The organism is Streptomyces sp. NPDC017676 (assembly GCF_044329325.1).
GTDB lineage: Bacteria > Actinomycetota > Actinomycetes > Streptomycetales > Streptomycetaceae > Streptomyces.
Window position 1 is genome coordinate 227,312 of the sequence record NZ_JBIRJA010000009.1, and the last position, 56,034, is coordinate 283,345.

At 70.3% G+C, this 56,034-nt stretch carries 50 protein-coding genes, 3 pseudogenes and 1 riboswitch (2 of these 54 only partly in view); of the genes and pseudogenes, 25 read left to right on the forward strand and 28 right to left on the reverse strand.

Features of this window, described 5'->3' with window-relative positions; all coding sequences use genetic code 11:
* Positions 1–138, forward strand: the end of a protein-coding gene (locus ACH4LD_RS21415) for a glycosyltransferase family 87 protein (RefSeq protein WP_398054864.1). 1,416 nt of this gene lie to the left of the window's left edge; the window shows 138 of its 1,554 coding nt (coding positions 1,417–1,554); its start codon lies beyond the left edge, outside the window; the stop codon is at positions 136–138.
* A gap of 144 nt (positions 139–282) precedes the next feature.
* Here the strand turns inward: ACH4LD_RS21415 and ACH4LD_RS21420 are convergent, their stop codons facing one another.
* The 3 genes from ACH4LD_RS21420 to ACH4LD_RS21430 all read right to left on the reverse strand — a co-directional run bounded on the left by ACH4LD_RS21420 (position 283) and on the right by ACH4LD_RS21430 (position 2,953).
* The gene (locus ACH4LD_RS21420) at positions 283–1,314 is read right to left on the reverse strand and encodes an alanine racemase (RefSeq protein ID WP_030640115.1); all 1,032 of its coding nucleotides are present in this window, start codon (positions 1,312–1,314) and stop codon (positions 283–285) included.
* 85 nt (positions 1,315–1,399) lie between these two features.
* Positions 1,400–2,518, reverse strand: coding sequence for a peptidoglycan bridge formation glycyltransferase FemA/FemB family protein (locus tag ACH4LD_RS21425; RefSeq protein WP_103813596.1), 1,119 nt, complete (start codon positions 2,516–2,518; stop codon positions 1,400–1,402).
* Positions 2,519–2,638: 120 nt separating this feature from the next.
* Positions 2,639–2,953: a hypothetical protein gene (locus ACH4LD_RS21430; RefSeq protein ID WP_103813597.1), complete on the reverse strand. Its 315-nt coding sequence runs from the start codon at positions 2,951–2,953 to the stop codon at positions 2,639–2,641.
* Positions 2,954–3,226: 273 nt separating this feature from the next.
* Here ACH4LD_RS21430 and rpsF point away from each other — a divergent pair, with 273 nt between their 5' ends.
* The 4 genes from rpsF to rplI all read left to right on the forward strand — a co-directional run bounded on the left by rpsF (position 3,227) and on the right by rplI (position 4,958).
* A complete protein-coding gene (gene rpsF / locus ACH4LD_RS21435; protein WP_014673750.1) occupies positions 3,227–3,517 on the forward strand; it encodes a 30S ribosomal protein S6 in 291 nt (96 codons plus the stop codon).
* Between the two features lie 80 nt (positions 3,518–3,597).
* Positions 3,598–4,176 carry a single-stranded DNA-binding protein gene (locus tag ACH4LD_RS21440; RefSeq protein ID WP_189296663.1) on the forward strand — a complete coding sequence of 193 codons (579 nt, stop codon included), beginning with the start codon at positions 3,598–3,600 and terminating at the stop codon, positions 4,174–4,176.
* An 80-nt stretch (positions 4,177–4,256) separates the two neighbouring features.
* Positions 4,257–4,493 carry a 30S ribosomal protein S18 gene (gene rpsR, locus ACH4LD_RS21445; protein WP_003949403.1) on the forward strand — a complete coding sequence of 79 codons (237 nt, stop codon included), beginning with the start codon at positions 4,257–4,259 and terminating at the stop codon, positions 4,491–4,493.
* 18 nt (positions 4,494–4,511) lie between these two features.
* On the forward strand, positions 4,512–4,958 hold the full coding sequence (gene rplI / locus ACH4LD_RS21450) for a 50S ribosomal protein L9 (RefSeq protein ID WP_132784894.1): 447 nt from the start codon (positions 4,512–4,514) through the stop codon (positions 4,956–4,958).
* 182 nt (positions 4,959–5,140) lie between these two features.
* Here rplI and ACH4LD_RS21455 read toward each other — a convergent pair whose 3' ends face one another.
* Positions 5,141–6,478 carry an MATE family efflux transporter gene (locus ACH4LD_RS21455; RefSeq protein ID WP_398054865.1) on the reverse strand — a complete coding sequence of 446 codons (1,338 nt, stop codon included), beginning with the start codon at positions 6,476–6,478 and terminating at the stop codon, positions 5,141–5,143.
* Between the two features lie 481 nt (positions 6,479–6,959).
* Between ACH4LD_RS21455 and dnaB the strand changes: the two genes are divergently transcribed.
* Both dnaB and ACH4LD_RS21465 read left to right on the forward strand, forming a co-directional pair.
* Complete coding sequence (dnaB, locus tag ACH4LD_RS21460) at positions 6,960–8,438, forward strand: replicative DNA helicase (RefSeq protein ID WP_103813598.1); 1,479 nt, start codon at positions 6,960–6,962, stop codon at positions 8,436–8,438.
* Between the two features lie 104 nt (positions 8,439–8,542).
* Positions 8,543–9,928, forward strand: a complete 1,386-nt coding sequence (locus tag ACH4LD_RS21465) for a serine hydrolase domain-containing protein (protein ID WP_398054866.1) — start codon at positions 8,543–8,545, stop codon at positions 9,926–9,928.
* A 69-nt stretch (positions 9,929–9,997) separates the two neighbouring features.
* On the opposite strand, the gene ACH4LD_RS21470 is transcribed toward ACH4LD_RS21465, so the two are convergent.
* Both ACH4LD_RS21470 and ACH4LD_RS21475 read right to left on the reverse strand, forming a co-directional pair.
* Positions 9,998–10,450: a GNAT family N-acetyltransferase gene (locus tag ACH4LD_RS21470; RefSeq protein WP_103813600.1), complete on the reverse strand. Its 453-nt coding sequence runs from the start codon at positions 10,448–10,450 to the stop codon at positions 9,998–10,000.
* Between the two features lie 9 nt (positions 10,451–10,459).
* On the reverse strand, positions 10,460–10,918 hold the full coding sequence (locus ACH4LD_RS21475; protein ID WP_014673743.1) for a MarR family winged helix-turn-helix transcriptional regulator: 459 nt from the start codon (positions 10,916–10,918) through the stop codon (positions 10,460–10,462).
* A 144-nt stretch (positions 10,919–11,062) separates the two neighbouring features.
* On the opposite strand from ACH4LD_RS21475, the gene ACH4LD_RS21480 reads away from it, so the two are divergent.
* A complete protein-coding gene (locus ACH4LD_RS21480) occupies positions 11,063–12,271 on the forward strand; it encodes an MFS transporter (protein WP_398054867.1) in 1,209 nt (402 codons plus the stop codon).
* Between the two features lie 99 nt (positions 12,272–12,370).
* Positions 12,371–12,790: a heme-binding protein gene (locus tag ACH4LD_RS21485; protein WP_132784899.1), complete on the forward strand. Its 420-nt coding sequence runs from the start codon at positions 12,371–12,373 to the stop codon at positions 12,788–12,790.
* Between the two features lie 78 nt (positions 12,791–12,868).
* Here ACH4LD_RS21485 and ACH4LD_RS21490 read toward each other — a convergent pair whose 3' ends face one another.
* Positions 12,869–13,735 carry a GNAT family N-acetyltransferase gene (locus ACH4LD_RS21490; RefSeq protein ID WP_398054868.1) on the reverse strand — a complete coding sequence of 289 codons (867 nt, stop codon included), beginning with the start codon at positions 13,733–13,735 and terminating at the stop codon, positions 12,869–12,871.
* Between the two features lie 149 nt (positions 13,736–13,884).
* Between ACH4LD_RS21490 and ACH4LD_RS21495 the strand changes: the two genes are divergently transcribed.
* On the forward strand, positions 13,885–14,517 hold the full coding sequence (locus ACH4LD_RS21495; protein ID WP_398054869.1) for an HAD family hydrolase: 633 nt from the start codon (positions 13,885–13,887) through the stop codon (positions 14,515–14,517).
* Between the two features lie 237 nt (positions 14,518–14,754).
* On the opposite strand, the pseudogene ACH4LD_RS21500 reads toward ACH4LD_RS21495, so the two are convergent.
* From ACH4LD_RS21500 to ACH4LD_RS21525, 6 genes and pseudogenes are all read right to left on the reverse strand, one after another.
* Positions 14,755–15,767, reverse strand: a pseudogene (locus ACH4LD_RS21500) (IS701 family transposase).
* A gap of 84 nt (positions 15,768–15,851) precedes the next feature.
* Complete coding sequence (locus ACH4LD_RS21505) at positions 15,852–16,334, reverse strand: NUDIX domain-containing protein (RefSeq protein WP_103813605.1); 483 nt, start codon at positions 16,332–16,334, stop codon at positions 15,852–15,854.
* An 86-nt stretch (positions 16,335–16,420) separates the two neighbouring features.
* Positions 16,421–17,326, reverse strand: a complete 906-nt coding sequence (locus tag ACH4LD_RS21510) for a LysR family transcriptional regulator (RefSeq protein ID WP_398054870.1) — start codon at positions 17,324–17,326, stop codon at positions 16,421–16,423.
* 214 nt (positions 17,327–17,540) lie between these two features.
* Positions 17,541–18,689 carry a cystathionine gamma-lyase gene (locus ACH4LD_RS21515; protein WP_398054871.1) on the reverse strand — a complete coding sequence of 383 codons (1,149 nt, stop codon included), beginning with the start codon at positions 18,687–18,689 and terminating at the stop codon, positions 17,541–17,543.
* Positions 18,686–19,177, reverse strand: coding sequence for a low molecular weight protein-tyrosine-phosphatase (locus ACH4LD_RS21520; protein ID WP_132784905.1), 492 nt, complete (start codon positions 19,175–19,177; stop codon positions 18,686–18,688). The genes ACH4LD_RS21515 and ACH4LD_RS21520 overlap by 4 nt, the downstream gene beginning before the upstream one ends.
* Before the next feature lie 4 nt (positions 19,178–19,181).
* Positions 19,182–19,559 carry a phage holin family protein gene (locus ACH4LD_RS21525; RefSeq protein ID WP_132784906.1) on the reverse strand — a complete coding sequence of 126 codons (378 nt, stop codon included), beginning with the start codon at positions 19,557–19,559 and terminating at the stop codon, positions 19,182–19,184.
* 103 nt (positions 19,560–19,662) lie between these two features.
* Here ACH4LD_RS21525 and ACH4LD_RS21530 point away from each other — a divergent pair, with 103 nt between their 5' ends.
* The 4 genes from ACH4LD_RS21530 to ACH4LD_RS21545 all read left to right on the forward strand — a co-directional run bounded on the left by ACH4LD_RS21530 (position 19,663) and on the right by ACH4LD_RS21545 (position 22,013).
* Entirely contained in the window at positions 19,663–19,980 is a 318-nt protein-coding gene (locus tag ACH4LD_RS21530) for a cupin domain-containing protein (RefSeq protein ID WP_398054980.1), read from the forward strand.
* A gap of 133 nt (positions 19,981–20,113) precedes the next feature.
* On the forward strand, positions 20,114–20,326 hold the full coding sequence (locus tag ACH4LD_RS21535) for a DUF5326 family protein (protein ID WP_030640080.1): 213 nt from the start codon (positions 20,114–20,116) through the stop codon (positions 20,324–20,326).
* 436 nt (positions 20,327–20,762) lie between these two features.
* On the forward strand, positions 20,763–21,476 hold the full coding sequence (locus ACH4LD_RS21540) for an IclR family transcriptional regulator (RefSeq protein ID WP_398054981.1): 714 nt from the start codon (positions 20,763–20,765) through the stop codon (positions 21,474–21,476).
* 99 nt (positions 21,477–21,575) lie between these two features.
* Positions 21,576–22,013, forward strand: coding sequence for an SsgA family sporulation/cell division regulator (locus tag ACH4LD_RS21545; RefSeq protein ID WP_103813611.1), 438 nt, complete (start codon positions 21,576–21,578; stop codon positions 22,011–22,013).
* A gap of 235 nt (positions 22,014–22,248) precedes the next feature.
* Here the strand turns inward: ACH4LD_RS21545 and ACH4LD_RS21550 are convergent, their stop codons facing one another.
* Positions 22,249–23,718: a YibE/F family protein gene (locus tag ACH4LD_RS21550; RefSeq protein WP_398054982.1), complete on the reverse strand. Its 1,470-nt coding sequence runs from the start codon at positions 23,716–23,718 to the stop codon at positions 22,249–22,251.
* A gap of 81 nt (positions 23,719–23,799) precedes the next feature.
* Positions 23,800–23,977: riboswitch (TPP riboswitch) on the forward strand.
* On the opposite strand from ACH4LD_RS21550, the gene thiC reads away from it, so the two are divergent.
* Positions 23,970–25,772: a phosphomethylpyrimidine synthase ThiC gene (thiC, locus tag ACH4LD_RS21555; protein WP_398054872.1), complete on the forward strand. Its 1,803-nt coding sequence runs from the start codon at positions 23,970–23,972 to the stop codon at positions 25,770–25,772. It overlaps the preceding riboswitch by 8 nt.
* Before the next feature lie 90 nt (positions 25,773–25,862).
* On the forward strand, positions 25,863–27,245 hold the full coding sequence (locus ACH4LD_RS21560; RefSeq protein ID WP_398054873.1) for a VWA domain-containing protein: 1,383 nt from the start codon (positions 25,863–25,865) through the stop codon (positions 27,243–27,245).
* A 117-nt stretch (positions 27,246–27,362) separates the two neighbouring features.
* Here the strand turns inward: ACH4LD_RS21560 and ACH4LD_RS21565 are convergent, their stop codons facing one another.
* From ACH4LD_RS21565 to ACH4LD_RS21575, 3 genes are all read right to left on the reverse strand, one after another.
* On the reverse strand, positions 27,363–28,226 hold the full coding sequence (locus ACH4LD_RS21565) for a hypothetical protein (protein WP_398054874.1): 864 nt from the start codon (positions 28,224–28,226) through the stop codon (positions 27,363–27,365).
* Positions 28,227–28,407: 181 nt separating this feature from the next.
* Entirely contained in the window at positions 28,408–29,487 is a 1,080-nt protein-coding gene (locus tag ACH4LD_RS21570; protein WP_398054875.1) for a metallophosphoesterase, read from the reverse strand.
* A 297-nt stretch (positions 29,488–29,784) separates the two neighbouring features.
* Complete coding sequence (locus ACH4LD_RS21575) at positions 29,785–30,897, reverse strand: LacI family DNA-binding transcriptional regulator (RefSeq protein WP_103813617.1); 1,113 nt, start codon at positions 30,895–30,897, stop codon at positions 29,785–29,787.
* Positions 30,898–31,350: 453 nt separating this feature from the next.
* On the opposite strand from ACH4LD_RS21575, the gene hisC reads away from it, so the two are divergent.
* The gene (gene hisC, locus ACH4LD_RS21580; RefSeq protein ID WP_132784913.1) at positions 31,351–32,430 is read left to right on the forward strand and encodes a histidinol-phosphate transaminase; all 1,080 of its coding nucleotides are present in this window, start codon (positions 31,351–31,353) and stop codon (positions 32,428–32,430) included.
* 13 nt (positions 32,431–32,443) lie between these two features.
* On the opposite strand, the pseudogene ACH4LD_RS21585 reads toward hisC, so the two are convergent.
* Positions 32,444–32,825, reverse strand: a pseudogene (locus ACH4LD_RS21585) (cyclophilin-like fold protein).
* Positions 32,826–33,037: 212 nt separating this feature from the next.
* Between ACH4LD_RS21585 and ACH4LD_RS21590 the strand changes: the two are divergent.
* The 3 genes from ACH4LD_RS21590 (at position 33,038) to cydD (ending at position 39,404) form a co-directional block, all read left to right on the forward strand.
* Positions 33,038–34,546: a cytochrome ubiquinol oxidase subunit I gene (locus ACH4LD_RS21590; protein WP_398054876.1), complete on the forward strand. Its 1,509-nt coding sequence runs from the start codon at positions 33,038–33,040 to the stop codon at positions 34,544–34,546.
* 15 nt (positions 34,547–34,561) lie between these two features.
* Entirely contained in the window at positions 34,562–35,581 is a 1,020-nt protein-coding gene (gene cydB, locus ACH4LD_RS21595; RefSeq protein WP_398054877.1) for a cytochrome d ubiquinol oxidase subunit II, read from the forward strand.
* Between the two features lie 61 nt (positions 35,582–35,642).
* The gene (cydD, locus tag ACH4LD_RS21600) at positions 35,643–39,404 is read left to right on the forward strand and encodes a thiol reductant ABC exporter subunit CydD (RefSeq protein WP_398054878.1); all 3,762 of its coding nucleotides are present in this window, start codon (positions 35,643–35,645) and stop codon (positions 39,402–39,404) included.
* Positions 39,405–39,664: 260 nt separating this feature from the next.
* Here the strand turns inward: cydD and ACH4LD_RS21605 are convergent, their stop codons facing one another.
* From ACH4LD_RS21605 to ACH4LD_RS21625, 5 genes and pseudogenes are all read right to left on the reverse strand, one after another.
* Positions 39,665–40,537 (reverse strand): Cof-type HAD-IIB family hydrolase, encoded by an 873-nt coding sequence (locus tag ACH4LD_RS21605; RefSeq protein ID WP_398054879.1) that lies wholly within the window; start codon positions 40,535–40,537, stop codon positions 39,665–39,667.
* 101 nt (positions 40,538–40,638) lie between these two features.
* Positions 40,639–41,541 carry an LLM class flavin-dependent oxidoreductase gene (locus tag ACH4LD_RS21610; RefSeq protein ID WP_398054880.1) on the reverse strand — a complete coding sequence of 301 codons (903 nt, stop codon included), beginning with the start codon at positions 41,539–41,541 and terminating at the stop codon, positions 40,639–40,641.
* A 198-nt stretch (positions 41,542–41,739) separates the two neighbouring features.
* The gene (locus tag ACH4LD_RS21615; protein WP_103813623.1) at positions 41,740–42,288 is read right to left on the reverse strand and encodes an RNA 2'-phosphotransferase; all 549 of its coding nucleotides are present in this window, start codon (positions 42,286–42,288) and stop codon (positions 41,740–41,742) included.
* 136 nt (positions 42,289–42,424) lie between these two features.
* A complete protein-coding gene (locus tag ACH4LD_RS21620) occupies positions 42,425–44,179 on the reverse strand; it encodes an SDR family oxidoreductase (RefSeq protein ID WP_398054881.1) in 1,755 nt (584 codons plus the stop codon).
* Positions 44,176–44,547 (reverse strand): annotated as a pseudogene (locus ACH4LD_RS21625) (Xaa-Pro aminopeptidase); the annotation flags it as partial. The pseudogene ACH4LD_RS21625 and the gene ACH4LD_RS21620, both read right to left, overlap by 4 nt.
* A gap of 253 nt (positions 44,548–44,800) precedes the next feature.
* Here ACH4LD_RS21625 and ACH4LD_RS21630 point away from each other — a divergent pair.
* From ACH4LD_RS21630 to ACH4LD_RS21650, 5 genes are all read left to right on the forward strand, one after another.
* Positions 44,801–45,760, forward strand: coding sequence for an ABC transporter ATP-binding protein (locus ACH4LD_RS21630; RefSeq protein ID WP_398054983.1), 960 nt, complete (start codon positions 44,801–44,803; stop codon positions 45,758–45,760).
* Positions 45,750–46,667 carry an ABC transporter permease subunit gene (locus ACH4LD_RS21635; RefSeq protein WP_132784921.1) on the forward strand — a complete coding sequence of 306 codons (918 nt, stop codon included), beginning with the start codon at positions 45,750–45,752 and terminating at the stop codon, positions 46,665–46,667. Before ACH4LD_RS21630 ends, ACH4LD_RS21635 begins: the two co-directional genes overlap by 11 nt.
* A gap of 52 nt (positions 46,668–46,719) precedes the next feature.
* Positions 46,720–47,631, forward strand: a complete 912-nt coding sequence (locus tag ACH4LD_RS21640) for an ABC transporter ATP-binding protein (RefSeq protein ID WP_398054882.1) — start codon at positions 46,720–46,722, stop codon at positions 47,629–47,631.
* 10 nt (positions 47,632–47,641) lie between these two features.
* The gene (locus ACH4LD_RS21645; protein WP_103813629.1) at positions 47,642–48,361 is read left to right on the forward strand and encodes an ABC transporter permease; all 720 of its coding nucleotides are present in this window, start codon (positions 47,642–47,644) and stop codon (positions 48,359–48,361) included.
* A 78-nt stretch (positions 48,362–48,439) separates the two neighbouring features.
* A complete protein-coding gene (locus ACH4LD_RS21650; protein ID WP_398054883.1) occupies positions 48,440–48,682 on the forward strand; it encodes a hypothetical protein in 243 nt (80 codons plus the stop codon).
* 494 nt (positions 48,683–49,176) lie between these two features.
* On the opposite strand, the gene ACH4LD_RS21655 is transcribed toward ACH4LD_RS21650, so the two are convergent.
* The 5 genes from ACH4LD_RS21655 to ACH4LD_RS21675 form a co-directional block, all read right to left on the reverse strand.
* Positions 49,177–49,977, reverse strand: a complete 801-nt coding sequence (locus tag ACH4LD_RS21655) for an HAD family hydrolase (protein ID WP_398054884.1) — start codon at positions 49,975–49,977, stop codon at positions 49,177–49,179.
* Positions 49,974–51,251: a serine--tRNA ligase gene (serS, locus tag ACH4LD_RS21660; RefSeq protein ID WP_398054885.1), complete on the reverse strand. Its 1,278-nt coding sequence runs from the start codon at positions 51,249–51,251 to the stop codon at positions 49,974–49,976. Before serS ends, ACH4LD_RS21655 begins: the two co-directional genes overlap by 4 nt.
* 587 nt (positions 51,252–51,838) lie before the next feature.
* A complete protein-coding gene (gene pheA, locus ACH4LD_RS21665; RefSeq protein WP_398054886.1) occupies positions 51,839–52,771 on the reverse strand; it encodes a prephenate dehydratase in 933 nt (310 codons plus the stop codon).
* A gap of 107 nt (positions 52,772–52,878) precedes the next feature.
* The gene (gene efeB, locus ACH4LD_RS21670; RefSeq protein ID WP_398054887.1) at positions 52,879–54,159 is read right to left on the reverse strand and encodes an iron uptake transporter deferrochelatase/peroxidase subunit; all 1,281 of its coding nucleotides are present in this window, start codon (positions 54,157–54,159) and stop codon (positions 52,879–52,881) included.
* Positions 54,160–54,167: 8 nt separating this feature from the next.
* On the reverse strand, positions 54,168–56,034 hold the 3' portion of the coding sequence (locus tag ACH4LD_RS21675) for a copper resistance CopC/CopD family protein (RefSeq protein ID WP_398054888.1). 110 nt of this gene lie beyond the right edge of the window; the window shows 1,867 of its 1,977 coding nt (coding positions 111–1,977); the start codon falls outside the window, past its right edge — the gene reads right to left on this strand; the stop codon is at positions 54,168–54,170.

The following is a 56,034-nucleotide window of genomic DNA, read 5'->3' on the forward strand; positions in this document are numbered from 1 at the left end:
GGCGTGCTCGACGGCGCGGAGGACGTGTTCGTGCTCGGCGCGGGAGCCCATCCGCCGCGCCACGCCGCCGACTTCGAGGGGCCTCAGGTGGACTGGGGCCGGCCGGAGACGCTGTCCCACGACGAACGTTCGCTCTGAGCGAACACGCGCCAGGCCTCATCGGCCCGCTCCGCGCCGCATCGGCACACGGCACCGCGAGCCTGCCGTCCCGCGGGAGGCGGTGCGCACAGAAGGCCGTATCCGGGAGCACCGGATACGGCCTTCTCGGCGTTCTGGACGGGCTCAGCGGTCCACGAGACGGTCGAACTGGGTCGTGGTGTGCCGCAGATGGGCCACCAGTTCGTCACCGACCTTCGGCTCGGGGGCGTCCGAGGGCACGAACAGGATCGACACCTGCATGTGCGGCGGCTCGGCGAACCAGCGCTGCTTGCCGCCCCAGACGAACGGGGAGAGGTTCCGGTTCACCGTGGCGAGCCCGGCCCGGGCGACGCCCTTGGCGCGCGGCATGACGCCGTGCAGGGCCTTCGGGGCCTCCAGACCCACCCCGTGCGACGTTCCGCCCGCCACGACCACCAGGAAGCCGTCCGAGGCCGCCTTCTGCTGCCGGTACCCGAACCGGTCGCCCTTCGCCACGCGCGTGACGTCCAGGACGGCACCGCGGTACTCCGTGGCGTCGTGGTCCCCCAGCCACAGCCGCGTGCCGATGCGGGCGCGGAACCGGGTCTGCGGGAACTGCTGCTGGAGCCGGGCCAGGTCGTCGGCCTTGAGGTGGCTGACGAACATCGTGTGCAGCGGCAGCCGTGCCGCGCGCAGCCGGTCCATCCAGCCGATGACCTCCTCGACGGCGTCCGAGCCGTCGGTGCGGTCCAGCGGCAGATGGATGGCGAAGCCCTCCAGCCGGACGTTCTCTATGGCCTGGTGCAGCTGGGGCAGGTCGTGCTCGCTGATGCCGTGCCGCTTCATCGAGGACATCACCTCGATGACGACACGGGCGCCCACGAGGCCGTACACGCCGTCGATCGAAGAGACCGAGCGGACGACCCGGTCGGGCAGCGGCACGGGCTCCTCGCCACGCCGGTACGGCGTGAGCACCAGCAGGTCACCGCTGAAGAAGTCCTTGATGCGTGCGGCTTCGTAGGTCGTGCCGACGGCGAGCAGGTCGGCACCGAGCCGCGTGGCCTCCTCCGACAGCCGTTCGTGCCCGAAGCCGTAGCCGTTGCCCTTGCAGACCGGGACGAGTCCCGGGAACTGCTCCTGCACGTGCTTGTGGTGCGCCCGCCAGCGCGCGGTGTCGACGTAGAGCGTGAGCGCCATGGCCGGACCCGGAACCTTTCTCGTGGCTGCGGTGGATCAGAGGTGTGAGAGCTGCGAAGGCAATGGAATCAAACGCCCGCGCGGCTCAGCGGCGCGACATGTAGATGTCGAGCGCCTTGTGGAGCAGCTTGTTCAGCGGGAAGTCCCACTCGCCGAGGTACTCGGCGGCCTGGCCGCCGGTGCCGACCTTGAACTGGATGAGACCGAAGAGGTGGTCGGTCTCGTCCAGCGAGTCGGAGATGCCGCGCAGGTCGTAGACGGTGGCGCCGAGCGCGTAGGCGTCGCGCAGCATCCGCCACTGCATGGCGTTGGACGGCCGGACCTCGCGGCCGATGTTGTCGGAGGCGCCGTAGGAGTACCAGACGTGCCCGCCGACGATCAGCATCGTCGCTGCCGAGAGGTTCACCCCGTTGTGGCGGGCGAAGTACAGCCGCATGCGGTTGGGGTCCTCGGTGTTGAGGGCCGTCCACATGCGCTGGAAGTACGACAGCGGGCGGGGCCGGAAGTGGTCGCGGACAGCCGTGATCTCGTACAGCCGCTGCCACTCGGGCAGGTCCTGGTAGCCGCCCTGGACGACCTCGACACCGGCCTTCTCGGCCTTCTTGATGTTGCGGCGCCACAGCTGGTTGAAGTTCTTGTGGACCTCTTCCAGGGAGCGGTTGGCCAGCGGCACCTGGTAGACGTAGCGGGGCTGCACATCGCCGAAGCCGGCGCCGCCGTCCTCACCCTGCTGCCAGCCCATGCGACGCAGCTTGTCGGCCACCTCGAAGGCGCGCGGCTCGATGAAGTCGGCTTCCAGGTCGCGCAGACGCTTGACGTCCGGGTCCTGGATGCCCTTCTTGATCGTGTCGGCGTTCCAGCGGCGGATGATCACCGGCGGGCCCATCTTCACGGAGAAGGCACCCTGCTGCTTCAGGTGCGCCAGCATCGGCTGGATCCAGTCGTCCAGGTTCGGCGCGTACCAGTTGATGACCGGGCCCTCGGGCAGATAGGCGAGGTAGCGCTTGATCTTGGGCAGCTGGCGGTAGAGGACCAGGCCCACGCCGACCAGCTGGCCGCTCCTGTCGAACCAGCCGAGGTTCTCCGAACGCCACTCCGCCTTCACATCTGCCCAGGCCGGGACCTGCATGTGGCTCGCCGCCGGCAGGCTCTGGATGAAGGCCAGATGCTGCTCGCGACTGATGGTCCTCAGGGTCAGGCTCATTCGGGGCGCTCCTCGGGCTGGTGTGTCCCCATGGGTACAGGGGCTCCGGCTCTCGCGCCGAAGCCTACTGCGCCTTGCGAGCGCCCCGACTGGGCGTACGGGGCTTTGAGCCCGGTGGGGTCAGCTGATGACCCCGCCGAACAGGCCGCCGTGGGCCATGCCGATCAGGAAACCGACTCCGGCGGCGCCGAGACCCAGGATCAGACCGAACCGCTGCCGCGTGGTCACCGAGATCCACTGTCCGTACACGCCCGTGGCCAGTGCCACCAGGCCCGTCCACGAGGTCAGCAGGTGAAGGCTGTGGAAGAAGGACGTGATGAAGGACAGCAGGCCCAGGACGAACGTCACCGCCATCAGGGTGTCCTGAAGCGGATGGGGCTTGCCGTCCGTGGCGAAGAGGGAACCGGCGGTGTTGGGTCGCAATGCCTGTGCCATGGGCACCTCCTGCGGAAGGCGGCGCATCGTAGCGCCGTACACACCCGATGTGTACAGATTGTCGGGGTCGACGGCCGGATTTCAACCGGAAGCGTGTGTGCGGGTAGTCTGTATCGTCTGCACTGGTGTCTGCCCAGACCTGTACAGGTCACACTGCCGGCTTCCCTGAAGGAACCCCGATTGTCAGTGGCGGCCGATACCGTTGCGTACGCATCACAACCCTCCTGCCACGGAACGACCGTGGCCGCTGAGTCCAAAGGAGGTGGGTTCCACATGCGTCACTACGAGGTGATGGTCATCCTCGACCCCGATCTCGAGGAGCGCGCTGTCTCCCCGCTGATCGAGAACTTCCTGTCCGTCGTCCGTGACGGCGGCGGCAAGGTTGAGAAGGTCGACACCTGGGGCCGTCGTCGTCTCGCCTACGAGATCAAGAAGAAGCCCGAGGGCATCTACTCGGTCATCGACCTGCAGGCCGAGCCTGCGGTCGTCAAGGAGCTCGACCGCCAGATGAACCTGAACGAGTCGGTCCTCCGGACCAAGGTCCTCCGCCCCGAGACCCACTGAGCTCTCCCGCTCAGCTGATCTCGGGATCCGAGTAGCAGCAACAAGCAGCCAGAGCAGCAAACCCGCCGAGAGGTTCCCCCATGGCAGGCGAGACCGTCATCACGGTCATCGGCAATCTTGTCGACGACCCCGAGCTGCGCTTCACCCCGTCCGGTGCGGCGGTCGCGAAGTTCCGCGTCGCGTCCACTCCCCGCACCTTCGACCGCCAGACGAACGAGTGGAAGGACGGCGAAAGCCTCTTCCTGACCTGCTCGGTCTGGCGCCAGGCGGCGGAGAACGTCGCCGAGTCGCTCCAGCGAGGCATGCGCGTCATCGTGCAGGGCCGGCTGAAGCAGCGGTCCTACGAGGACCGTGAGGGCGTCAAGCGCACGGTCTACGAGCTGGACGTCGAGGAAGTCGGCCCCAGCCTGCGCAACGCCACGGCGAAGGTCACCAAGACCGCCGGTGGCGCTCGCGGTGGCCAGGGCGGTTACGGCGGCGGTGGCGGCCAGGGTGGCGGCGGCTGGGGCGGAGGCTCCGGTGGCGGCCAGCAGGGCGGCGGCGCTCCGGCCGACGACCCGTGGGCGACCGGCGCTCCCGCCGGTGGCAACCAGGGTGGCGGCGGCTGGGGCGGAGGCTCCGGCGGCGGTGGCGGCTACTCGGACGAGCCCCCCTTCTAGGCCTTCGGGCCAGGCCTTCGGGCCGGTCCGGGTCGAGGGCGGGTCGTATCCCAACTTCTTGATCACACAGGAGAAACACCATGGCGAAGCCGCCTGTGCGCAAGCCGAAGAAGAAGGTCTGCGCTTTCTGCAAGGACAAGGTCACGTACGTGGACTACAAGGACACGAACATGCTGCGGAAGTTCATTTCCGACCGCGGCAAGATCCGTGCCCGCCGCGTGACCGGCAACTGCACGCAGCACCAGCGTGACGTCGCCACGGCCGTCAAGAACAGCCGTGAGATGGCGCTGCTGCCCTACACGTCCACCGCGCGCTAAGGGAAGGGTGACCGACTCATGAAGATCATCCTCACCCACGAGGTCTCCGGCCTCGGTGCCGCGGGCGACGTCGTCGACGTCAAGGACGGTTACGCTCGCAACTACCTGATCCCGCGGAAGTTCGCTATCCGCTGGACCAAGGGTGGCGAGAAGGACGTCGAGCAGATCCGCCGTGCTCGCAAGATCCACGAGATCCAGACCATCGAGCAGGCCAACCAGGTCAAGGCTCAGCTTGAGGGCGTGAAGGTCCGTCTGGCCGTCCGCTCCGGCGACTCCGGCCGTCTCTTCGGTTCCGTCACCCCGGCCGACATCGCGTCCGCGATCAAGGCTTCCGGTGGCCCCGAGGTCGACAAGCGCCGCATCGAGCTGTCCGCTCCGATCAAGACCCTGGGCGCCCACGAGACGTCCGTGCGTCTGCACCCCGAGGTTGCCGCCAAGGTCAACGTCGAGGTCGTCGCGGCCTGAATCGCCGCGTGATCGCCGTGCTCGCTTGAGCCGGTGAAAGGGGCCGCACCCTTCAGGGGTGCGGTCCCTTTCCCATGAACGTGGCCTTCATGAACGTGGCCCCCATGGACGTGGACCTCAAGGCCGGGCTTTCCTGACCGGACTGTCGTCACCGGGACGGCAGCGTGTTTCACGTGAAACGGTCAGCGGGTCGCGCCGGTCACGATCCAGCGGCCCGAGCGGGTCCGTAGCCACAGGGTCAGCATCCGGACCGCCATCATCAACGTCATCGCGGCCCACAGGGCGGTGAGTCCGCCGCCGAACGTGGGAACGAGCAGGGCCGCCGGAGCGAACACCAACAGGGTGACGACCATGGCCCAGGCCAGATATGGGCCGTCCCCCGCGCCCATGAGGACCCCGTCGAGGACGAAGACGACCCCGCAGATGGGCTGCGACAGCGCCACGAGCAGCAGGGCCGGCAAAGCGGCGTCCTTCACCAGGGAGTCGCCGGTGAACAGCGGCAGGAAGAGCGGTCGTGCGGCCACCACGAGCAGGCCGAGCACAACTCCGGTCGCGACGCCCCATTGGACCATGCGGCGGCAGGCTTCCCGGGCTCCCTGAGCGTCGTCCGCTCCGAGGTAGCGGCCGATGATGGCCTGTCCCGCGATCGCTATCGCGTCGAGCGCGAAGGACAACAGGCTCCACAGGGACAGGACGATCTGGTGCGCGGCGATGTCGGCGTCACCGAGACGGGCCGCGACCGCCGTGGCGATCATGAGGATCGCCCGCAGGGACAGCGTGCGCACCAGCAGAGGGACGCCGGCCTGAGCCGAGGCCCGGATACCGGCGGCGTCCGGCCGGAGAGAAGCGCCGTGCCGGCGGGCCCCGCGGACGACGACGGTCAGATAGACGGCCGCCATGCCGCACTGGGCGATGACCGTGCCCCAGGCCGAACCGGCTATACCGAGCCCGGCGCCGTAGACGAGCCCCGCGTTGAGGACGGCGTTGGCGATGAATCCCGCGACGGCGACGTAAAGCGGGGTCCGGGTGTCCTGCAGGCCGCGCAGCACTCCGGTCGCGGCCAGGACGATGAGCATGGCCGGGATGCCCAGCGCGGAGATGCGCAGATAGGTGATGGCGTACGGGGCCGCGGTCGGGGACGCGCCGAAGAGGTCCACGATGCCGGGCGCGAGGGGCAGCACGACCGCGATGACGGCGAGACCGAGCAGCAGTGCCAGCCAGATGCCGTCCATGCCCTGACGGATGGCCGCCGGGAGATCACCGGCGCCGACGCGGCGGGCCACGCCGGCCGTGGTGGCGTAGGCGAGGAAGACGAAGACACTCACGGCGGTGGTGAGGAGCGCCGAGGCGACGGCGAGACCGGCGAGCTGAGCGGTCCCGAGATGGCCGACGATCGCACTGTCCGCCATGACGAAGAGAGGCTCGGCGACGAGGGCGCCGAAGGCCGGGACGGCCAGCGCGACGATCTCTCGGTCGTGCCGACGCAGGGCGGCCTTGGGGATCTCTGGAGCCTGTGTCATGAGCATCAATGTAATCGTCCACAGGTAAGTGATGCAACCGCCATGTGATCCTTACTTTGAATTGCGGGTCGTGTCCTTTCGGGTGCCGTTCGAAGCGATCTTGGCCCGACTGGGGAAGTTTTTTCTCTGCACAGCCGGTGGATCGTGAATGCGCAGGTCAAAGGCTTGGTCTCGAAGAGATCGAGGGCTTGTTCACAGGGCTTTCCACCGGGTCGTGCACAGGTTTCGGCGAGTTCTCCACAGCATCCGGGCCGTCGTCCACATGGCCTGTGGATAACCAGATTGGCTGACGGTGCCGACGGGCCTACGGTGGTCCGGCGCCCGCTCCCTCACCGGGCTCCGGAGGCGTCCTTCTTCGGGCCGGGGAACCGTCACAAACCCGACGCGCCTGAACCGGAGTTGGGCGTCTTATTTGTCAGTGTCGTGCCGTACAAAAGAGGACACGGCGAGGTCCGCCGTGCGGACGGGAGGAGGTGGCTCGGTGAGCATTTCCGAGCCCTTGGACGATCCGTGGGCCGACAGTGGGCCCAGTGATCGTCTGCCGGCCTCCCGTCGGCGCGGTGATGTCGGCCGGGGTCGTGACGAGCAGCACGACCGGGGCAGGGAGAACGGCACCTGGGACGGCGGGGGTTCGTCCTTCGAGCGGGTGCCGCCACAGGATCTGGACGCCGAGCAGTCCGTGCTGGGCGGCATGCTGCTGTCCAAGGACGCCATCGCCGATGTCGTCGAGATCCTCAAGGGCCACGACTTCTACAAGCCCGCGCACGAGACGATCTACCAGGCCATCCTCGACGTCTACGCCAAGGGCGAGCCGGCCGACCCGATCACCATCGCCGCCGAACTCACCAAGCGTGGCGAGATCAACAAGGTCGGCGGCGCCGCGTATCTGCACAGCCTCGTCCAGACCGTGCCGACGGCGGCCAACGCCGAGTACTACGCCGAGATCGTCCATGAGCGGGCCGTTCTGCGCCGCCTGGTCGAGGCAGGCACGCGCATCACGCAGATGGGATACGCGGCCGACGGAGACGTGGACGAGATCGTCAACCGTGCCCAGGCCGAGATCTACGCCGTCACCGAGCAGCGCACCAGCGAGGACTACCTCCCGCTCGGCGACATCATGGAAGGCGCTCTCGACGAGATCGAGGCGATCGGCTCGCGCAGCGGCGAGATGACGGGTGTGCCCACCGGGTTCACGGACTTCGACTCGCTGACGAACGGACTGCACCCGGGCCAGATGATCGTCATCGCGGCCCGTCCCGCCATGGGTAAGTCGACCCTCGCCCTGGACTTCGCGCGGGCCGCCTCCATCAAGCACAACCTCCCGAGCGTCATCTTCTCGCTCGAAATGGGCCGCAACGAGATCGCCATGCGTCTGCTGTCCGCCGAGGCCAGGGTCGCCCTGCACCACATGCGGTCCGGCACGATGACCGATGAGGACTGGACGCGACTCGCCCGCCGTATGCCGGACGTGTCGGCCGCGCCGCTGTACATCGACGACTCCCCGAACCTGTCGATGATGGAGATCCGCGCCAAGTGCCGGCGCCTGAAGCAGCGCAACGACCTGAAGCTGGTCGTCATCGACTACCTCCAGCTGATGCAGTCCGGTGGCTCCAAGCGCGCCGAGAGCCGTCAGCAGGAGGTCTCGGACATGTCCCGTAACCTCAAGCTGCTCGCGAAGGAGCTGGAGATCCCGGTCATCGCGCTCTCGCAGCTCAACCGTGGTCCCGAGCAGCGCACCGACAAGAAGCCGATGGTCTCCGACCTGCGTGAGTCCGGCTCGATCGAGCAGGACGCCGACATGGTCATCCTGCTGCACCGTGAGGACGCCTACGAGAAGGAGTCCCCACGCGCGGGCGAGGCGGACCTGATCGTCGCCAAGCACCGAAACGGTCCGACGGCCACCATCACGGTCGCCTTCCAGGGCCACTACTCGCGTTTCGTGGACATGGCCCAGACCTGACCCACCGGGCACGTCCGCGGCTAGGGGCGGGGGTGTCGTGGGCCCGGCCGGGGCGCACGACAAATGCATTCGACGCCCGCCTCCGCACCAGGTGGACTGGGCCCATGACGAGAACTCAGGAAGCGCTCCTCCCCGCCACCCGCAGGGCCTTGCTCCACCGGATCGCCGTCGCGCAGTCCGAAGGACGGACTCCGTCATTGGTCGCCGCCGTGGTAAGGGACGGGCAGGCCGTCTGGCACGGGGCACGGACCTCGGTGGACGGGCACGGACCGGACGAGACCGTGCAGTACCGGATCGGATCCATCACCAAGACCTTCACCGCCGTGCTGGTGATGCGGCTGCGGGACGAGGGTGTCCTCGATCTCGGTGACCCGCTGGAGAAACATCTGCCGGGCACCGGCGCGGGGGAGGCGACGATCGCGGAACTGCTCGCGCACACCGCGGGGTTGGCGGCCGAATCGCCCGCGCCCTGGTGGGAACGGACGCCCGGCTCCCTGCGGCCCGAACTGAGCGATGTACTCGGGAAACAGCCCCACCTGCATCCCGTCGGCCGACGGCACCACTACTCCAACCCCGGCTACACGCTGCTCGGGGCTCTGGTGGAAGAGTTGCGCGGCGCCCCCTGGGAGGAGGCGCTGCGCGCGGAGATCCTGGAGCCGCTGGGTCTGCACCGGACGAGCACGCAGCCGGAACCCCCGCATGCGGGCGGATGGGCGGTGCACCCGTGGGCCGACGCGATGCTTCCCGAGCCGACGGAGGACCTGGGCCGGATGGCACCGGCCGGCCAGCTCTGGTCGACCACCGGGGACCTGGCACGGTTCGCCGCGTTTCTGGCCCGGGGAGACGAGCGGGTTCTGAGCGCGGAGTCCGTCCGGGAGATGCGCACTCCGGCGGCTCCCGCCGAGGCCGCGGATGTGGTGGACGGGGTCACGTACGGGCTGGGCATGCAGGTCCAGTGCCGTGACGGCCGGCTACTCGTCGGGCACTCCGGTTCCCTGCCGGGTTTTCTGGCGAACCTCACGATCAGCGTGGAGGACGACGTGGCCGCGGTGGTGCTCGCCAACTGCACCAGCGGTCCGCTGCTGGGTGCCGTGGGAGCGGACCTCGTCCGGATCGTCGCGGAGGCGGAGCCGCGCATCCCCGAGCCCTGGCGGCCGTTGAGGGAGGTCGACCCGGCCGTGCTGGAGCTCGTGGGGCAGTGGTACTGGGGCACCCATGCCTTCGGCCTGCGTGCGACCGCCGACGGCCTGCTCGCGCTGGCGCCACTGGCGGGCGGCGGACGGAGGGCCCGCTTCCGTGCGAACGGCGACGGCACCTGGACGGGGCTGGAGGGCTACTACGCCGGTGAGCTGCTGCGGCCCGAACGGCACCCGGACGGGTCGGTGAGCCACCTGGATCTCGGCTCATTCGTGTTCACCCGTCAGCCGTACGACCCCGAGGCCCCGGTGCCCGGTGGCGTGGCCCCGGAGGGGTGGCGGGGCATCGGCTAGCCCGCATACGCACAAGGGGTGTGTTTCACGTGAAACACACCCCTTGTTCCGTTCTTCTACGGGCCGCCGTCAGAGGCGCAGCTTGAAGCCCTCGTGTGAGGCGGTGAAGCCCAGCCTTTCGTAGAAACGGTGCGCATCGGTCCGCGTCTTGTCGGACGTGAGCTGGACCATCTGGCAGTCGAGCCGTCGGGAGGTGTCGATCGCCCACTCGATCAGCCGGCTGCCCAGCCCGCTGCCCCGCTCGTCGGCGTGGATGCGCACGGCCTCGATGAGCGCCCGAGTGGCCCCCTTGTGTGAGAGCCCGGGGATGATCGTCAGCTGGAGAGTCCCGATCACACGGCCTTCGCGTACGGCGACGACGACATGCTGATTGGGGTCGGCGGTGAGGAGTTCCAGCGCTTTCCGGTACGGCGTGAGATCGCCAGGCGACTCGCGCTGGGCCCCGAGCGGGTCGTCGGCGAGCATCGCCACGATCGCCGGGAGATCGTCGGCGGTCGCGGCACGTATCTCAAGATCGTCCATGGGCGCACCCTACGCGGGCACGTTCAGGGACTCCACCACTCGCACCAGCGGCGCCAGCTCGGGGCTCTGGGCGGCGCTGTCCAGGGCCTCGCGCAGGGCGGCGTCATTGGTGGGCCGCGCCTCCTCCAGTAGCCGCAGACCCGCCGGGGTGACGTTGGTGTAGATGCCGCGCCGGTCGGTGGGGCACAGGTAGCGCTCCAGCAGTCCGCGGTCCTCCAGCCGGGTCACCAGGCGGGTGGTGGCGCTCTGGCTGAGCACGACCGCGTCGGCGACCTGCTTCATCTGCAGATGCCCGCCCTCGCCTTCGTGCTGTCTGCTGAGGACGTCCAGCAGTGAGTACTCACGGACGCTCAGGTCGTGCTTGGCCTGCAGAGCGCGCTCGATGTGCGCCTCGATCCGTCCGTGCAGCGCAGAAAGGGCGCACCAGCCTTGTGCGAGGGCGGTGAGCGCGGGGTCCGTGGCTGTCATTGGCGTTTTCCTCCGTCCCGGAGTGGCTCCATCAAGAGTAGAGCACTGTCGCAATAGACGTCGCTTGCATTTAACCAGCGTCTGCAACTATTGTGAACGAACGCAAAGCGCTCCTGCAATCGTCTGGGAAGGTGTACCCCTCTCATGCCTCTCGCGCTTCTGGCCCTCGCGATCGGGGCCTTCGGAATCGGAACGACCGAGTTCGTGATCATGGGCTTGCTGCCCGAGGTCGCGGGCGACTTCGGGGTCTCCATCCCCACGGCGGGCCTGCTCGTGACCGGCTACGCGCTCGGCGTGGTCATCGGCGCTCCGCTGATGACCGTGCTCGGCACCAAGATCCCGCGCAAGCGGATGCTCATGCTGCTCATGGTCCTGTTCATCGCCGGGAACCTGCTCTCGGCCGTCGCCCCGGTCTTCGCGGTCATGCTGATCGGACGCGTGGTCGCCTCGCTCGCCCACGGTGCCTTCTTCGGCATCGGCTCGGTCGTCGCCGCCGACCTGGTGGCGCCCGACAAGAAGGCCGGCGCCATCGCCATGATGTTTACCGGTCTGACCATCGCCAACGTCGTCGGTGTCCCGCTGGGCACGTTCATCGGGCAGAGTGCCGGCTGGCGCGTCACCTTCGGGATCGTCGCGGCCCTCGGTGTCGTCGGCCTCGCCGGTATCGCCAAGCTCGTTCCCGAGCTGCCGCGGCCCGAGGGCGTCCACCTGCGCCATGAGCTGGCCGCCTTCAAGAACGCCCAGGTCCTGCTGGCCATGGCGATGACCGTCCTCGGTTTCGGTGGTGTCTTCGCGGCCATCACCTACATCGCCCCGATGATGACCCACATCACCGGCTTCGCCGACGGCTCGGTCACCTGGCTGCTGGTCCTGTTCGGCCTCGGCATGGTGGGCGGAAACCTCATCGGCGGCAAGTTCGCCGACCGCGCCCTGATGCCGATGCTGTACGTCTCCCTGGGCGCCCTGGCCGTCGTTCTGGCACTCTTCACCCTCACCGCCCACAACAAGATCGCGGCCGCGGTGACCATCGCCCTGATCGGCGCCCTCGGCTTCGCGACCGTGCCGCCGCTGCAGAAGCGCGTCCTCGACCAGGCGCACGGCGCTCCGACGCTCGCCTCGGCCGTGAACATCGGCGCCTTCAACCTGGGCAACGCCCTGTCCGCCTGGCTCGGCGGCCTCGTGATCGCGGCCGGCTTCGGCTACACGTCCCCCAACTGGGTCGGCGCTGCCCTCGCCGCTGCCGCCCTGGTCCTCGCCTTCCTCTCGGCGGCCCTGGAGCGCCGTGACGGCGCCCGCGGGACCGTGACCGCTTCCGGCGCACCGGCGGAGCAGCGGACGCCCGTCCACCACTGAGCGGCCCGCACTCCGGGCGCCTCACCCCCACAGACCTCCGTACCGGGCTCCACCGGTACGGCAAGCACCCACCACAGCCCCTCCCGAGGAGACACCTCCATGACCACCACCGCTGTCGCCCCGCTCACCATCGAGGACGCCGAGCTGCTGGTCGCCACCGCCCGCCGCGCGGCCGACGACGCCGGAGTCGCCGTCAGCGTCACGGTCCTGGACGCCGGCGGCCACCTGCTCGCCTTCCGCCGGGACGACCGCGCTGTGCTGATCTCCGGCGAGACCAGCACCCGCAAGGCCTACACGGCTCTTCAGCTGAACGCGCCCACCGCCGACCTCGTCGACGCCGTCCAGCCCGGCGGCCTCTTCCACACCCTCCCCACGGCGCTCGACCGGCCCCTGCTCTTCATCGCGGGCGGCATCCCGGTCCACCGCGACGGCCGGCTGGTCGGCGCGATCGGTGTCGGCGGCGGTGCTCCCGACCAGGACCATGGTTTCGCCACCGCGGCCGTGCAGGCGCTCGCCTGAGCCACAGCAACAGCCCGGACCTCATGACACCGGCCCCGCCGCTTCGAGCGGCGGGGCCGGTGCGCGTCGTACGAGGACTCAGCCCGCGGCGACCGTGAGCGGTGCGAACCGCCGCGTCCAGTCCCCCGGCAGTTCCGTGATGCCACAGGCCATCACCGAGTTGAAGGCCACGGAGGCCAGGCCCCGCTCCTTCGCCCAGGTCAGCAGCTCTTCATGGCGCACATCGATGTCGGTCCGCAGCGGACGGTCCGTGCGGGCCGCCAGCGAGGCGATCAGCGCCTTGGCGGTCTCCGTGTCCCGGGCGATCAGCGGACCGACGACATGGGTGTCCATGTTGGGCCACGCGGCGGTGTAGCCGATGAGGCGGCCGTCCTCCTCGGCCACCCGGAGCTGATCGGCGAAGGCGGGCAGGCGCGTGATGAGAGAGGTACGGTCGGTGCCGAACACCTCCTCGTCGAGGCGCAGGATCGCCGGGACATCCTCTGCGGTGGCGGCGCGGGTGACGACCTCGGAATCCCGGTCCTCGGGGATGAAGTGGCCCATCAGCATCTCCGCCCGGCCCGTCACCTTGAAGCCCAGCTCCTCGTACAGAGGACGGCCGTACGGCGTGGCGTGCAGAGTCAGGGGAGTCGTCCCCACGCTGGACAGGACATGCCGCATCAGACGGCGCCCGACGCCCCGGCGTGCGTGACGTTCGGCCACCAGCACCATGCCGACGGCGGCGAGATCCGGCCGCCCCCACGCGCCGTACTCCGTGACCACGCACGCGGCGACGAGGCCGCCCTCGGGGTCGTCGATGCCGAAGCCCTTCCCGGCTGTGAGAAGGAAGCCCCACTTGTGTTCCTCGCGTGGCCACCCCCGGTCTTCGGACAGGTCGGCGCAGGCAGTGAGATCGCGAAGCGTCAGGCGGCGAATGGGCAGAGCGGTGAGGGAAGGAGTTGGCACGCAGGTCAGGCTGTCCGACCGGCACCCCTGCCGTCCACCCGTTTCGATGGTGACGTACGTGCTTTTGGCCATCTCGTGGCCCCGTGCACAGCCCATGGACAGCTCTGCGTGTTTCACGTGAAACATCGGCAGCCCACTAGCCTCGGGCCATGGCGAGACTTCATCTCTTCGATCTCGACGGCACCTTGCTGCACGGAACCACCGCTCCAGTGGAAATTTCACGCCAGTTGGGCCTGGAAGCAGAGACGGTGGCACTGGACCGTGCGATCGCAGAGGGCCGGATCGGTCCGCCCCGGTACGCGGCCGAGGTGTACGACCTGTGGGCGGACCTGACCGAGGAGCATGTGCGGGCCGCGTTCGAGGCGGCTCCCTGGCTGGCCCGGATCCGCGAGGTCTGGGCAGCGATCAGAAGCGCGGGCGAGTACTGCGCGGTGGTGTCTCTCTCGCCCTCCTTCTTCGTGGAACGCCTCCTCGACTGGGGTGCCCACGCGGCGCACGGGTCGCGCTTCCCGGCCGTGCCGTTCACCGAGCCCGTCGACCCCTCCGGGGCGCTCAGCGCAGCGGCCAAGGTGACCATTGCGAACCGGCTCTGCGCGGAGTTCGGGGTGGCACGAGCCGACTGTGTGGCGTACGGCGACTCGTCGTCGGACAAGGAGTTGTTCGCTGCCGTACCGGTTTCCGTGGCGGTCAACGCCGATGCGCACCTGGCCGGACTGGCGACCCACTCGTACATGGGACAGGATCTGTGGGACGCCTATGAATTGGTCGGACCGGCCCGGTAATGGACCGGTGTCGCAGCTCAGCCTCGTTGTCCGGGGCAAGGGCACACCATGGACGCCCCGACCACCCCGCCGCCATCTGCATCTGGTCGGCCAGGTGATCCGAAAGAAACGGCCTAGTAGTGCTTCGTTAGGTTCTGGGTCTGGTTCTGCTGGTGGTGAGGGGTCGGCCGCAGGTGGTGCAGGTGCCGGTCCAGCACCTCAGCAGGTCCTGGAGGGTGTCCAGGACCTGGTAGAGGGTCAGGCCGGCGTCTGGGCTTTTGGGTCGAGCCGTCGCAGGGTGAGGAAGGCCTGGGCGGCGGTGACGAGGGTGACGTGGTGGTGCCAGCCGCGCCAGGTGCGGCCTTCGAAGTGGTCCAGGCCCAGGCCGCGTTTGAGTTCGCGGTAGTCGTGCTCGATCCGCCAGCGCATCTTCGCCCACCGCACCAGGTCGGCGACCGGGGTGGTGGCGGGCAGGTTGCTCATCCAGTAGCCGGTCGGCCCGTCGGCTTCTTCGGGCTGTTCGACCAGCAGCGTCCTCACGGGCAGCACGCCGTCCCAGCGGCTGCGTCCGCCTGCCTGTTCCTGGGCGGTGCGGCAGGCTTCCTTGCCCGAGGGCCGTACCTGGATCGCGGCGAAGTAGGAGGTCATCGTGCCTTTGCTGCCCTGCCGCCAGGTGACCTGTTCGAACACAGCCCCCTCCAGCAGGCCCGGCAGCGGACGGGGCGCCTCGCGGTATCGGGCCAGGGTCGGCGGCCCCTGGCCGCCGTAGGCCGGCTGATACGGCTTGGCGCCGGCAGGCCGTGCGACCTCCTTCGGGTCGACGGCCATGACATAGGACCAGCCGCGCTCTTCCAGCGCGAGCCGGAAGGAGACGCTGCGTCCGTAGCCGGCATCGGCCACGATCACGGGCACCTTCAGGCCCTGCGAGGCCAGCCGGTCCAGCAGCCCCAGAGCCAGTACTGCCGGGCCACCCCGACCGAGGCGGTGCCGCACTTGGGAAACGACACATCATCGACGACCCACACCTCGGGGCCGACCGCCTCGCACAACCGCTCGGCGATCCGCCGCCGCACCGGCAGCCAATCCCACGGCCACTGGTTCACGAACTGCTGCAGGGCCTGCATGTTCCCGTCCGGCAGCCGCTCGGCCATCGGCTGGATCGACTTCCGCCTGCCGTCCAGCATCAGCCCCCGCAGATAACAAGCGCCCCACCGCCGCTGATCCCGCCGTGGCAGCGACGCGAACACATCGGCAACGAACTCCGAACTCACCCCGGAGCCGTTCCACCTCCCCCAGCCTCATACCGGAGACGATGCCCACCACCAGCCAAGATCACCCGACGTAACGAAGCACTACTAGCCGAGGTCAGGGGCGTGCATGGCCCGTACCCCTTCGATGTTCCCGTCCAGGTAGTGGCGCAGGGACAGCGGGACGAGGTGGACGGACGCGATACCGACGCGGGTGAACGGGATGCGGACGATCTCGTACTCACCGGTCGGCTCGTCCACTTCGGGGCCGTGGCGCAGGGAGGGGTCCATGGACTCCAGCCGGCAGACGAAGAAGTGCTGCACCTTCACCCCGGTAGCGCCGCCGTCCTCACCGATGTGCTCCACCGTGTCCACGAAACACGGCACCACGTCGGTGATCTTGGCGCCGAGTTCCTCCTCCACCTCGCGGTGGAGGGCGTCCACGACGGTCGAGTCCCCGGGTTCGACTCCGCCACCGGGGGTGACCCAGTAGGGATCGACACCAGGCTTGGTGCGCTTGATCAGGATCAGGTCGTCACCGTCCAGAAGAACGGCACGGGCGGTGCGCTTGACCACGGGTCGGACGGTCATGGGAGAAATGTGGCCCGGCTGGTTCCACGTGAAACATCGCAAAGTGCCACGACATGACCGCAGTGCGTGCACCCCTTCGGGCGGCGTCAGCCCCAAGCCGTGGCGGCGCGCTGGAGCCCCTCATAGGCCCGGGCGATATGGGGCATGGCGAGCGTGCCGGTCCGCACCACCAGGAAGTACGTACGCAGCGGCGGGACCACCGGATCGTGCAGGGTGACGAGCGCGCCGTCCTCCAACGCCGGGGCACACAGGTAGCGGGGCAGCACCGCCAGTCCGGCCCCGGCGACGACGCAGGAGAGTACGGCCCGCAGATCCGGGACGATGACCGCGCCTGTGGCGGCCGGGCGGGAGTCGAAGACGGAGGCCCAGTAGCGCGAGGCGAACGGCAGCGACTCGTGGACCTCGACGAGGGGCAGGTCCTCCAGGGCCGGGGCGCCCTTCAGTCGCAGGGCGTCCGAGCCGATCCGCTCCGCCCAGCGGGGGGCGGCGACCAGCACATGCTCCTCGTCGCAGAGCGGAGTGGCGGTGAGCAGCGCCCCGCGCGGCCACGCCGTGCTGATGGCCAGATCATGAAGGCCGCAGGCCAGCCCCTCCAGCACCTCCTCGGTCGTCCCGAAGGAGGCCCGTAGCGTGAAGCTCCGGCCGTCGTCGCCGGTCGGTTCGCTGAGCGCCGGCAGAGCGCGCTCGGCGGTGAACTCCGGGGGCCCGGCCAGGTGCAGCGTCCGTGACGAGGAGTCGTCGTCCAGGCCGCTCTCCGCTATCTCCACCAAGGCGTCGAGATGCGGTGCGGCCCTGTGCGCGAGTTCGTCGCCGACGGTCGTCGGGGTCACTCCGCGCGCCTGGCGGAGGAACAGCGGTCTGCCGAGCTGCCGCTCCAGCGTGCGAATCTGCGAGGTGACGGCAGGCTGGGAGAGGCCCAGCAGAGCGGCGGCGCGGGTGAAGGAGCCGGCTCTGTGCACGGTGACGAAGGTCCGCAGCAAGGCCAGATCCATGGCACGCCCTCTCCTGTCGCTGCCTCCTCCGGCCCCCAGGCAGGCACCAACTATAAATAAGTCGATAGGTCTCTGTCGTTAGCGTGATTGGACACTGACCCAGAGTCAACTAGCCTGGTTCGCACGGTCTTTCCCAGGAAAGCCGCAGGCGGTCCGAGCCACGAGGGGGGAGGCTCGGACCGCCCTGATGACAGCGGCGGGAGAGACGCGGACGCTACTCGGCGGACTCGTCCAGGGCGCGCAGCACGTCTGCCACCAGGTCCTCGGGGTCCTCCGCGCCGACGGACATGCGGATGAAGCCCTCCGAGACGGCGTCCCCGCCCCAGCGGCGGCGGCGTTCGGCCGTGGACCGCACCCCACCGAAACTCGTCGCGTCCTCCACCAGCCGCAGGGCAGCCAGAAAACGCTCGGCACGCGTGCGCGTGGGCAGGGTGAAGGAGACGACGGAGCCGTAGCGGCGCATCTGCTGCGCGGCGATCTTGTGCGAGGGGTCGTCGGGCAGACCCGGGTAGCGCAGGCCGGAGACCTCGGGCCGCTGCCGCAGCGCCTCCGCGACGGCGAGGGCGGTGGCGTTCTGCCGATCGACGCGCAGCTGGAGCGTGGCGATGGACCGGTGCGCTAGCCACGCCTCCATGGGGCCGGAGATCGCGCCGACGATCTTGCGCCAGCGGCGCACGGCGGCCATCGCCTCGGTGTCGCGGCCGGTGACGTAACCCAGCAGGACATCACCATGGCCGGTGAGCTGCTTGGTACCGCTGGCCACGGAGAAGTCGGCGCCCAGTTCCAGCGGGCGCTGGCCGAGCGGGGTGGCGAGGGTGTTGTCGACGGCCACCAGGGCGCCACGCGCGTGGGCCGCCTCGGCCAGGCGCCGGATGTCGCAGACATCGAGTCCGGGGTTGGACGGCGACTCGATCCACAGCAGCCGTGCCCCGTCGAGCACCTCCAGCTGGGCGTCCCCGCCGGTCGGCGCGGTGCGTACCTCGACGCCGTACGCCTCCAGCTGGGCGCCGACCAACGGCAGTACCTGGTAGCCGTCGGACGGCAGCACGACCGCGTCCCCGGCGCGCAGCTGCGAGAACAGCACGGCGGAGATCGCCGCCATGCCGGAGGCGAAGACCAGCGTCTGGGCGTCCTCCCGTCCGGGCGCCTCCAGCTCGCTGACGGCCCGCTCCAGCAGCGTCCAGGTCGGGTTGTCGTCACGGCCGTACGCATACGGTCCCGAGACCTCGCCGGGCAGGTGGAAGTGGGCCGCGAACACCGGTCCGGGCAGGGTCGGCTCGTTCTTGGCAGGCTTCGGCAGTCCCGCCCGTACCGCCCGCGTGCCGTCGCCGACGCGGCCCTCGTTCTTCGTGGCGTCGCTCATGCGGCCCGTCCTTCCAGTTCGTCCCGTACGGCGGCGAGCAGACCGGTGCTCGCCCCCTCCACCATCTCAAGGCACTCCTCGAAGCCGTCCCGGCCCCCGTAGTACGGGTCCGGCACGTCGAGGTCGTCACCGGCGGCGGGGTCGTAGGAGCGCAGCAGGCGTATCTTGCGCGCGTCCTCCTCGGTGGGCGCGAGGCGGCGCAGGGCCTTGAGATGCCCGGTGTCCAGGGCTATCACCAGGTCGAGGCGGGCGAACCACGACGGCAGGAACTGGCGAGCGACGTGCTCGCTGTCGTAGCCGTGTTCCTCCAGGACCGAGACGGTACGCGGGTCGGCGGGCTCACCCTCGTGCCAGCCGCCGGTGCCGGCGCTGTCGACCGCCACCAGGTCCTCCAGCCCGGCCTCCGCCACGCGCGCGCGGAAGACGGACTCGGCCATCGGGGAGCGGCAGATGTTGCCGGTGCACACGAAACAGACGCGGTAGGTCATGCGCTCAGTCCTCGTCGGGCAGGACGACGTGCAGCGCCCAGGAGACCACGGAGACGATCAGACCGCCGAGGACGGCCGTCCAGAAGCCCTCCACATGGAAACTCAGGTCGAGCTTGCCACACACCCAGGAGGTCAGCAGCAGCATCAGCGCGTTCACGACCAGGGTGATCAGGCCCAGGGTCAGGATGAACAGCGGGAAGGTGAGCACCTGCACGATCGGCTTGACCAACCAGTTCACCAGGCCGAAGATCAACGCGACGACGATCAGCGTGCCGGCCTTCTTGGCGGTGTTGTCACCCGTCAGGGTGATCTTGTCGAGCAGCCATACCGCGACCGCCAGAGCGCCCGCGTTGGCGATCGTCTTGACTACGAAATTCTTCATGTGTCTGATCGTGGCAGACCGGGCGGACCCTGGCCGGACGGACGGCGAGCGGTGCGACGGCGGGCAGCGGACAGCGAGCAGTGAGGCGAGGGCGGCAGCGGCGATGAAGGCATTCCGGCTGGACGATCTGGAGGCGGAACGCGCCGCCAACGAAGGCGCCTACCTGCAGTTCCTGCGCGAGCGGAACATGTCGGTCGGCCTGTACGCCCTCGACGCGGGCGAGCACGACCCGCAGAAGCCGCACGGGCAGGACGAGGTGTACTTCGTGGTCAGCGGCCGGGCGTCGATCACCGTCGGTCTGGAGACGACCCAGGTGGCGCGGGGCAGCGTCGTGTACGTGCCCGCCGGGGTCGCCCACAAGTTCCACCACATCAGCGAGGACCTCAGGGTGCTCGTCGTGTTCTCTCCGCCCGAGGCGTGACCCCGAAGCCCGGGTTCCCTAGGGGACGGGTCAGGGGAGGACAAGGGATGCGAGGCCCCCGCGAGGGCTCTCCGCGGCCCTAGCATCGAGTGCGGAACATCGACAACGCACGAGAACGCAAAGGACGAGGGCGATGCGAGAGATCTTCGCGGGGCTGCCGTGGTGGGTGAAGTGGGTCGCGGTGCCGGTCATCGCCCTGGTCGTGTTCGGCGGCCTGATAGCGACGGTGGTCGGGTTCGTGATCGGCCTGCTCTTCAAGGCGCTGGTCTTCGTCGCCCTGGTCGGCGGACTGATCTACATCGTCCGCAAGTTCATGGGGAACTCCTCGTCGCGCAGCGACTGGTGAGGTGCCCGGGAGCCGGTCACCCGTGACGGAGGGCCGGTTCCCTCGGGGGAGGGAAGTTTCCCCCGGGAGCCGCCGGCGAGCGGTGGCGGGCGGTTAAAGTCCGGAACTCCCCACGGGGTCCGGCCCCGTGGGCGGCGCAGACCCCCCTCCGTGCTCTTCCTCGCACGGGCTGCCCCTCGCGCTCCGGGAGTGACTCTTGGCCACGGTTGACACCGCACCGGCAGAACCCCACGCACCCCCCGCCCCACCGCGCTCCTGCGCGGCCCCCGTCCAGCGACCGCTGCCCCTGGCCGTGCCGGGCCAGCCCCAGGCAGGGGACATCCCCGGGCCCCCGCGTGCCGGGGACCGCTCCGGTGCACCGCCCTCCGCCGGCCGACCGGGACCAGTGGCCGCCCCCACGCCCACCGCCACGCTCATCGGGTCCGTACAGCGCGCCATGCGTCTGCTGGAGACCGTCGCCACGCACGCGTACGGCGCCCCCGCCAAACAACTCGCCCGTGAGACCGGCCTCGCGCTGCCCACGGCGTACCACCTGCTGCGCACCCTGGTCCACGAGGGCTATCTGCGCCGCGAGAAGGGGCTGTTCTTCCTCGGTGACGCGGCGGAGCGACTGGGCCGCAGTGGAGCGCAGCAGAAACGTCGCAGCACGGTGGCGGACACGCTCGCGCACTGGCGCGATTCCATCGGAGTGCCGGTGTACTACGCGATGTACCGGGACGGTGAGATCGAGGTCATGTGCGTCTCCGCCTCCCGTCAGGCGCCCGCGGTGGAGGAGTGGGCGGACTTCCGTGAGACCGGCCATGCGCACGCGATCGGGCAGTGCCTGCTCTCCCAGCTGGACGAGGAGGCGCGACGCGACCACCTCGCCCGGTATCCGGTGCGGCCCATCACGCCATACACGGTGCGGGACAACGACGCTCTGCTGCGGCGGCTGGTCCGGATGCGGCGCATGGAACCGGTGGTGGAGCGCCAGGAGTACGCGGTCGGCACCGTCTGCGCGGCGGTCCCGATCACGGTCGGCACCACCGCGGCCACCATGGCCATCTCGCTGCCCGTCCACCAGGCCGACCGGCTCATGCCCGCCGCACAGCGGCTGCAGGCCGAGATCGGTCGACATCTCGGATCGCTCACTCTCTCTATCAGTATCTGAAAACTCACTCCTTGTGATCTCTCGTGTACTTTCAGCAAGATTTGACCACGGTCAGAGGGATCAATCCCGGCCAGTCGATGTCATATGACGGGATAGGCAATGCGCGAGTCCGTACAGGCAGAAGTCATGATGAGCTTTCTCGTGTCGGAGGAGCTCTCCTTCCGCATCCCGGTGGAGTTGCGCTACGAGACCTGTGATCCGTATGCCGTACGCCTCACCTTCCATCTCCCCGGTGATGCTCCGGTCACCTGGGCCTTCGGGCGGGAACTGCTGATCGACGGGGTCGGCCGCCCGTGCGGGGAGGGCGACGTGCACATCGCCCCCGTCGATTCCGAGGTGCTGGGTGAGGTGCTGATCCGGCTCCAGGTCGGCGGCGACCAGGCCCTGTTCCGCTCGTCGGCGCCACCGCTCGTGGCCTTCCTCGACCGTACGGACAAACTCGTTCCGCTCGGTCAGGAGGGTGCACTCGCCGATTTCGACGCTCATCTCGACGAGGCCCTGGACCGCATCCTGGCCGAGGAACAGAGCGCCGGCTGAAGCGTTGCGGCAAGGGTGACGGGCGATCCGCCGTGCCCGCGCGGGACTGTGCAGGAACGCTTCTGCGGCGGGCACGTTCCAGCGGGGCCACCCCGCCGCGGTGCTCACCCCTCCGGTGCCTCCTCCCGGCGCCGGAAGGGCCTCCCCCCGGATTTCGACGACGGCCACGGCCGGCGCCGGGTGAGCGCTCCGCCCTCCTCGCTGCTGACCGCTCCCGGCGTCAGCCCTCCCTACGTCATCGCTTCCGGCGTCGGCCCCGGCCACCGCGTGCCGGTGCGGGCTGCGCCCCGGCGAGCGCCGTGGCCCCGGGCCCGGTCCGGTCGGCCGACACGACGAGCGCGGCCAGCGCGGTGGTGACCGGGACCGAGGCGACCAGACCGATCGAGCCCACCAGCGTGCGCACGATCTCCTCGGCCACCAGCTCGCTGTTGGCCACGGTGCCGACGCTGCTCTGCGCGATCGAGAACAGCAGCAGCAGCGGCAGTGCGGCACCGGCGTAGGCGAGCACGAGGGTGTTGACCACGGACGCGATGTGGTCGCGGCCGATCCGGATGCCCGCCCGGTACAGCCCCCGCCAGCCCATCGACGGGTTGGCCTCGTGCAGCTCCCAGACGGCCGAGGTCTGCGTCACCGTCACGTCGTCCAGGACGCCGAGCGAACCGATGATGACGCCTGCCAGCAGCAGACCGCTCATGTCGATCGACGGATACAGGCCGTGGATCAGGCCGGTGTTGTCGTCCGTGTTGCCGGTCAGCGCCGCCCAGCCGATGAACAGTGAGCCGAGCACGCCGATCAGGCAGAGCGAGATGAGCGTGCCGAGCACGGCCACCGACGTACGCGCCGACAGACCGTGGCACATGTACAGGGCGATCAGCATGATGGCGCTCGACCCCACCACGGCGACCAGCAGCGGGTTCGCCCCCTCCAGGATCGCCGGCAGGATGAACAGCGTCAGCACGAGGAAACTCACGGCCAGTGCGACCAGCGCCATGACCCCGCGCAGCCGGCCCACCACCACGACGGCCACCGCGAAGATCCCCGCGAGCAGTGCCATGGGGAACTTGCGGTTCACATCGGTCACCGAGTACTGCAGGTCCTTGGGGGCCGAGGGCTCGTAGGCGACCACGACCTTCTCGCCCTGGTGCAGTTGCCGCGACTGGTCCGGCTGCACGATCTCGGTGAAGGTACGGCCCTCGTCCTTGCCGGTGTCGACCCGGATGGTGGCCTTCTTGCAGGTTCCGTTGGGCCCCGCCTCCGCCGACGTGCCCTCGGCGGTGGAGGCGTCGCCGGCCGGAGTGCCGCCGGCCGCGTTCACCGACGTGCAGCTGACCTCGACGACCCGGGTGACCGTGGCCTGCTGGGTCTGCCGGTCGAAGCCGACGCCGGTGCGCTTGTGGGAGGGGGCATGCCCGGGCCAGAGCACCACGAGGCCGACCAGGACCGCCGCGGTGAAGGGGACCAGGATCGCCGCGATGACCTTGCGCAGGTGCTGGGAGACGGGGGCAGCCGGGCCGTGGTTGTGGCTGTGACCGTGCGAGTGGCTGTGGCCGTGCGATGGGGTGTCGCCGTACGAGTGGCTGTCGCCGTGCGCGTGGCTGCCGCCGTGCGGGTGACCGTGGCCGCGTGGACCGTGGCCGTGTCCGTCGCTTTCTTCCGGGCCGTCTTGGCGGGGCGGCTCGGGCGGCTGGTAGGGGTACTGCTCCATCCTGGTCACCGCCCGATCATTGCAAGAACGGGCGGGGGCCCACTGTTCACCGCGCCACACATGACGCTAGCGTGGAGGCACCTTTGCACACGCGGGAGCTCGGAGCACCGGGCTGAGAGGGCGCTGACCTCCGTATACGCGATGTTTCACGTGGAACAAGGGGTGTTCCACAAGAGACGTCGACAGACGGAAACCGCTGCGTCGACCGCCGAACCTGTTACCGGGTAATGCCGGCGTAGGGAGTAGGTCTCATGGCCAACAAGGACGCACGCACGCCTGCCTCCGTCCAGGACGAGAAGTCCCCGGAGGCCGGGAAGTCCATCGGCTGGCACAAGGCGTATGTCGAGGGCTCGCGCCCCGATCTGCGCGTGCCGGTCCGTCAGGTGCATCTCACCAACGGGCAGTCGGTCACGCTGTACGACACGTCAGGCCCGTACACCGATCCACTCGTCGACACAGACGTCCGCCGTGGCCTGCCGCCGCTGCGGGAGAACTGGATCATCGCCCGTGGCGACACCGAGGAGTACGCGGGCCGTCCGGTCCGTCCCGAGGACGACGGGATCAAGCACACCTCGCCGCGCGGCGGGCTGCGGAACCTGGACGCGGTCTTCCCCGGACGCCCGCGCCAGCCGCGGCGGGGCCGTAGCGGCCAGGCGGTGACACAGCTCGCGTACGCCCGCCGCGGCGAGATCACGCCGGAGATGGAGTTCGTGGCCCTCCGGGAGAACGTTTCTCCCGAGGTGGTCCGCGAGGAGATCGCGGCGGGCCGGGCCGTGCTGCCGGCCAACGTCAACCACCCGGAGATCGAGCCGATGATCATCGGCAAGCGGTTCCTGGTGAAGGTGAACGCCAACATCGGCAACTCCGCGGTGACGTCCTCCATCGAGGAGGAGGTCGAGAAGATGACCTGGGCGACCCGGTGGGGTGCCGACACGGTCATGGACCTGTCCACCGGCCGCAACATCCACACCACCCGCGAGTGGGTCCTGCGCAACTCCCCCGTCCCCATCGGCACCGTGCCGCTCTACCAGGCCCTGGAGAAGGTCGACGGCAGGGCCGAGGAACTGACCTGGGAGATCTACAAGGACACCGTCATCGAACAGGCCGAGCAGGGCGTGGACTACATGACGGTCCACGCCGGCGTCCGGCTGCCGTACGTCCCGCTCACCGCCAACCGCAAGACCGGCATCGTCTCGCGCGGCGGCTCGATCATGGCCGCGTGGTGTCTGGCGCACCACAAGGAATCGTTCCTGTACGAGAACTTCGAGGAGCTGTGCGAGATCCTCGCCGCCTACGACGTCACCTACTCGCTGGGTGACGGCCTGCGGCCGGGGTCCATCGCGGACGCCAACGACGAGGCGCAGTTCGCGGAGCTGAGGACGCTCGGGGAACTCAACCGGATCGCCAAGCGTTTCCACGTACAGACCATGATCGAGGGCCCGGGCCACGTCCCGATGCACAAGATCAAGGAGAACATCGACCTTCAGCAGGAGATCTGCGATGAAGCCCCGTTCTATACGCTCGGCCCGCTGACCACGGACGTCGCGCCCGCGTACGACCACATCACCTCCGGCATCGGTGCCGCGATGATCGCCTGGTGGGGCACGGCGATGCTCTGCTACGTCACGCCCAAGGAGCACCTCGGCCTGCCCAACCGGGACGACGTCAAGACCGGCGTCATCACCTACAAGATCGCCGCACACGCGGCGGACCTCGCCAAGGGGCATCCCGGGGCTCAGGAGTGGGACGACGCACTGTCCGACGCCCGCTTCGAGTTCCGGTGGGAGGACCAGTTCAACCTCGCGCTGGACCCGGACACGGCACGGGAGTTCCACGACGAGACCCTGCCGGCCGAGCCCGCCAAGACGGCGCACTTCTGCTCCATGTGCGGCCCGAAGTTCTGCAGCATGAAGATCAGCCAGAGCATCACACAGCGGTTCGGTGGTGCGGCGGCTGAGGGGGCGTCACCTGAGGAGATCGCCGAGGGGATGCTCCAGAAGTCGAAGGAGTTCGCCGCCGGCGGCAACCGGGTGTACCTGCCGTTGACCGACTGACAGAGCGGGGAGCGGTGGTTCGGCGGCCGGATCATCGCTCCCTGCGACGTGGAGGTGGTGTCTCAACCATGCCGGCTCCAGACTTGCCGCATGACAGCGAGATCGATGAGCAAGGGCGCCAACCTTCCGATCGGTTCTCGGGCAGTGCGCGCTGAGCTTGCTTGGTCCGAGACACCCGGAGCGCCGGACGTCGATGCCTCGGCGCTGCTGCTCACCGGTGCCGGACGGGTTCGCAGCGACGGTGACTTCGTCTTCTACAACCAGCCGCAGCATGCGTCAGGCTCCGTAAGGCACGTGGGGAAGCAGCGGGGTTCTGGTGTCACGACGGACACGGTCGAGGTGGACCTGCGTGCGGTGGAACCGGAAGTCGAAAGGGTTGTGCTGTGTGCGTCCACCGATGACGGGACGTTCGGGCAGATATCGGGAATGACGCTGAGACTGCTCGATGCAGGCACGCAGGAGGAACTGGCCCGATTCGACATGGAGGCCACGACGGAGACGGCGTTCATCGGCGGCGAGCTCTATCTGCGGGGCGGCCGGTGGAAGTTCCGTGCGGTCGGGCAGGGATACGCTTCCGGGCTTGCCGGGCTCGCCACCGACTTCGGGATCACCGTTGATGACGACCCCCCGGCCACGGTCGTACCCCGTCTGCCGCCGGCGCCTGCGCCGGAACCGCCTGCCCCGTCCGCGCCGACAGTCGCCTCGCGCCTCAGCAAGGGCGAGGAACAGCTCCCCGTGGACATGCGCAAGAGGCTGTCCCTGCGCAAGGAGCAGGTGGCGGTCAGCCTGGAGAAGCACGGTGCCGCCGGTGTCACGGCGCGAGTCGTCCTGGTACTCGATGCTTCCGGTTCCATGTCCTTCCTGTACTCGAAGGGCGTCGTGGCCGACGTGGTGGAACGCATGGCCGCGGTCGCGGCGCAGTTGGACGACGACGGTGAGATGCAGGCCTGGACGTTCGCCTCGCACGCCGCCCGACTGCCCGATCTACACCTGGGGGACCTCCCCGAATGGCTCCGGCTCCACGTCCGGGTAGGTGAGCTGAGCCTCTTCCGCCGGAGCAGGAAACCCAGGAAGGGACTGCAAGCCGGTCAGGTGGACATGCGGACGGTCGGTATCCAGAACGAGGAACAGAAAGCCATCGCTCAAGTTCGTCAGTTCGTTCGCGTTCACCCAGCCACCGTCCCCACGCTCGTGCTGTTCTTCTCCGACGGAGGCGTCTATCGCAACGCGGAGATTGAGCGGGAGCTTCGTGAAGCCGTCGAGGAACCGATCTTCTGGCAGTTCGTGGGGATGGGACGGGCCAACTACGGTGTGCTGGAGCGCTTCAGCACGATACCGGGCCGACGGGTCGACAACGTCGGCTTCTTCGCCGTTGACGACATCAGTAAGGTCTCCGACCCGGAACTGTACGACCGACTCCTGTCCGAGTTCCCAGCTTGGCTGACCGCCGCCGGTCAAGCCGGCATCCTCTGAATCGAACCTGTTGAGCCTACTGAGCCTTTCAGGGACGCAGTCCTGCATGAAGATGTCGCAGGACATCCGGCGTGAGCACGGTGGCAGCCGCGCCGAGGCCGAGGAGAGCCGGTCGGATCACTCGGGCCGGTGGTCCGGGCCGCCGAAGTCCGGGCTCGTGTAGTCGGGGCTGGTGTAGCTCGGGCGGCCGGTCGCGGTGCCGTCGTCGGGGCTGCTGAAGCCGGGACGGTCGTAACCGAGGCGGGGTATGCGGCCGGTCGGTGCCGGTGGGGTCGAGGGGTGCCCGGCGGTCGTGCCGGGCTCGGCGAGTGCCTCCCGGAGGAAGGGCACGATGCCGCGCTCCAGCAGGGCGTCCCGCCACGCCTCCTTGGCCCGGGCCAGCTCCTCGTGGGCCGCGTCCCGCGCCCGGTCGTCCGCCGATGTGCTGTTGCGCAGAGCGGTGAGCAGCAGTCCGACCGCGGCGACCAGGACCGTTGCCGCGGTGATGGCACCGAACACCCAGCCGGCGGTGAGCATGGTCCGGGCGAAGGTCTGGCCGGGGTCGAGCATCTTCAGGATGTAGCCGACGAGCAGGAAGATCACCGCAGCGGTCCCGGAAAGGACGGGAGCCAGGACGGCGATGACCGCGATGGCGCCCGCGCCGGTGTTCTCGGCGGCTTCACCGAGGGTGGTGGCGAGGCCCGTGGCGGTCGAACCCGGGCCCGCGTCGTCGGGGTTGGCGACGGCCGGCGGGCCGGACAGCGCCGGGTGACGCAGTTCGTCGCGCAGCTTGACGTAGTGCTGGTACTCGGCCGCCGCGGCCGCCGTGATCAGGGCGGAGGCGTTGAGTGCCATGGTGCGCAGTTGTTCGGAGTTGAGCCGCTGTCCGACAGCGGCCAGTTCCGGTCGGTGCGGTGCGGAGCGCAGCGCCTCATCGAGGAGCCGCTCGAATTCCTGGCGGTCCTCGCTCTGCAGGTGCTGCGGAACGCTGTTCATGTGCATCCCCCGATGCTCCGTAGGGCTTGGGGCTCGCACGCCGGCGAGCCGTCGGGCAGAAACGGAGGGGAGCCTGCTACGGATAAGCCGATGGTAGAGCCGTGACGGCGCGCGGTGACAGGGGATTGCCGGAAATTGCGGTCCGGCCTGCGCGTACGCGGCTGGGGGATGCCTGCCCGACGAACGGTCAGCTGCTCAGGGGCAGTTGCTGGACCAGCAGTTTTCCGGCCATGGTCACTCCGCCGTCCATGGCGATGGCGAGTCCGTCGGCGTAGACGTGCGGTCCCTCGACGATCGGTCCGGTGCTCTCCTCGCCGTCCTCCGAGCCGACCTGGCCGAGGAGGTACGGAATGGGGCTGTGCCCGTGAACGACCCGGGTGCCGCCGTACGTATCGAGGAGGGAGCGTACGGCGTCGGCGCCGCCGTCGTCGCGGAAGGAGAAGCGCTTGGTGAACTTGCGGAACAGGTCCCAGACCTCGTCGGCATCGTTGCGGGTCAGAGCCTCGCGGACGGTGTCGTTGACCGCCTCGATGGAGTCGCCGTAGTCGAGGTAGGCGGTGGTGTCGGAGTGGAGGAGCAGATAGCCGTCGACCTCCTCGACGGCGTCGAGGCGGGCCATCCACTGCAGGTGGTGGTCCTGGAGGCGGTCCATGTCGGTCTTCTGGCCGCCGTTGAGCAGCCACGCCGCCTGGAAGGTGGCGGTGCCCGCGCCGGAGTTGACGGGCGTGTCGCCGAACCGTTTGGCCCCGAGGAGCAGCAGTTCGTGGTTGCCCATGAGGGCCTTGCAGTAGCCGCCGGCCGCCGCGGCCTCGGCGGACAGCCGCATGACCAGGTCGATGACGCCGATGCCGTCCGGGCCGCGGTCGGTGAAGTCGCCGAGGAACCACAGCCGGGCGGTGCCGGCGCACCACTGGCCCGAGGCGTCGATCAGGCCCTGCTCCTGCAGGGCCGCCACCAGCTCGTCCAGGTAGCCGTGGACGTCACCGACGACATAGAGCGGACCGGGCCCGGTCGCGGGCTGCGGGGCCGGGGCGGCCGGTACGGGCTCGACGGGGACCTGGAGGGTGTCGCCGCGGTTGATGACGGGCAGGTCGCGCTGGGTGGGGGTGTAGCCGTCGGGGTACGCCTCGTCGGCGGGCGGCACGACGTCGCCGGGGTGGACGTGCTGGACGTACGGACCGGTCTCGTGGACGTACGCGGGTACCCGGAAGTCGCGCAGCGTCGCCGTCCGCTCCGCCTCGGGTCCCTGACCGGCCCCCTGAGTCATCAGACCCCTCCACCATCGCGCCGCATCTGCACCGCTTCGGACTGCCTGGTCGCAGCGGTCCGCGGTGTCGTGGGCCCATCATAGGAACGCGCGTCGCGCCGTGTGATGACCCAGGGGTGGTGAATCGGAACAAGACTCCAGTTCACCGCGGCTTTCGCCCCGTTTGGGCAGATGTTCGACCGGCTGTCGACCGGTCGGGCCCTCGGTCCACCGGGTCCGTCCCCGCCCGCGGCGTGCCGACGGGTCCCCCTGTGCCGCACCGGCCGGGACCCGCGCGGGTCGGTGCGGCGGGCGGTGCTACTTGTCGTCCGGTGTCCGTGGCGGGCTGACCGTCGTGCGCGGGGACCGCCGCTGGGAGGAGGTGCGCACGATCAGCTCGGTCGGTATCACCTGCTCGACCGGCTGGTCCGACTCGACGCCCTCGATGGCGTCGATGAGGAGCTGGACGACGGCGGTGCCGATGCGGCGCGGCTTCAGGGACAGGGTGGTGATGGGCGGCTCGGTGCTGGCGTACACGGTGGACTCGCTGCAGCACACCAGCAGCAGGTCGTCGGGGACGCGTAGGCCGTAGCGGCGGGCGGCGGCGAGCAGGTCGGTGCCGTTGGGGTCGAACAGCCCGTAGACCGCGTCGGGCCGGTCGGGGCGGGCGAGCAGCCGGTCCGCGGCGACGGCGCCCGCGCACGGGTCGTGCGCCGGATAGGCCTCGTAGACCGGGTCCTGGCCGACCCGTTCGCACCAGCGCAGGTACGCGGTGGTCGACAGGTGGGTGTACGTGTCCGTCGTGGTGCCCGTGAGCAGGCCGATGCGGCGGGCGCCGGCGGCGGCGAGGTGGTCGAGGATGCCGAGTACGGCGGCCTCGTGGTCGTTGTCGACCCAGGCGGTGACGGGGAGCGCGCCGGCCGGGCGGCCGTCCGAGACGACCGGCAGCCCCTGCCGGACCAGCTCGCTGACCACCGGGTCCTGGTCGGAGGGGTCGATGACGACCGTGCCGTCCAGGGCGACGTTGGACCAGACGTCGTGGCGGGAGGTGGCGGGCAGGATGACCAGGGCGTAGCCGCGGGCGAGCGCGGCCGAGGTCGCGGCCCGTGCCATCTCGGCGAAGTAGGCGAACTCGGTGAAGGTGAAAGGTTCATCCCCGTATGTCGTCACGGTCAGGCCGATCAGACCCGACTTGCCGGTACGGAGGGTGCGGGCGGCGGCCGAGGGCCGGTACCCCAGCCGGTCGGCGACCTCGCGGACATGGCGCCGGGTGGCATCCGGGAGCCGGCCCTTGCCGTTGAGGGCGTCGGACACGGTCGTGATGGAGACCCCGGCGGCGGCGGCGACGTCCCTGATGCCCGCCCGACCCGGCCGGCTGCCTCGACGTGAGGTTTCCGCGCGGCTCACCTGGTGCTTCCCTGCTGCTGTCATGGCGAGCCGATAGTAGGGCTCATGCGGTGGGGTAGTGCGGACGCATATGCACGCGTTGACAGGCACGTTTCTGCATGGTCATTGGGTGCCAACTTCCTTGGAAACCAAGGTTGTTGATCGATCCAATAGTAAGACGTGACTTGTCGACGCGGATGGACCTACCAAGTCCCCGATGTCTCGAAGAGGTCTCAACTCACCTTCACGGGGGACGCGCGCCACGGCGCAAGCTACCGGCGCATAGATATATGTACGGCGCGCCCCCCGAAACGTACGCCTTCGTACGAGGATGCCCCTGATGCCGGGGGGAGACGTGAGCTTCGCCTCTTTTCACGGCGGCGGCCGCACCGCTGGGCGTTCCGCACCTGTTCGCAGCGGGACCGAATCCTCTTAAGGTGAGGAGTATTGAATGCCGGCGGTGTCGACGGGCCGCCGGTGGTCGCGAGGAGGACTGCGGTGAGCGAGACGAGCCCCAAGCTGCGCGCCGAGCTGGAGGGTATCCCCACCTACAAGCCGGGCAAGCCGGCCGCGGCCGGCGGACCGGTCGCCTACAAGCTGTCCTCCAACGAGAACCCGTACCCGCCGCTGCCCGGCGTGCTGGAGAGCGTGAGTGCGGCGGCTTGCGACTTCAACCGCTACCCGGACATGGCCTGCACCGGGCTGATGAACGAGCTGTCCGATCGCTTCGGTGTGCCGCTCTCCGACCTGGCCACCGGCACCGGCTCGGTGGGTGTCGCCCAGCAACTGATCCAGGCCACCAGCGGCCCCGGTGACGAGGTGATCTACGCCTGGCGGTCGTTCGAGGCGTACCCGATCATCACGCAGATCAGCGGCGCCCGCTCGGTGCAGGTGCCGCTGACGCCGGGCGATGTGCACGACCTGGACGCGATGGCGGACGCGATCACCGACCGGACCCGGCTGATCTTCGTCTGCAACCCCAACAACCCGACCGGCACGGTGGTGCGACGGGCCGAGCTGGAGCGGTTCCTCGACCGGGTGCCCGCCGATGTGCTGGTGGTGCTGGACGAGGCCTACCGGGAGTTCATCCGCGACCCCGAGGTGCCCGACGGTGTCGAGCTGTACCGGAAGCGGCCCAACGTCTGTGTCCTGCGGACCTTCTCCAAGGCGTACGGGCTGGCCGGGCTGCGCGTCGGTTTCGCGATCGCCCACGAGCCTGTGGCGGCCGCGCTGCGCAAGACGGCCGTGCCGTTCGGGGTGAGCCAGCTGGCCCAGGAGGCTGCGATCGCTTCGCTGCGCGCCGAGGACGAGCTGCTGGGCCGGGTGGGCTCGCTGGTGTGCGAGCGCACGCGCGTGGTCGACGCGCTGCGGGCCCAGGGCTGGACGGTGCCGGAGACGCAGGCCAACTTCGTGTGGCTGCGGCTGGGGGAGAGTACGGTCCCGTTCGCACAGGTCTGCGAGGAGCACGGAGTGGTGATCCGGCCGTTCCCGGGCGAGGGTGTGCGGGTGACGGTCGGGGAGGCCGAGGCGAACGACATCTTCCTGAAGGCGGCGGAGGGGTTTCGCAAGGAGCTGTAGTCCGGCGGTAGCTCTACTCGTCGATCAGTTCCACCCGGGTGGGGTCGCCGTCCCGTACGGTCGCCAGGAGACCGGCGTCCCCGTCCACGCTGCCGACGACGTTGCACGATCTCGCGAGGCGGCACTCCCGCCTCGCGAGATCGGCGTGGGCCGTAGGGGAGGGCGAGTGCGTCACCGTCCGTCCAGAAGGCCACCGTGCCCGGTTCCACGATCTGCCGGGCGTCCGTTTCACGTGAAACGGAGACGCCTGTGCCGAAATGCACCTCCTCACCCCATGTGTGCGCGGTCGAAGCGAGAGGCAGCGCACTGGCGAGGGCCTGGGCTGTCGGGGTGCTTGCGTCGAGGGTCGCGGTGATGTTGCCCGCGGGCCAGGAGATGCACCATCTGCATGGCATGCAATTCAACAAGGTGTTGAAGTTGCCGCCAAGGCCTTGACCGCCGTGACCCTCCGGCGAAGAGGGGACCCCCCTACGCGGACCGAAAATCAGTGCGTCATAATGGCTTGTGAATGTGAACGCGTTCACAAGCGCGTCTCGTTTGTTCCGTATGTGTGCAACAAAAGGGGCAAACCGCCGCTGCACCACGCCGCAGTAAGGAGAGTGACGACGTGGACCTGGCTTTGGCGCCGGAGACACTGGCGCGCTGGCAGTTCGGCATCACCACCGTCTACCACTTCCTGTTCGTTCCGCTGACGATCTCCCTGGCCGCGCTCACGGCCGGGCTGCAGACGGCCTGGGTGCGTACGGAGAAGGAGAAGTACCTCAGGGCGACGAAGTTCTGGGGCAAGCTCTTCCTGATCAACATCGCGATGGGTGTGGTCACCGGCATCGTGCAGGAGTTCCAGTTCGGCATGAACTGGTCCGACTACTCGCGCTTCGTCGGTGACATCTTCGGCGCCCCGCTCGCCTTCGAGGCGCTGATCGCCTTCTTCTTCGAGTCCACCTTCATCGGCCTGTGGATCTTCGGCTGGGACAAGCTGCCCAAGAAGATCCACCTGGCCTGCATCTGGATGGTCTCGATCGGCACGGTCCTGTCGGCGTACTTCATCCTCGCGGCGAACTCCTGGATGCAGCACCCGGTCGGTTACAAGATCGACAAGGCCAGGGGGCGAGCCGAGCTGACCGACTTCTGGGCCGTGCTGACCCAGAACACCGCCCTCAGCCAGGCCTTCCACACCCTGTCCGCGGCCTTCCTGACCGGTGGCGCGTTCATGGTGGGCATCTCGGCCTACCACCTGGCCCGCAAGAAGCACATCCGCGAGATGAAGACCTCGCTGCGGCTCGGCCTGGTCACCGTGGTCATCGCCGGCCTGCTCACCGCGATCAGCGGCGACACCCTCGGCAAGGTGATGTTCAAGCAGCAGCCGATGAAGATGGCCGCCGCCGAGGCACTGTGGGACGGACAGAAGCCGGCGCCGTTCTCGATCTTCGCCTATGGCGACGTGGACAAGGGCCACAACTCCGTGGCGATCGAGATCCCGGGTCTGCTGTCCTTCCTCGCCGACGACAGCTTCACCTCGTACGTGCCCGGCATCAACGACGTGAACAAGGCGGAGCAGCAGAAGTTCGGGCCCGGTGACTACCGGCCCAACATCCCCGTCGCCTTCTGGGGCTTCCGCTGGATGATCGGCTTCGGTATGACCTCCTTCGCCATCGGGCTGGCCGGGCTCTGGCTGACCCGCAAGAAGTTCATGCTGCCGCAAGCCCTGAGGGTCGGCGAGGAGGAGGTGCCGCACCTGGTGCTGTTCAAGAACAAGGCGCTCAGCCCGAAGCTCACCCCCTGGTACTGGCGCATAGCGACGTGGACGCTCGCCTTCCCGCTGATCGCCAACTCGTGGGGCTGGATCTTCACCGAGATGGGCCGCCAGCCGTGGGTCGTCTACGGCGTCCTGCAGACCCGGGACGCGGTCTCCCCCGGTGTCTCCCAGGGTGAGGTCCTCACCTCGATGACCGTCTTCACCGCGCTGTACGCCATCCTCGCTGTGGTCGAGGTCAAGCTGCTCACGAAGTACGTCAAGGCCGGCCCGCCCGAGCTGACCGAGGCCGACCTCAACCCGCCCACGAAGATCGGCGGCGACACCCGTGACGCCGACAAGCCGATGGCCTTCTCGTACTAGGCCGAGGGAACAGTCATGGAACTTCACGACGTCTGGTTCGTCCTGATCGCCGTCCTGTGGACCGGCTACTTCTTCCTGGAGGGCTTCGACTTCGGGGTCGGGATCCTCACCAAGCTGCTGGCTCGCAACCGGCCCGAGCGCCGGGTCCTGATCAACACCATCGGACCGGTCTGGGACGGCAACGAGGTATGGCTGCTCACCGCGGGCGGCGCGACCTTCGCCGCGTTCCCCGAGTGGTACGCCACCCTCTTCTCCGGCTTCTATCTGCCCCTGCTGCTCATCCTGGTCTGCCTCATCGTCCGGGGAGTCGCCTTCGAGTACCGGGCCAAGCGGCCGGAGGAGCACTGGCAGCGCAACTGGGAGACGGCGATCTTCTGGACCTCGCTGCTGCCGGCGTTCCTGTGGGGAGTGGCCTTCGGGAACATCGCGCGCGGGGTGAAGCTCGACCGGAACTTCGAGTACGTCGGCAACGTCTGGGACCTGCTCAACCCCTACGCCCTGCTCGGTGGCCTGGTCACGCTCACGCTGTTCACCTTCCACGGAGCGGTGTTCACCGCGCTCAAGACGGTCGGGGAGATCCGGGTACGGGCCCGGAAGCTGGCCCGGTGGGTGGGTCTGATCGCGGCCGTCGTGGCGCTCGTCTTCCTGCTGTGGACGCAGTCCGACAGCGGTGACGGCAAGAGTCTGGTGGCTCTGATCGTGGCCGTCGTCGCCTTGGCGGCGGCTCTCGTGGCCAATCAGGCCGGGCGGGAGGGGTGGTCGTTCGCGCTGTCCGGCCTCACCATCGTGGCGGCCGTGGCGATGCTCTTCCTGTCGCTCTTCCCGAACGTCATGCCGTCCACCCTGAACGAGGACTGGAGCCTGACGGTCACCAACGCCTCGTCGAGCCCGTACACCCTGAAGATCATGACGTGGTGCGCGGCCATCGCCACACCGCTCGTTCTGCTCTACCAGGGCTGGACCTACTGGGTCTTCCGTAAGCGGATCGGCACGCAGCACATCGCTCCTGACGCTGCGGCCGGCGCCGCGCACTGAGTTTGCCGAGGGTGCTGTTTCACGTGAAACAGCACCCTCGGTACCGAAGGGCATGTTTCACGTGAAACCAATCGATCCCCGCCTTCTGCGGTACGCCCGCGCCACCCGTCTCTTCCTCGTCGCGGTCATCGGCCTGGGGGCCGTCGGCGCCGGACTGGTCATCGCCCAGGCCATGCTCATCGCCGAGATCGTCGTCGGAGCGTTCCAGCACGGACAGTCGGTCGCCGAACTGCGCACTCCCCTGCTGCTGTTGGCCGCCGTGGCCGTGGGGCGATCGATGGTCGCGTGGCTCACTGAACTCGCGGCCCATCGTGCCAGCGCGGCCGTGAAGTCGGAGCTGCGCGGGCGGCTGCTCGACCGGGCGGCGACGCTCGGTCCCGGGTGGCTGAGCGGTCAGCGGACCGGCTCGCTGGTCACCCTGGCCACGCGCGGGGTCGACGCCCTGGACGACTACTTCTCGCGCTACCTGCCGCAGTTGGGGCTCGCCGTGGTCGTGCCCGTGGCGGTGCTGGCCCGGATCGTCACCGAGGACTGGGTGTCGGCGGCGATCATCGTCTGCACCCTGCCGCTGATCCTGGTCTTCATGATGCTGATCGGCTGGGCGACCCAGTCCCGGATGGAGCGGCAGTGGCGGTTGCTCTCCCGGCTGTCGGGCCACTTCCTGGACGTGGTCGCGGGACTTCCCACGCTGAAGGTGTTCGGCCGGGCCAAGGCACAGGCGGAGTCCATCCGGCGGATCACCGGCGAGTACCGGCAGGCGACCCTGCGGACCCTGCGGATCGCCTTCCTGTCCTCGTTCGCGCTGGAGCTGCTGGCCACACTGTCGGTCGCGCTGGTCGCCGTGACGATCGGGATGCGGCTCGTCCACGGAGACATGGATCTCTACATCGGTCTGGTGATCCTCGTGCTGGCGCCCGAGGCCTATCTGCCGCTGCGGCAGGTGGGTGCGCAGTACCACGCGGCGGCGGAGGGGCTTGCGGCGGCGGAGGAGATCTTCAGCGTGCTGGAGACGGCGGTGCCGGAGCCGGGTACCGGGGCGGGGCCGGTGGGATCGGTGGGTGGCGTGGCCTTCGAGGGGGTCAGTGTTCGGTATCCGGGGCGGTCCTCGGACGCGGTGACCGGTGTGTCGTTCACCGTCGAGCCCGGCGAGACCGTCGCGCTGGTCGGGCCGAGCGGGGTGGGCAAGTCGACGCTGCTGAGTGTGTTGCTGGGGTTCGTACGGCCCACCGAGGGGCGGGTGCGGATCGGGGGCGCGGATCTCGCCGGACTGGATCTGGCGGAGTGGCGGTCCCGGGTCGCGTGGGTGCCGCAGAGGCCGCACCTGTACGCCGGGACGATCGCGGAGAACGTGCGACTGGCTCGGCCTGACGCCGACGACGGTGCCGTGCGGCGGGCGCTGCGGGACGCGGGGGCGTGGGAGTTCGTGGCGGCGCTGCCTGAGGGGGTCGGCACCGTGCTCGGGGAGGACGGGGCGGGGTTGTCGGCGGGGCAGCGGCAGCGGTTGGCGTTGGCTCGGGCGTTTCTCGCTGACCGGCCTGTGCTGTTGCTGGATGAGCCGACGGCTGCCTTGGACGGGGGGACCGAGGGGGAGGTCGTTGCTGCGGTGCGGAGGCTTGCCGCTGGGCGGACCGTGGTGCTTGTCGTGCATCGGCCCGCGTTGTTGGGGGTGGCTGACCGGGTGGTACGGCTGGGGGGTGCGGCTTCTGTGCCGTCCCCGGGGTGCAGTGGGCCCACCAGGGGGCTCCGCCCCCTGGACCCCCGCCCTCGCCCACCCGCCGCCCGACTCGGTCAGCTGGAAGGCGAGCCGACGGGGGTGCGGGCCGGTGGGCTGGAGGGGCGGCCGGTGGGGGCTGGGCTCGGTCGGCCGGATCGTGGGCCGGTGAAGGTTGGGCTCGGTCGGCTCGAAGGCGAGCCGACGGGGGCACGGGACGGTGGGTTGGAGGGGCGGCCGGTCGGGGATCGACCCGGGCGGCTGGATGGGGGGTCGGTGGAGGGTCGGCTCGGTGGGCTCGACGGGAGGCCGGTTGGGGGGCGGCTCGGTCGGCTGGAGGGTGGGTCGGAGCAGCGGGTCCGGGGTGGCGTGTTGCGGCGGGTTCGGGGGATGGGTGGGAGCAGGCGGGGGCGGTTGGCCGGGGCCCTTGGGCTGGGGAGTCTTGCCCTGGGGAGTGCCGTGGGACTCATGGCCACCTCCGGCTGGCTCATTTCGCGGGCCTCTCAGCAGCCCCCGGTGCTCTACCTGATGGTGGCCGTGACCGCGACCCGGGCGTTCGGGATCGGGCGGGCCGTCTTCCGGTACGCCGAGCGGCTGGTGTCGCACGACGCCGTGCTGCGGATGCTGGCCGACACCCGGGTCGCGGTGTACCGGCGGCTGGAGCGCCTGGCCCCCGCCGGGCTGCGCGGCGCCCGACGCGGTGATCTGCTCACCCGGCTGGTCGCGGACGTGGACGCGTTCCAGGACTACTGGCTGCGCTGGCTGCTGCCCGCCGGAGTGGCCCTCACCGTGTCCGCAGCCTCCGTCGGCTTCACCGCCTGGCTGCTGCCCGAGGCCGGTGCCGTCCTCGCGGCGGGTCTGCTGGCCGCCGGTGCCGGTGTCCCCCTGCTGACCGCGACCGCGGCGCGGCGGACCGAGCGGCGGCTGGCGCCCGCCCGGGGAGTGCTCGCGACCCGTGTGGCCGACCTGCTCACCGGCACGGCCGAGCTGACCGTCGCCGGTGCGCTGCCGGCCCGTACGGACGCGGCCCGGCGGGCCGACGGCACCCTGACCCGGATCGCCGCGCGCGCAGCCGCCGTCACCGGACTCGGGGACGGGCTCACCGCGCTCGTCTCCGGGCTGACCGTCACGGCCACCGCGGCGTTCGGCGCCCAGGCGGTGGCGGCCGGCCGGCTGAGCGGTGTGGCGATGGCCGTGGTCGTCCTGACCCCCCTGGCCGCCTTCGAGGCCGTACTGGGACTGCCGCTCGCCGCACGGTACCGGCAGCGCGTGCGACGCAGCGCGGAGCGGGTGTACGAGGTCCTGGACGCGCCCGAGCCCGTGCGCGAGCCCGTCTCGCCCCGGCAGGCGCCGGCCTCGCCGTTCCCGGTGGTCGTCAAGGGCGTGGTCGCGCGGTACGCGGGGCAGCGGCGGGAGGCGCTCGCCGGGCTGGACCTGACGCTGGAGGAGGGGCGCCGGGTCGCGGTGGTGGGGGCGTCCGGTTCCGGGAAGACGACCCTCGCCCAGGTGCTGCTGCGGTTCCTCGACCCGGAGGCGGGCTCGTACACGCTCGCCGGTGTGGACGCGTGCGCGCTGGACGGTGACGACGTACGGCGGTTCGTCGGGCTGTGCGCGCAGGACGCGCATCTCTTCGACAGCTCGGTGCGCGAGAACCTGCTCCTCGCCAGGAAGGACGCCAGCGAGGCCGAGCTGCGGGGGGCACTGGGCCGGGCCCGGTTGCTGGACTGGGTGGACGCGCTGCCGGACGGCCTGGACACCCTCGTCGGCGAGCACGGGGCGCGGCTGTCCGGCGGGCAGCGGCAGCGGCTGGCGCTGGCACGCGCGCTGCTGGCCGGTTTCCCCGTGCTGGTCCTGGACGAGCCGGCCGAGCACCTGGATCTGCCGACGGCGGATGCGCTGACCGCCGATCTGCTGGCCGCGACGGAGGGCCGTACGACGCTGCTGATCACCCACCGGCTGGCGGGACTCGACGCGGTGGACGAGGTGATCGTGCTCGACGCCGGCCGGGTGGTGCAGCGAGGGCCGTACGAGCGGCTGATCGCCGAGGACGGGCCGCTGCGGGAGATGGCACGCCGGGAGGCCGAGGCGGAGTCGCTGGTCGGGGTGGGCTGAGGGCTCGCCGACGGCGCCGCCCCGCGGGCCCGGGCGGGGCAGGCGCCCCGGCTGCTCCGACCGGCCCACCAGCGTGGCGGGGTCTCGGGGTCCGGCCGCTGCTCCAGGGATCCCCTGTTTCAGGGAGCCCCCGCCCCAGAAAGCCCCTGCTCCAGGGAGCCCCCGCTCCAAGGAGGCCCGCTCGTGCTCCCCGCGCGGCCACCCGGCGATGTCCGGCCGGGCCCACCGGTGTGGCAGGTCACTGTGACCCGCGCGGAGCGCTACCGCACCCGGTCGGCGAGCAGGTGCTCGATCACCACCGCCACGCCGTCGTCGTTGTTGGCGACCGTGCGGCCCGACGCGGCGGCGATGACGTCGGGGTGGGCGTTGCCCATCGCGTAGGACTGGCCGGCCCAGGTCAGCATCTCGACGTCGTTGGGCATGTCCCCGAAGGCCACGACCTCCTCGTGCGAGATGCCGCGTTCGGCGCAGCACAGCGCGAGGGTGCTGGCCTTGGAGACGCCGGGTCCGCTGAGTTCCAGCAGGGCGCTGGGGCTGGAACGGGTGACGTTGGCGTGCTCGCCGACGGCCAGCCGGGCGAGGGTGAGGAACGCGTCGGGGTCGAGGGACGGGTGGTAGGCGAGGATCTTGAGCACGGGCTGGTCGGCCTCGGGACCGTCGGGTGCGAGCAGCTTCTCGGCGGGCAGGAGGTGGTCGGGTATCTCCATGTGCAGCTTGGGATAGTCCGGCTCCTGGTGGAAGCCGTACGTCTGCTCGACCGCGAACACCGTGCCCGGCGCCGCCTCGCGCAGCAGCTGTACGGCCTTCAGGGCGTTGTCCCGGGCCAGCTCGCGGACCTTCACGAACCGGTGGGCGCCGGGGCCGCCGTGCAGGTCGACCACGGCGGCGCCGTTGCCGCAGATCGCCAGGCCGTGGCCGTGGACGTGGTCGCTGACCACGTCCATCCAGCGGGCCGGCCGGCCCGTGACGAAGAAGACCTCGATCCCGGCCTCCTCGGCGGCGGCCAGCGCGGCGACGGTCCGTGGGGAGACCGACTTGTCGTCGCGCAGCAGAGTGCCGTCCAGGTCGGTGGCGATCAGCCGCGGTGGCAGGGCGGCGGCAGGGGTCCCGGGCTGTCTGGTCGCTGAGGTCACCGGGCCATTCTCACCCAGGCTCCCGCACGGCCGTGCGGGAGCCCGCGCAGATGAGACGCAGGCGACGCTCGGCGCGGCCGGTGCGGGGGTTGGTTCCGGGGTCAGTCCAGCTGGGTGAGGGCTTCCATGGCGATCCGCTCGAAGACCTTCTCGTCGGCGGCGAAGTCGGAGTCCGGGATCGGCCAGTGGATGACGATCTCGGTGAAGCCCAGTTCCTGGTGGCGGCCGGCGAAGTCCACGAAGGCGTCCAAGGACGCGAGCGGCCGGCCGCGGTCCGGGGTGAAGCCGGTGAGCAGGACCTTGTCCAGTTCGGCGATGTCCCGCCCGGCGGCCTCGCACGCCTCGGCCAGCTTGCCGATCTGGCCGCGCAGGGCCGCGACGGACTGCTCCGGCGTACCGGTCTCGTACAGCTTCGGGTCGCCGGTGGTCACCCACGCCTGGCCGTACCGCGCGGCGAGCCTCAGGCCGCGCGGGCCGGTGGCCGCCACCGCGAACGGCAGCCGGGGCCGCTGCACACAGCCCGGGATGTTCCGGGCCTCGTGCGCCGAGTAGAAGCGGCCCTCGGAGGACACCGCGTCCTCGGTGAGGAGCCGGTCGAGCAGGGGCACGAACTCGGCGAACCGGTCGGCGCGCTCGCGCGGGCTCCACGGTTCCTGGCCGAGGGCGGTGGCGTCGAACCCGGTGCCGCCCGCGCCGATGCCGAGGGTGACCCGGCCGCCGGAGATGTCGTCCAGCGAGATGAGTTCCTTGGCGAGGGTCACCGGGTGGCGGAAGTTCGGCGACGTGACCAGCGTGCCGAGGCGAAGCCGGTCGGTGGCCGCCGCGGCCGCCGTCAGCGTCGGGACCGCGCCGAACCAGGGGCCGTCACGGAAGCTGCGCCAGGACAGATGGTCGTAGGTGTACGCCGTGTGGAAGCCGAGCTGCTCGGCGCGTACCCAGGCCGAACGGCCACCCTCGTGCCAGCGGCGGTACGGCAGGATCACGGTGCTCAGACGCAGACTCATGCGTCCGAGCGTAAGCGGCCCCTCGGCAACGGACGAAACGGTCACCGTGTGCGGTCCGGCGGCCACGGAGTGGTCACCGAGTGGTGGGGGTCCATGCGTCGGCCGACCACCGCGCGTTCTCCGTGTCGGCCGACCACCGGGTGTTCTCCGTGTCGGCCGGACAACGGGTCTCCCCGGTGTCCGCCGGCCGCGCAGTGCTCAGTGCGGGCCGGGGAAGCGCAGGTAGCGCGGCGGGACGGTCGCGGTCAGCCAGACGCCGTTGGCGCTGATGTGGAACACATGGCCGTCGCGGTGCATCGCGCCGGAGTCCACGGACAGCACCACGGGCCTGCCCCGGCGGGCGCCGACGCGGGTGGCGGTCTCCCGGTCGGCGGAGAGGTGCACGGCGTGCCGGTTCATGGGACGCAGGCCCTCCGCGCGGATCGCGTCCAGGTGGCGGGCGACCGTGCCGTGGTACAGGTACGGCGGTGGGGCCACCGGGGGCAGACCGAGGTCGACCTCGATGCTGTGACCCTGGCTGGCGCGGATCCTGCCGTTCTCGACCGCGAAACGCCGTTTGTCGTTGGCGGCGACCACGTGGTCGAGCTCCGCGCGGCTGAACGGGAACCCATGGGCGGCGGCCGCGGCGATCAGTGTGTCGATCTCCACCCAGCCGCCGGGGTCCGGCGTGAGCCCGATCCTCCCGGGCTGGTGCCGCAGGTGTCTGGAGAGGTACTTCGACACCTTCACGGTGCGGCGTTCGTCCATGGGTCCAGCGTGCGGGAGAGACAGGGATCACGCAGCTTGTTTTCGTCGCGAGGTTTGATCCACAGCCAAGTGCGGTTATCCACAGGCGGATTGACGAAGGTGTGGACAACTGCCGTGCGCTGTGGGGCCTTTCGCGTCACAACCTCGGTTCCACCCGCGCGATCCTCCTCAGCAGCCCCGGCGCGAAGCGTGACAGCAGGTGGGCGCCGCGGGCCTCCGGGGTCACCGGCGCCACCGCCCTGTTGCCGGCCACCGCGTCCAGGATCGCGTCGGCCACCTTCTCCGGTGGGTAGTTGCGCAGGCCGTACAGACGGGCCGTCCTGCGCCGGCGGCGGCGTTCCTCCTCCTCGTCGACACCGGCGAAACGGGCCGTGGAGGTGATGCTCGTGTTGACGAAGCCCGGGCAGACCGCCGTGACGCCGATGCCCTGGGCGGCCAGCTCGGCGCGCAGGCACTCGGAGAGCATCAGGACCGCCGCCTTGGAGGTGCTGTAGGCGGGCAGCACGCGCGAGGGCTGGTAGGCGGCGGCCGACGCGACGTTGACGATGTGGCCGCCCTGACCGCGTTCGGCCATCCGCGCGCCGAAGAGCCGGCAGCCGTGGATCACGCCCCACAGGTTCACGTCCAGCACCTTGCGCCAGTCGTCGGTCGTCGTGGCGAAGAAGGAGCCCGACAGACCGATGCCCGCATTGTTGACGAGCACGTCCAGCACGCCGTACTCGTGGTGGACCTTCTGCGCGAGCTTCTCCATGGCCTGCTCGTCGGAGACGTCGGCCGGCTCCGCCCAGGCCTCGGGCGCGCCGGCCGGCCGGGACAGCTCGGCGGTGCGGGCGGCGGCCTCGGCGTCGCGGTCGACGGCGATCACGCGCGCCCCGGCCTCGGCGAAGGCGAACGCCGTGGCCCGGCCGATCCCGCTGCCTGCGCCGGTGACCAGCACCAGCTGTCCGGCGAACCGGTCGGCGTGGCGCCCGGTGGGCGTCGGGGTGGGACAGCCGCCCTCGACGGACGTCGTGAACTCCTCGATCCAGGCGGCCACCTGGTCGGGACGCGTGCGCGGGACCCAGTGCCCGGCCGGGAGCGTGCGGCGCGTCAGCCGGGGCGCCCACCGGTCCAGGTCGTCGTACAGCCGATCGGAGAGGAACGCGTCGCCCTGGGGCGTGATGAGCTGCACGGGCGCGTGGGCGTACGCGTCGGGGCGCGGCCTGCGCAGCCGCGCGCGGACGTTGTCCCGGTACAGCCAGGCGCCGTGTGCCGCGTCGGTGGGGAGCGAGGCGGTCGGGTAGTCGCCGCCGGGGACCCGCTCGGCCCGCTCCAGGATCTTCGGCCAGCGCTTGCCGAGCGGACCGCGCCAGGCCAGCTCCGGCAGGACGGGCGTGTGCAGCAGGTACACGTACCAGGACTTGGCGCCCTGGCCGAGGAGCTGGCCCACCCGGCGGGGCGTGGGGCGCTTCACGCGCGCGTTGATCCAGTGCCCGAAGTGGTCGAGGGACGGCCCCGAGATGGAGGTGAAGGAGGCGATGCGGCCCTGCGTGCGGCCCACCGTGACGAACTCCCAGGACTGCACCGAGCCCCAGTCGTGCCCGACGAGGTGCACCGGCCGGTCCGGGCTGACCGCGTCCACGACTGCCAGGAAGTCGTCGGTGAGCTTGGCCAGGGTGAAGCCGCCGCGCAGCGGCCGGGGTGCCGTGGAGCGGCCGTGGCCCCGGACGTCGTAGAGGACGACGTGGAAGCGGCCGGCGAGCCGGACGGCGACCTCCGACCAGACCTCCTTGCTGTCCGGGTAGCCGTGCACCAGCACCACCGTCGGCCGGCCGGGATCGCCCAGCTCGGCGACGCACAGCTCGACCCCGCCCGTGCGCACCCGGCGCTCGCGTGCACCCTTCACGGTCACTCCTCCTCCGCCCAGCGCCGCGTGTGCGGCGGATCGTCGTCCAGCCAGAACGCGCTCTCCTCGGGGTCCCGGGAGTCGGTGACCACCAGGATCTCCTCGAACTTCGCGCCCGTCCCCCGGAAGCCGAGGCGGGGTTCGACCGCCCGGAGGCCCGGCCGCGGGGGATGGTCCGGGAAGCGGTACGGCGACCACAGCGGCGACCAGCCCTCGCGGTGGCCGTGCAGCGCGCGGGCGGCGAGGCCCTTCAGGGACCGGGTGCCGAACCCGAACGAGTGGGGTGGCCAGCGGCGCTGCCGCACCCGGTCCACCTTGTGGGCGATCACCCCGAAGGGGCAGGCGCGGTGCCGGTCGGCGTAGCCCTGGGGCCGGAACCCCCGCAGCTCCGCCGAGCACTCCCTGGTCGACGTCGTCGCCATGCCATCCCGTCCCGCCATCGCCGTACGTGCCCGTAACCGGGCACCGCCGAATCTGGCACTTGTTAGACCCGACGTCAACAGGGGCCCCGTACCTCTCAAGGAGGGGGTCCCTTACGGAACCCCTACATCTGGAGTCTGACGAGAAGACTGCTCTTCGGTCTGACGACGGACAGTGGTCCGCGTCACTACTGTCGACGGCGTGACTGTGATCGCGACCGAAAGCCTGAGCAAACGGTTCCCCCGGGTGACCGCGCTCGACCGGCTGTCCGTGGACATCGGACCCGGTGTGACCGGACTCGTCGGGGCCAACGGCGCCGGCAAGTCCACCCTGATCAAGATCCTGCTGGGCCTGTCCCCCGCCACGCAGGGCCGTGCCGAGGTGCTCGGCCTCGACGTCGCCACCAAGGGCGCCGCCATCCGCGAGCGCGTCGGGTACATGCCGGAGCACGACTGCCTGCCGCCGGACGTCTCGGCCACCGAGTTCGTCGTCCACATGGCCCGTATGTCCGGCCTGCCGCCCGCCGCCGCCCGCGAGCGCACCGCCGACACCCTGCGCCACGTCGGGCTGTACGAGGAGCGCTACCGCCCCATCGGCGGCTACTCGACCGGCATGAAGCAGCGGGTGAAGCTCGCCCAGGCGCTGGTGCACGACCCCCAGCTGGTCTTCCTGGACGAGCCGACCAACGGCCTCGACCCGGTGGGCCGCGACGAGATGCTCGGCCTGATCCGCCGCATCCACACCGACTTCGGCATCTCGGTCCTTGTCACCTCGCACCTGCTGGGCGAGCTGGAACGCACCTGCGACCACGTCGTCGTCATCGACGGCGGCAAGCTCCTGCGCTCCAGCTCCACCACCGACTTCACCCAGACCACGACCACGCTCGCCGTCGAGGTCACCGACACCGACGAGCACCCCGACGGCACGCGCGCGATGCGCGAGGCGCTGCAGGCGCGCGGGGTGAGGGTCGAGGCCGGCAGCGGCCTGCCGGGCGCCGGCCACATCCTGCTCCTGACGGCGCAGGGCGAGGAGACGTACGACCTGGTCCGTGACGTCGTCGCCGACCTGGGCCTCGGCCTGGTGCGCATGGAGCAGCGCCGGCACCACATCTCGGAGGTCTTCACCGAGGACGAGCAGCGGAAGGAGGCGGCCGTCCATGGCAGTTGAGCAGCCCCTGCCGGCATCCGCCGCGACCCCGGGTGACCAGACCCGCATCCACAACATCGGCTACCGCAACTACGACGGCCCCCGCCTCGGCCGTTCCTACGCCACCCGCTCCCTGTACTCGCAGTCCCTGCGCGGCGCCTACGGCCTCGGCCGCTCGGTCAAGTCCAAGGTGCTGCCGATGCTGCTGTTCGTGGTGATGTGCGTGCCCGCGGCCATCATGGTCGCCGTCGCGGTCGCCACCAAGGCCAGGGAACTGCCCGTCGACTACACGCGCTACGCGATCATCATGCAGGCCGTCATCAGCCTGTACGTCGCCTCGCAGGCGCCCCAGTCCGTCTCGCGCGACCTGCGTTTCAAGACCGTCCCGCTGTACTTCTCGCGGCCGATCGAGACCGCCGACTACGTCCGCGCGAAGTACGCGGCACTGGCCTCCGCGCTGTTCGTGCTCACCGCGGCCCCGCTGATCGTCCTCTACGTGGGCGCGCTGCTGGCCAAGCTGGACTTCGCCGACCAGACCAAGGGATTCGCACAGGGACTCGTCTCCGTGGCACTGCTCTCACTGCTCTTCGCCGGCATCGGCCTGGTCATCGCCTCGGTCACCCCGCGGCGCGGCTTCGGCATCGCGGCCGTCATCGCCGTACTGACCATCTCCTACGGCGCCGTCTCCACGCTCCAGGCCATCGCCGACGCGCAGAACAGCACCGGCGCCATCCCCTGGATCGGGCTGTTCTCGCCCGTCACACTCATCGACGGAGTCCAGTCCGCCTTCCTCGGCGCGAGTTCGGCGTTCCCCGGCGCGGCCGGCCCCGGCAACGGCGAGGGCGCGGTGTACGTCCTGGTCGTCCTGGGCCTGATCGCCGCCAGCTACGGCCTCCTGATGCGCCGCTACAAGAAGGTGGGACTGTGACCACGCCCAGCCCGTCTCCCGCCACCACCCTTCCAAGGAATGGGCTGCGCCCATGAGCACTCTCACCATCGACCACGTCTCCCGCTGGTTCGGCAACGTCGTCGCCGTCAACGACATCACCATGACCATCGGCCCCGGCGTCACCGGTCTGCTCGGCCCCAACGGCGCCGGCAAGTCCACCCTCATCAACATGATGGGCGGCTTCCTCGCCCCCTCCACCGGCACCGTCACCCTCGACGGCCAGCCGGTCTGGCGCAACGAGGCGATCTACCGGCACATCGGCATCGTCCCCGAGCGGGAGGCGATGTACGACTTCCTCACCGGCCGCGAATTCGTCGTCGCCAACGCCGAACTGCACGGCCTCGGCGACAAGGCCGCCCAGCGCGCCCTCGCCACGGTCGAGATGGAGTACGCCCAGGACCGGAAGATCTCCACGTACTCCAAGGGCATGCGCCAGCGCGTGAAGATGGCGTCCGCGCTGGTCCACGACCCCTCGCTGCTCCTGCTGGACGAGCCGTTCAACGGCATGGACCCGCGCCAGCGCATGCAGCTCATGGACCTGCTGCGGAAGATGGGCGACGAGGGCCGCACGGTGCTGTTCTCGTCCCACATCCTCGAAGAGGTCGAGCAGCTCGCCTGGCACATCGAGGTCGTGGTCGCCGGACGGCACGCGGCCAGCGGCGACTTCCGCAAGATCCGCCGGCTGATGACCGACCGCCCGCACCGCTACCTGGTCCGCTCCAGCGACGACCGCGCCCTCGCGGCCGCGCTGATCGCCGACCCGTCCACGGCCGGCATCGAGGTCGACCACGCCGAGGGCGCCCTGCGCATCCAGGCCGTCGACTTCGGCCGCTTCACCGCCCTGCTGCCGAAGGTCGCCAGGGACCACGGCATCCGGCTCCTCACGGTCTCGCCGTCCGACGAGTCCCTGGAGTCCGTCTTCTCGTACCTGGTCGCGGCGTAGGAGGCCGAAGATGTACGACCCCACCGTCGCCCGGCTCACCTACCGGGCCCTGCTCGGCCGCCGCCGGGCCCTCATCCTCGGCGCGCTGCCGCTGCTGCTCATCGTGATCTCCGTGGCCGTCCGCGCCCTGACCGGAGCCGACGACCAGACGGCCTCGGACGTCCTCGGCGGCTTCGCGCTCGCCACCATGGTGCCGATCATCGGTGTCATCGCCGGCACCGGTGCGATCGGCCCGGAGATCGACGACGGCTCGGTCGTCTACCTGCTGTCCAAGCCGCTCAAGCGGCCCACGATCATCTTCACCAAGCTGATCGTCGCCATCGCCGTGACCATGGTCTTCTCGGCGGTGCCGACCCTGATCGCCGGCCTGATCCTGAACGGCAACGGCCAGCAGATCGCCGTCGCCTACACGGTCGCCGCGCTCGTCTCCTCCATCGCCTACTCGGCGCTGTTCCTGCTGCTGGGCACGGTCTCCCGGCACGCGGTGGTCTTCGGGCTCGTCTACGCCCTGGTCTGGGAGGCGCTGTTCGGCTCCCTGGTGCCGGGCGCGCGCACCCTGAGCGTCCAGCAGTGGTCGCTGGCCGTCGCCCACAAGATGGCCGGAGGGGATCTCGTGACCTCCGAGGTGGGCCTGCCGACGGCCACCGTGCTGCTGGTGGCGGTCACCGTCCTGGCCACCTGGTACGCCGGCCAGAAGCTGCGGTCGCTGACGCTCGCGGGCGAGGAGTGACGGGTCCCGGCCTTGACGGGGGCTTCACCCCGGCCCGGGCACACTGGGCTGAGCGGACGTACGGCTAGGAGGCCGGAGATGGCTGAGGAGACGCCGCAGCACGAAGCGCGGGAGCGGACCGGCGCGGGCGGCTGGGACGACGTCGTCCTGGACGAGACGTTCGTCCGGGCGGCCGGGACCTCGGAGCCGTCGGCCCGGGCCCGGATGCTCGCCGCGCGCTGGCGGGCCGAGGCACCCGAGCCGCAGCCGTGGCGCTCCGACGAGCCGCCGGCCGGCTGGTTCTTCAGCAAGGTGCGGCGCCGCAGGTGGCGCCGCCGCTAGCGGTCGTCCGTCTGTCTTATTCGGTGGCGCTCAACTCCGGCTCGGGGCACAGTGATTGTGCCCCATCTGCCGGGATCGTCCCGGCGTCACCGACTGGGAGCGGAGGTGGGCGATGCCCCTGCACGGCAGTACGCCCAGCTCCCGACAGGGCAGCCCGAAGCCGGCTCCGGAGTGATGCGCCACCCCTCCGTGGAGCCACGGGGACTGCCCGGGGCGGCCGCTTCGAGCACGCGATGTCGCTCTCGTGTGGGCCGCTCACCCAGCCGCGGCCACGGGGGGCTCGGCCGCCCCTGGTGGTCGAGCCCCCCTGGCGTCGGCGATCTTGCCCAGGAGAGCGGGACGGAGAGGCCAGGACGGCCGACACCGGCTTCACTCCCGGGGTCGCCGGCCACGCGCGCGACGGCGTGGTCCAGGCCGACGGCCGGGTCGTGGCCGCCGGGGACGCCGAGACCTGTCCGGCCCTGGCCCGCCGCCTGCCCTGACGCGGCGGCCCGCTAGCCGAGCAGCCGCTCCAGTACGACCGCGATCCCGTCCTCCTCGTTGGAGGACGTGATCTCGTCTGCCACCGCCCGTAGTTCCGCGTGGGCGTTGGCCATGGCCACGCCGCGGGCCGCCCAGGCGAACATCGGGATGTCGTTGGGCATGTCGCCGAAGGCGATCGTGTCGGCGGCCTTCAGGCCCAGGCGGCGGGCCGCCAGGGACAGGCCCGTGGCCTTGGACAGGCCGAGCGGGAGCAGCTCCACGATGCCCTCGCCCGCCATGGCCACCGTGACGAAGCCGCCGGCCGCCTGCCGGGCGGCCTCCGCCAGCTCGTCGTCGCCCATCGTCGGATGCTGTATGTAGATCTTGTTCAGCGGTGCCGTCCAGAGGTCGGAGGCGTCCGTGAACGGGGTGGCGGGCAGCTTGCCGGTGACTGCGTAGCCCGGGCCCACCAGCACCTCGCCGTCCAGGCCGTCCCGACTGGCCGCCAGGTACAGCGGGCCCACCTCGGTCTCGATCTTGGCGAGGGCCACGCCCGCGAGCTGCCGGTCCAGGGTGACCGAGGTCAGCAGGCGGTGGGAGCCGGCGTCGTACACCTGGGCGCCCTGACCGCAGACGGCGAGGCCGTCGTAGCCGAGGTCGTCCAGGATGTGCCTGGTCCAGGGGACCGCGCGACCGGTGACGACGATGTGCGCGGCGCCCGCCGCGGTGGCCGCGGCGAGCGCGTCGCGGGTGCGCCGCGAGACCGAGTCGTCGGAGCGCAGGAGCGTGCCGTCGAGATCGGTCGCGATCAGCCGGTACGGGAACGCGGTCACTTGGCGACCGGCTCCAGGACCTCACGGCCGCCCAGGTAGGGGCGCAGCACCTCGGGGACCCGGACGGAGCCGTCGGCCTGCTGGTGGTTCTCCAGGATCGCCACGATGGTGCGCGGTACGGCGCACAGCGTGCCGTTGAGGGTGGCGAGCGGCTTGACCTGCTTGCCGTCGCGCATCCGGATGGACAGCCGGCGGGACTGGAACTCGGTGCAGTCCGAGGTCGAGGTCAGCTCGCGGTACTTGCCCTGGGTCGGGATCCACGCCTCGCAGTCGAACTTGCGGGCGGCCGAGGAGCCGAGGTCACCGGAGGCCACGTCGATGACGCGGAACGGCAGCTCCAGCGAGGTCAGCCACTGCTTCTCCCACTCCAGCAGGCGCTGGTGCTCGGCCTGCGAGTCCTCGGGGGCGACGTACGAGAACATCTCGACCTTGTCGAACTGGTGCACGCGGAAGATGCCCCGGGTGTCCTTGCCGTGCGAGCCCGCCTCGCGGCGGAAGCACGGGGAGAAGCCCGCGTACCGCAGCGGCAGCCGGTCCGCGTCGATGATCTCGTCCATGTGGTAGGCCGCCAGCGGGACCTCGGAGGTGCCGACCAGGTAGAGGTCGTCCTTGTCGAGGTGGTAGACGTCCTGGGCGGCCTGGCCGAGGAAGCCGGTGCCGGCCATGGACTGCGGGCGGACCAGCGCCGGGGTGAGCATCGGCGTGAAGCCGGCGGCGGTGGCCTGGGCGATCGCCGCGTTCACCAGGGCCAGCTCCAGCAGGGCGCCGACACCGGTGAGGAAGTAGAAGCGGGAGCCGGAGACCTTGGCGCCGCGCTCGACGTCGATCGCGCCGAGCAGCTGGCCCAGCTCCAGGTGGTCCTTGGGCTCGAAGCCCTCGGCGCCGAAGTCGCGGATCGTGCCGTGCGTCTCCAGCGTGACGAAGTCCTCCTCGCCGCCGACGGGCACGTCGGGGTGGACGAGGTTGCCGAGCTTGAGCAGCAGCTCCTGGGTCTCGGCGTCGGCGGCGTCGCGCTCGGCGTCGGCGGCCTTCACATCCGCCTTCAGCTGCTCGGCCCGCCCCAGCAGCTCGGCCTTCTCCTCGGCGGTGGCCTTGGGGATCAGCTTGCCGAGCTGCTTCTGCTCGGCGCGCAGTTCGTCGAAGCGGACGCCGGAGGACCTGCGCCGCTCGTCGGCAGACAGGAGGGCGTCGACGAGCGCGACGTCCTCTCCACGGGCGCGCTGGGACGCGCGCACACGGTCGGGGTCCTCACGGAGCAGGCGAAGGTCAATCACGAGGGCAAGGCTACCGGTGCGGGGTCGCGGCTCACGAATCACTAATCGGCGGAGTTCTGATTCGCGGCATACGTTCCGTTATGCGGTAATTGCCGAGCGTGTTCCGCTCTGGTGTCCGTACGGCATGCCGAGCGTCAAGGGGAAAGTGTCTCACTCCCTGGGACGGGCCACGTCCCGGGCGCCGGGTTGACCCGACTTCCTTGTGGAGAACGGGATTTGGCGGGCCGGTTGTCCACAGCGATCCACACCCTCCGAAGAGTTATCCACAGGCTGTGTGGAAGATCTGTGGACTTCGGAATTGATCACTCCGGAAAGCGCCAACGGACTGAAGAATTCCCGGGTCAAACCGCATCGACACCCACGTTCGGGTGGAAAACGGTCGCCCCAAAAGATGAACCAAAGGAAACGCGTGGACGAAGGGTGAGTCAGGTGCCGGTGGTACCGGTCGGGGCTTCCAGGGCGATTTGTCGACCGGACGGCACCGCTGTGTCGACTTGTCCCCAGGTCGAGAAGGGAACCTGTGGATAACTTCTGTGGATAACCTTCGTCCGCAGGTACGACCGGTAGGCGTCCGCACGTGCGACCGGCTAGAACCGGCCGTCCTGGCAGCGCGCCACCCAGTCCGCGGCCGCCATGAACTCCTCGTCCGACGTGCCCGGCAGCGTCGGCCTGGCCCCGTCCGGCGTGATGTCCGCGCGCGGATAGGACCCGAGGAAGCGCACCTGGAGACAGATCCGCCGCAGCCCCATCAGCGCCTCCGCCATCCGCCGGTCGGCGATGTGCCCCTCGGCGTCGATGCAGAAGCAGTAGTTGCCGATCCCGGCGCCGGTCGGCCGGGACTGGAGCAGCATGAGGTTGATGCCGCGCGAGGCGAACTCGCCGAGCAGGTCGCGCAGGGCGCCGGGGTGGTCGTCCCGCTGCCACAGCACCACGGAGGTCTTGTCGGCACCGCTGGGCGCGGCCGGCCGGGCCGGGCGGCCGACCAGCACGAACCGGGTCTGCGCGTTCTCCGCGTCGTGGATCCCGGTCTCCAGCGCTTCGAGGCCGTAGCGGGCGGCCGCGAACTCGCCGGCGAAGGCGGCGTCGTAGCGGCCCTCCTGGACCAGGCGGGCGGCGTCCGCGTTGGAGGCCGCCGACTCCCAGGTGGCCTCCGGGAGGTTCGCGCGCAGCCAGTTGCGCACCTGGGGCTGGGCCGCCGGGTGGGCGGAGACCGTCTTGATGTCCGCGAGCTTCGTGCCGGGGCGGACCAGCAGTGCGAAGGTGATCGACAGCAGCACCTCGCGGTAGATCATCAGGGGCTCGCCCGCGACCAGCTCGTCCAGGGTGGTGGTGATGCCGCCCTCGACGGAGTTCTCGATCGGCACGAACGCGGCCTCGGCCTCGCCGGCCCGGACCGCGTCCAGCGCGGACTGCACCGAGACGTACGGGATCAGCTCCCGGGTGGCTGCCTCAGGAAGCGTGCGCAGGGCGACCTCCGTGAAGGTGCCCTCCGGGCCGAGATAGGCATAGCTCGCTGGCATGTCCTCACCCTAATGGCCGCAGGCCCGGTCGGTTGAGGCATCTCACGACAACCACTCGACCAGGTGGTTTGAACCCGGTTCACCCCACAAAGTGCCGGCGCCCGTGGTCACCCCTCCAGCAGCCGCTGCCCCACGTACTCTCCCGGCGCAGCACCGCCCGGCACCGCGAACAGGCCGCTCGCCTCGTGCCGGATGTACTTCGACAGCGCGTCACCCCGGTCGAGCTTGCGCTGCACCGGGACGAATCCGCGCAAGGGGTCCGCCTGCCAGCAGATGAAGAGGAGACCGGCGTCGGGCGTGCCGTCCGCGTCGATGCCGTCGTGGTAGGAGAACGGGCGCCGCAGCATGGCCGCGCCGCCGTTCCTGTCGGGCCGGGTGATCCGGGCGTGCGCGTTGAGCGGGACGACCCAGTCGCCGTGTGCGTCGGTCTTCTCCAGGTCCATCGGGGTCGTCTCGTCGCCGCCGGACAGCGGCGCCCCATCGGCCTTGCGGCGACCGATGACCTGCTCCTGCGCGGCGAGCGACAGCTTCTCCCAGTCGTCCAGGAGCATGCGGATACGGCGGACGACCGCGTAGGAACCGCCTGCCATCCACGCGGGCTCGCCCGAGGCCGGCACGAAGATCCGCTGGTCGAAGTCGGTGTCGGTGGGCTTGGGGTTGCGGGTGCCGTCGAGCTGGCCCATGAGGTTGCGGGCCGTCATGGGGTGGGCGGTGGCACCCGGGCTGCGGTTGAAGCCGTTCATCTGCCAGCGCACCCGTGCGGCCGAGCCCGCGTCCTTCTGGATCGCGCGCAGCGCGTGGAAGGCGACCAGGGCGTCGTTCGCGCCGATCTGCACCCACAGATCGCCGTCGCTGCGGGACTTGTCGAGGTGGTCGGAGGAGAAGTCCGGCAGCGGGTCGAGCGCGCCGGGTCGCTGCTTCTCCAGGCCCGTCCTGGCGAAGAAGCTGTGTCCGAAGCCGAAGGTGAGGGTCAGCGAGGACGGCCCCGCGTCCCGGGCCACATCGGTGTCGCCGTGCGGGGCCGCCTCGCCCGCCATCAGCCGCTCGGCGGTCGTGGACCAGCGGCGCAGCAGGGCCGCCGCCTCCCTGCGTCCGGCCCCCGCCGCCAGGTCGAAGGCCACGAGATGGCCGCGCGCCTGGAGGCCCTCGGTGATACCGGGTTGATGTTTCCCGTGAAACATCGCTCGCCCCACGCCCACCGAGGTGAGCGGGGTGGCCTCGGCGGGCGCGGAGGCGTAGCCCACGGCCCCGCCGGCCGCGCCGAGCACCAGCCCGGTGGCGCCGGCGGTGCCGAGCAGGGCGCGCCGCGAGATGCCGCTCGCCCCGGACACGGGCTCCGCCACCGGAGCGTCGGGCGTACGGGCGTGGGGGATGGACTGGTCGGGCATGGTGTGGTTCAGCCGATCTTCGCGTTCTTGGAGACGGTCACCTGGTCGATGTCGGAGGTACGGACCGTGACGGAGATCTTCCAGTCGCCGGCCATGGGGATCTGCACTCCGTTCGCCGACCAGTGGCCGGTGGCGATGTGGTCGGGATTCACGGCAAGCGGGCCGATCTTCTTCGCCTCCAGGGTGAAGGAGACCTTCACCTCCGGGACGTCGAAGGCCCGGCCGTTGGGCCGCTGGACGTAGACGTGCATCTCGTTGCCGCCCACGCGCGCGGGGTCGAGGTCGATGCTGACGACGCCCTTGCCGTCGGTGCCTCCGGTGTCGAACGGCATGTCCAGGGTGAGCGCGCCGGACGCCGCCGAGGTGCCGGAGTCCGCCGGCGCGGAGGTGGCCGCCTTGGCCTCCTGCTCGGTGCGGCCCGGCTCGGTCTGGGTCAGCGCGGTGGTGACGGCGAGCAGCACGATGGCGACTCCGGCCTCGGCGAGCACCGAGCGGCGCAGGCCGAAGCGGTTCGGGTCGCCGTCCCGCAGCCGTTTCCGCCGGGCTGCGTCGACGGCCGCGCGCTGCCGGGCGAGCTGGGCGGCGCGCCGGGTGTCACGGGAACCGGCGCCGGTGCCCTTGCCGTCACCGGTCGCCTTCGAGACGGCGACCTGCTCCTTGCGGGCCTGGGCCTTCTCCGCCTTCCCGGTGCGGACGGCCGGGTCCGTGAGCCGCCCCGTCCACCGCCGGGACACGGCCGCGATGCCGACCAGCACCGCCACCAGTCCGATCTTGACCAGCAGCAGCTGCCCGTACCGGGTCTCGGTGAACGCCGACCAGGAGCCGAGCTGCCGCCAGGACTGGTAGACGCCGGTGAGGACGAGGGCGAGGACGCTGCCGAAGGCCACCCGGGAGAAGCGCTGTACGGCGGCGGCCTCGACCGGGGTCTCGGCGGGTGCCCGGTACAGCGCGGTCAGCAGGGCGGTGAGACCGCCGAGCCAGGCGGCGACGGCCAGCAGGTGCACGACGTCGACCGGCATGGCGATGCCCGGCTGGAGCCCGGTCGAGGCGTGCTCGGCCATGGCCCAGCTGGTGGCGAGTCCGGCCGCGACGACCACCCCGCCGACGGTGAGCCCGAAGGTCAGGTCGCGCTTCTCCTCGCCCTCGTCCCGGGGATCAGGCAGTCGGCGCGCAGCGCCGTCGTTCAGGGCGGTGGTGGGTGACGGGCGGGCGTAGGCGCCGAAGAGGACGGCGACGAACAGCGCGGCGGCGGCGAGCAGCAGCAGCCGGGAGACGAGCGCGGCACCGGTCTTGGTCTGCAGCACCTGGCCGAGCAGGCCGAGGTCGAAGACGTCGGCGAACTTTCCGGAGGTGGTGTACGCGCCGCGCAGGAGCAGCAGCCACAGGGTGGCCGCCGTCAGCGCGACCCAGCCGCCGACGACCAGCCGCTGGAGGGGCCGTACGCCCGCGCCGGGCCGCCAGCAGGCGAGCACGAAGGCCGCGCCGCCGGCGAGCACGATGAAACCGGCGTACGACACGTACCGCCCGAACGCGTAGAGCCCGCCCACGACCCCGCCGCCCGCGGCCGGACCGGTGCCGGAGACGACGGTCCGCGAGGGCGCCCCGATCGAGAAGGTGTAGGCACCGGCGACGGGGTGGCTGTCCGCGGAGACGACCTGATAGGTGACGGTGTACGTGCCGTCGGCCAGGCCGCCCTTGAGCCGCACGGTGTACGTCGTCCCGCTCACGTTGGCGGGGCTGCCGGTCTGGACCGGTTTGCCCTTCGGGTCGAGGACGCGCAGGGAGTCGTCGTTCAGCGCGACCTTCTCGGAGAAGGTGAGCGACACCTGGGTGGGTGCCTTGTCGACCACCACCCCCTGCGCGGGGTCGCTGCCG

Coding starts and splice junctions, on each gene's coding strand:
- ACH4LD_RS21420 (WP_030640115.1), bottom strand. CDS start 1,314: ATGGCGCTCACGCTCTACGTCGACACCGCGCGCTGGCGGGCGCACCAC.
- ACH4LD_RS21425 (WP_103813596.1), bottom strand. CDS start 2,518: ATGAGCCTGACCCTGAGGACCATCAGTCGCGAGCAGCATCTGGCCTTC.
- ACH4LD_RS21430 (WP_103813597.1), bottom strand. CDS start 2,953: ATGGCACAGGCATTGCGACCCAACACCGCCGGTTCCCTCTTCGCCACG.
- rpsF (WP_014673750.1), top strand. CDS start 3,227: ATGCGTCACTACGAGGTGATGGTCATCCTCGACCCCGATCTCGAGGAG.
- ACH4LD_RS21440 (WP_189296663.1), top strand. CDS start 3,598: ATGGCAGGCGAGACCGTCATCACGGTCATCGGCAATCTTGTCGACGAC.
- rpsR (WP_003949403.1), top strand. CDS start 4,257: ATGGCGAAGCCGCCTGTGCGCAAGCCGAAGAAGAAGGTCTGCGCTTTC.
- rplI (WP_132784894.1), top strand. CDS start 4,512: ATGAAGATCATCCTCACCCACGAGGTCTCCGGCCTCGGTGCCGCGGGC.
- ACH4LD_RS21455 (WP_398054865.1), bottom strand. CDS start 6,478: ATGACACAGGCTCCAGAGATCCCCAAGGCCGCCCTGCGTCGGCACGAC.
- ACH4LD_RS21465 (WP_398054866.1), top strand. CDS start 8,543: ATGACGAGAACTCAGGAAGCGCTCCTCCCCGCCACCCGCAGGGCCTTG.
- ACH4LD_RS21470 (WP_103813600.1), bottom strand. CDS start 10,450: ATGGACGATCTTGAGATACGTGCCGCGACCGCCGACGATCTCCCGGCG.
- ACH4LD_RS21475 (WP_014673743.1), bottom strand. CDS start 10,918: ATGACAGCCACGGACCCCGCGCTCACCGCCCTCGCACAAGGCTGGTGC.
- ACH4LD_RS21480 (WP_398054867.1), top strand. CDS start 11,063: ATGCCTCTCGCGCTTCTGGCCCTCGCGATCGGGGCCTTCGGAATCGGA.
- ACH4LD_RS21485 (WP_132784899.1), top strand. CDS start 12,371: ATGACCACCACCGCTGTCGCCCCGCTCACCATCGAGGACGCCGAGCTG.
- ACH4LD_RS21495 (WP_398054869.1), top strand. CDS start 13,885: ATGGCGAGACTTCATCTCTTCGATCTCGACGGCACCTTGCTGCACGGA.
- ACH4LD_RS21505 (WP_103813605.1), bottom strand. CDS start 16,334: ATGACCGTCCGACCCGTGGTCAAGCGCACCGCCCGTGCCGTTCTTCTG.
- ACH4LD_RS21510 (WP_398054870.1), bottom strand. CDS start 17,326: ATGGATCTGGCCTTGCTGCGGACCTTCGTCACCGTGCACAGAGCCGGC.
- ACH4LD_RS21515 (WP_398054871.1), bottom strand. CDS start 18,689: ATGAGCGACGCCACGAAGAACGAGGGCCGCGTCGGCGACGGCACGCGG.
- ACH4LD_RS21520 (WP_132784905.1), bottom strand. CDS start 19,177: ATGACCTACCGCGTCTGTTTCGTGTGCACCGGCAACATCTGCCGCTCC.
- ACH4LD_RS21525 (WP_132784906.1), bottom strand. CDS start 19,559: ATGAAGAATTTCGTAGTCAAGACGATCGCCAACGCGGGCGCTCTGGCG.
- ACH4LD_RS21530 (WP_398054980.1), top strand. CDS start 19,663: ATGAAGGCATTCCGGCTGGACGATCTGGAGGCGGAACGCGCCGCCAAC.
- ACH4LD_RS21535 (WP_030640080.1), top strand. CDS start 20,114: ATGCGAGAGATCTTCGCGGGGCTGCCGTGGTGGGTGAAGTGGGTCGCG.
- ACH4LD_RS21540 (WP_398054981.1), top strand. CDS start 20,763: ATGCGTCTGCTGGAGACCGTCGCCACGCACGCGTACGGCGCCCCCGCC.
- ACH4LD_RS21545 (WP_103813611.1), top strand. CDS start 21,576: ATGCGCGAGTCCGTACAGGCAGAAGTCATGATGAGCTTTCTCGTGTCG.
- ACH4LD_RS21550 (WP_398054982.1), bottom strand. CDS start 23,718: ATGGAGCAGTACCCCTACCAGCCGCCCGAGCCGCCCCGCCAAGACGGC.
- thiC (WP_398054872.1), top strand. CDS start 23,970: ATGGCCAACAAGGACGCACGCACGCCTGCCTCCGTCCAGGACGAGAAG.
- ACH4LD_RS21560 (WP_398054873.1), top strand. CDS start 25,863: ATGACAGCGAGATCGATGAGCAAGGGCGCCAACCTTCCGATCGGTTCT.
- ACH4LD_RS21565 (WP_398054874.1), bottom strand. CDS start 28,226: ATGCACATGAACAGCGTTCCGCAGCACCTGCAGAGCGAGGACCGCCAG.
- ACH4LD_RS21570 (WP_398054875.1), bottom strand. CDS start 29,487: ATGACTCAGGGGGCCGGTCAGGGACCCGAGGCGGAGCGGACGGCGACG.
- ACH4LD_RS21575 (WP_103813617.1), bottom strand. CDS start 30,897: ATGACAGCAGCAGGGAAGCACCAGGTGAGCCGCGCGGAAACCTCACGT.
- cydB (WP_398054877.1), top strand. CDS start 34,562: ATGGAACTTCACGACGTCTGGTTCGTCCTGATCGCCGTCCTGTGGACC.
- ACH4LD_RS21610 (WP_398054880.1), bottom strand. CDS start 41,541: ATGAGTCTGCGTCTGAGCACCGTGATCCTGCCGTACCGCCGCTGGCAC.
- ACH4LD_RS21615 (WP_103813623.1), bottom strand. CDS start 42,288: ATGGACGAACGCCGCACCGTGAAGGTGTCGAAGTACCTCTCCAGACAC.
- ACH4LD_RS21635 (WP_132784921.1), top strand. CDS start 45,750: ATGGCAGTTGAGCAGCCCCTGCCGGCATCCGCCGCGACCCCGGGTGAC.
- ACH4LD_RS21640 (WP_398054882.1), top strand. CDS start 46,720: ATGAGCACTCTCACCATCGACCACGTCTCCCGCTGGTTCGGCAACGTC.
- ACH4LD_RS21645 (WP_103813629.1), top strand. CDS start 47,642: ATGTACGACCCCACCGTCGCCCGGCTCACCTACCGGGCCCTGCTCGGC.
- ACH4LD_RS21650 (WP_398054883.1), top strand. CDS start 48,440: ATGGCTGAGGAGACGCCGCAGCACGAAGCGCGGGAGCGGACCGGCGCG.
- pheA (WP_398054886.1), bottom strand. CDS start 52,771: ATGCCAGCGAGCTATGCCTATCTCGGCCCGGAGGGCACCTTCACGGAG.
- efeB (WP_398054887.1), bottom strand. CDS start 54,159: ATGCCCGACCAGTCCATCCCCCACGCCCGTACGCCCGACGCTCCGGTG.